Origin of the sequence: Pseudomonas sp. JH-2 (assembly GCF_036231725.1) — a bacterium.
In the GTDB taxonomy this organism is placed as follows: domain Bacteria; phylum Pseudomonadota; class Gammaproteobacteria; order Pseudomonadales; family Pseudomonadaceae; genus Pseudomonas; species Pseudomonas delhiensis.
On record NZ_JAZAQP010000007.1, the window covers coordinates 56499 to 110666 of the forward strand.

Below are 54168 nucleotides of genomic sequence, written 5' to 3' on the forward strand. Positions count from 1 at the left end.
GATGGGGAGAAGCCGTGACGCGCGGCCACGGCCACGTGATCCGCTCCTACGCTGCCCGAGCCATGCCATTCCCCTGTAGGAGCGCGCCCTGCGCGCGAAATCGCGGGCAGGGCCCGCTCCTACAATGGGGCAACATGGGAGACGCGGATTTTGATCCAGTCACTCCCGTGAACGAGGGAGCCCAGAAGACAGTTGCTCCTGCGTACGTGGGGCCAGGAAGACGTTCGGTACAGCCAGGAAATCCCGGGTCATCCCGATTCTTTCGAGCGTAGGGCGGATAACGCCTACGGCGTTATCCGCCATCGTCATCGGCGCTGCGCCCCAACTGCTCCCACATCTTCCGCGTCAGGCGCTGCCGGACATCGCCCCAGCCCGCCCAGGGATCGTCCTTGCCCCGCAGCGCCAGGCGTTCATCGATATTGCCGAGGGTCCAGGCATTGGCCCCCTTCAAGGAGTCCAGCTCGCTCTCGGCCACCGGCACCGACACCGGCAGGCCCTCGCGGGCGCGGACCGACCAGACGCACACGGTACTGGCGCCGCGGCTGTTGCGCAGGTAGTCGACGAAGATCCGGCCCACGCGGTTCTTCGGCCCGGACACAGCGCTGAAGCGGTCCGGCATCTGCTTTGCCAGGTGGCAGGTGATGGCGTGGGCGAAGCCCTTGACCTCGTCCCAGCCGTGCCGGCGCTCCAGCGGCACCAGCACGTGCATGCCCTTGCCGCCGCTGGTCTTGAGGAAGCAGGCCAGGCCCAGCTCGTCCAGCACGGCGAGGGTCAGCCGGGTGGCCTCGATCATCCGCGCCCAGGGCAGGCTGGGGTCGGGGTCCAGGTCGAGGACGAAGCGGTCGGGGTGCTCCAGGTCATCCACCCGGGCGTTCCAGGTGTGCAGCTCGACCACGCCCATCTGCGCGGCGCCGGCCAGGGCCCTGGCGGTGGCGATGCGCAGCAGCGGCGCGTGGCCGGGGTCCAGCCGCGGGTCCAGCTGTTCCACGCCGGGCATGGCGTTGCGCGAAGCGTGGCGCTGGAAGAAGACTTCGCCGCCGACGCCGTCCGGGGCGCGCAGCAGCGACACCGGGCGGTCGTCGAGCCAGGGCAGGATGCATTCGGCGGCCTTCTCGTAGTAACGCGCCAGGTCCAGCTTGCTCAGGCCGCTGGCGGCGTCGATCACCCGCTCGGGGTGGGTGATGGCGACGCCGGCGACCTTCGCGTCGTCCCGCGCCGCCTTCCTCGGGCTTTTGGCCGTGGGTTTCGCCGCCTTGCCGGCCACCCCGGCCGCCGGGCTGGCGCGTTCCTGGACGATGGCCTTGGCGGGCTTGTCGCTGCGCAGGCCGTGGAACACCGCCTGGCGCACCAGGCCCTCGCGGGTGATCTCGGCGAAGGCCACCTCGCAGAGCTGCTCGGGGCGCAGCCAGGTCACGTCGCGGTAGGCCTGGCCGCGGGGCGGCGCGGCCAGCGGGCAGGTCTTGCGCGCCAGCGGGCGCAGGCTGGCGTGCACCCGCTTCAGCGTGGCGGCGTCGAAGCCGGTGCCCACCTTGCCGGCGTAGCGCAGCTTGCCCTCGTCGTCGTGCAGGCCCAGCAGCAGCGCGCCGAAATGCTGGCGGCTGCCCTTGGGCGGAGTCATGCCGACGATGACGAATTCCTGGCGGCGCTTGCACTTGAGCTTGATCCAGTCGGTGGAGCGGCGCTCTACATAGGCGCTGCCGGCGCGCTTGCCGATCAGCCCTTCCAGGCCCAGGCGGCAGGCGCTGTCGAGGATGCTGCGCGGATCGTCGGTGAAGTCCTCCGAGTAGCGCAGGCGGTCGCTGGCGTTGCCCTGCAGCAGCGCGGCCAGCGCCGCTCGGCGTTTTTCCACCGGCTGCCGGCGCAGGTCCTCGCCATCCAGCCAGAGCAGGTCGAACAGGGTGTAGCGCACCTCGTCGCTGGCGCCCACGTCGAAGGCGTTCTGCAGGCGCTGGAAGTCCGGGCGGCCCTCCTCGTCCACCACCAGTATCTCGCCGTCGAGCCAGGCCGACCGCAGCGGCAGGGCCCGCAGCCCGGCGCAGATGTCCGGCAGGCGCTCCGACCAGTCGTGGCCGTTGCGCGTCTGCAGGCGCACCTTGCCGTCCGCCACCCGCGCCAGGATGCGGTAGCCGTCGAGCTTCAGCTCGTAGCGCCAGTCGCCCTCGGGCGGCGCATCCAGCAGGGTGGCCAGTTCCGGGGAGATGTGCTCGGGCATGGCGCCGGCCACCTTGCGCGGGGCCTTGGCCGGCATGGCGCGCTTCGGCGGCGGCGTCTTCGGTGGCGGCGTCTTCGGTGGCGGCGCCGCCTCGCCGGGCAGCGTCCGCCCGCTGAGCACGCTCTGCGGCGCCTCGGCGAGGATGTCGTGGCGGGGGAAGTCGCGGGCCTCGTCGTCGCGGCCCTTGACCAGGAACCACTGCGGCTTGCGCCCGGCCATGCGGGTGCGGATGAGGTTCCAGCTGCCGTGCAGCTTGCTGCCTTCCAGGCGGAACTTCAGGTGGCCGTTTTCCAGGCCCTGGCGCGGGTCGCCCAGGGGGACCCAGCGGCCGCGGTCCCAGACGATGACGTCACCGGCGCCGTAGTGGCCCTCGGGGATGTGGCCCTCGAAGCCGGCGTATTCCAGGGGGTGGTCCTCCACCTCGATGGCCAGGCGCTTCACCGAAGGGTCCAGGCAGGGCCCCTTGGGCACCGCCCAGCTCTTCAGCACCCCGTCCAGTTCCAGGCGGAAGTCGTAGTGCAGGTGGCTGGCGTCATGCTTCTGGATGACGAACGCCAGTTCCCCGGCATGCCGCCCGGGGGCTTCGCCGCGCGGCTCCGGCGTACCGCCGAAGTCGCGGCGGCGGGCGTATTCCTCCAGGCTGGAGGTGTCACTGGCCATCGGTGCTTCCTCCGTGGCTCGGGCGTTCAGCGTTCTTCTTCGTCAGTGTCCGGCGGCGATACCCGGTCGGTCCAGGGCTTGCCGTCCAGTGGCGCGGAGCGGCCCAGTTCGGCCTCGTCCAGGCCGATGCCGCCGCCGATCTCCTCCTCGCCCACCACCCGCAGCTCGCGGTCCACCGGCGTGTCGTCGGCCGGTTCCAGCTCGGATTCGCTGCCTTCGTCGAGCAGCGTCTCCGGGGCCAGGTCGTCGCTGTCCACATGGTCCTCGTAGTCGCCGTCGACCAGGGTCTCGCCGCCGGTCATGCCCATCTCGGCCGCCCGTTCCGGCGGGAACTCCTCGTTCACCTCGCGCCGCGGGCGCTCGTCGCCGATGCGGCCCTGGGCGCGCTCCTCGTCGAAATCCAGTTCGCGCACCGAGCCCATGCGTCCTCGGTGTCGTCGATTTCCTGGGGCTGGCTGTGCTTGCGCTCGTCGTTCATGGCCTTCTCCTCTCGCTGGGCGCCGCCCTGCCCCGGCCTCGGGCTGCCGGGCAGGCAGCGGCGCCGGCCTCAGGGGGAAATGGGGTCGCTGGCGGGAAAGGTTTCTTCCAGGGAGTGGTCCAGCTGCTGCTCCTGGCTCTTCTTCGCCTTGCCGCGGTCGGCGCAGGGGCATTCGGGGTCCTTGCACTGCCGGTCCCCGGGGTGGCCCTGGGCGCAGGCCTGGCAGCAGAAGTAGCGGTCGCCCTCGCGCACGGCGGCATCGTCCAGCTCGCAGATGCAGCCGGGGCAGGCGCAGATATCGGGTTTCATCTCCAGGCTCCTCCGTGCGTCAGCTCTACCTGGGTTGAGCCGGACGCCAGCGGGGAGTTCAGCTTTTCGTGCGGGCGAGGCCGCCGCGGTTCAGGCGGCGTCGTAGGTGCGGATCAGCTCCTGGCCCAGGCTTTCCACCTGCTCGGCGGTGCACAGTTCCTCGCCGCTGATGCCCACCACGGTGGCGGGCGCCCTGCCCTGCGACGGGTGGCGCAGGCTGATCGCGTAGCAGCCATCGAGCTGCCGGCAGCAACTGAAGCGGAACGCCGGGTGGTTGTGCTGCAACAGGTCTTCGATTTCACCGCGTGTGAAGTGGGTCATCTGCATGCCCCTCCCAGGAAAAGAATGTCTTTGAGCAAAGGTAGCGCCGGCAGCCGGCGAAAACAGGGTGGCGGGGAGCCATCGTTCGGCCATGCAGAATGCCTGATCGACGAAAGCGCTCCGCGCTTCATCCACTTAGCGGGACTGCGAGCCCACGCGCCGCTTTCTTGTCGCCAAAAAAAGCGCCAGGCCGGACGAACGGTCGGCGCCGCGGGACGTTGCCGGCACCCAGGTCATCCCACCGGCGAGGTGGCGCGCCTCAGCATCACTTGGCCATCATCCTGGCATGCAGTAAGGCGGCGGACGATCCCGCCGCTTTGCAATGCGCAAGTATCAAGGGGCCATCTCTCCAATAAGAAGTTAAACAAAAACAGTTGGTTGAGGATGACGACAGAGACGGAACGATTGCTGCAAAGCCCTCGACCACCGTCCAACGAACAGGGAGCACGTCATGCCTGCCACCCCCAACGCTGCCATCGAACACCTGCAGAACCAGTTCCGCGCCTATTCCCCGCGATTCACCTTCCGCCCCGACGGCTCGGTGCTGATGGACCTGCACGACGCCAACGGCGAGCGCATCGCCCTGCGCGTGCTGCACAAGGAAGAGCAGGAAAACGAGGTTCTGCTGAACAACCTGGTGGAACGCATCCGCCGCGACCTGATCACCGAGTCGGGCCCGCTGCAGCCGGACAACGTCGACTGGTTCCTCAAGCGCATCGAGCTGCGCACCTTCGTCCCCGGCAACTACCAGCACCGGCCGCGCAAGATCGTGGTGGCCGGCGAGCGCCTGCGCGCCCAGGCCGACCGCAACCCGCGCTGGTAGGGCCCACCCCGCCGCCGGCAGGGTTCGAACAATCTGCCCGGGCGTCAGGCGTGCACCGTCCACTGGCAGGTGGAATCGGCGATGGGCATGGCGTCCACCCGCTCGACCAGGCCGCAGGCGATGGCCTCCTGCGCCCCGAGGATGCGCGGGTAGGCCATCAGGTAGCTGGGAATGTCCAGGCGTTCCGCCGCGCCCCGGGTGCGCTCGGCGACGATGTCGGCGTAGAGCTTCAGGTCGTAGTCCAGGCTCATGGCGTACTCCGCCATGCGCGCATGGTCCACCGCGCCATGCAGCGACCAGTGGAACGGGTGGAACAGGAACTTGCTGTACGGGCAGGCGGTGCGCACCTGGCCGGCGAGGAACAGGATGTTGCCCATGGATTCCACGGTGCCGAGGTTGTGGGTGTCCACCTGCACCGGCAGCGAAAGCAGGTAGTTGTACAGGGTGAAGCCGTAGCTGCAGTCGCCGCCCATGGTGGCGATGTTCAGCTGCAGGTGGCTGGCGCCCTGCTGCAGGGCGCGGGTGCAGGTGCTGATGAGGTTGCCGCAGGTGGACGAGTTGATCGGGCCGGTGAAATGGATGATGTGCGTGGACATGGGCGTGCTCTCCTGGTTGCGGGGGCCTCCGGGCTGGACATTCTGCTGAGTCGCGGCGAAGCCCGGTCGAGCCATCGGCGCGACGAACGGCTGGGGCGTGGTTCCGCCCATGCCCGATGATCGGCGTGGCCGCGGGTCATCGCGGACGGAGTCCGCTCCTACGCAGCCCGAGTCATGCCATTCCCCTGTAGGAGCGCGCCCTGCGCGCGAAATCGCGGGCAGGGCCCGCTCCTACAAAGAGCACCCCGGCGCGGACTGCAAGACAATCGTCATTCCCGCGAACGCGGGACGCGGCTCCATCGCGAACAGCGCTTGCGCTGGCCCGAAGGGGAATAACCCAGAGACTTTTGGGTTTGGGTGTAGCGCGCCGCACCGAGTGCTCGGATGTTTCTTGTTTCGCCCCCTCGGGCGAGTCCCTTTTGTCAAACGCCACAAAAGGAACCAAAAAGGCTTGCCCCGCATACGGGCCCGATGAAGCCGGGCTACCCTCGCGAATTCCCCCGCCACGGAGGCCCGCCCCGAGGGTACGTCCCTGTAGCCCATCGGGGCTCTAGCGACATCCATGTCGCATGACCTCCTGAGCGCCGGTTTCGCTCGGCCTTCTGAAGGGGCGTTCCGGTGCGCTCGGTGGTTTCTCTGGAAACCCGTAGGGCGCATAACGCCTACGGCGTTATCCGCCAAATCGCGGACGGAGTCCGCTCCTACGGTTCCAGGAAGCACGGTCGTAGGAGCGGACTCTGTCCGCGATCGGGCTCACCGGCTATTCAGGGGCAGGCCCTCCGGCACCTGGCGGTTCTCTTCCAGCAATTCGGCCACCAGCTCCTGCAGTGCCTCCGCCACATCGCCGCCGCGCGCCAGATGCCGGCGCAGGCTGCGCACCTGCCGCTGCGCGCTGCCGCCCGAGCGGGCCAGCCGGCAGGCGTGGGCGTAGGCCCATTCGTTGCCGGCGCGGGCCGGTGCCGCGCACTGTGCCCAGGCCTGCGCCAGCCATTGCGCCAGGTCGACGCAGCGCCCGTCGGCCAGCAGGAAGCGCGCCCGGCAGCCGTGGCGCTGGGCCTGCCAGTAGTTCTCCGCCAGCAGCGCGCGCGCCAGGTGCGGGTCACCGGCATCGGCATCGGCCATGGCCTGGGTGAGCAGCGCGCGGAACAGCCCGGCGATGCACAGCGCGTCGGCCAGGCGCGGGCAGGCGTCGCTGATGCGCAACTCCAGGGTCGGGTAGCGCGCCGAGGGCCTCAGGAACCACCAGGCGTGGCCCGGCTCGCGCATCAGGCCCCGGGCGTGGAGCAGCTTCAGGTGCGCCTGGTAGGCCGGCTCGTCGGCGAACCACGGCGGCATGCCCATCCGCGGCCATTGCCCGGACAGCGCCCGGCGGTAGCTGGCGAGCCCGGTGTGGCGGCCCTGCCAGAACGGCGACGAGCAGCTCAGCGCCAGCAGCAGCGGCGCCCAGGGCAGCACCCGGTTCATCAGCGCCACCCGGTCCTGCCCGGGCGGCACCTCCACGTGCACGTGCAGGCCGCACAGCAGGCTGTTGCGGGCCGGCTGCACGTAGTCCTCGAACAAGGCGCGGTAGTGCGGCTGCTCGCTGGGCGCGGCGTCGGCGAGGCAACTGAACGGGTGCGCGCCCACCACCAGGCTGCGCAGGCCGTGGGCGCGGGCCAGGTCGGCCAGCTGCGCGCGGCCGCGGGCGAGGAAGGCGGCGGCCTCGCCCAACTGGCGGAACACCGGGCTGACCAGTTCCGCCTGGCACTGGAACATTTCCTCGGCGAAGCAGTCGCCCAGCGCCCGGCGGCAGGCCGGTCCCCATTCGGGCGGGACGTGCCGGGCCAGGTCGAGGCTGGCGCCGTCGAGAAGAAAGGCCTCTTCCTCGATGCCGAAGCGGGCCGGTGGGTGCGCGGGCGTCGCGGCCATGGTGATCCCTGCCGGAAGGGTTACAGGATCGACGCCGCGGCCCCGCCCCGGGTTCCGTCTTTCCTGCGCGCAGCCGCTCGGGCCGATTGTTGAAACCTTCGCCGCCGGCGCCGATCGCACTCTTCAGGAGCCATCGCCAGAGGAGCCGCCCCATGAACCTGCCCTGCACCCCGCCCCGCGAAGAGGCGGTCGATGCCCGCTCGCTGCACGCGGCCCTGCTCCACGCGCCGGAGGAACACCTGGCGGCGGCCGACGCCTTCCTCCAACGGCAGCTGCAACGGGCGGCCGAGCGGCCCGTGGACCTGCCCGATACCCCGGCGGCCTGGCCGCAGTGGCTGGACGCGCGAGCCGCCCGCACCGCGCGGGACTATGCGCGCTACCTGGCCGAGCGGCATGCCGGCGCCCCGCGGCGCTACTTCCGCAACCGTGCCCACGCGCTCCACTTCCTGCGCGGCGTGGCCCCCACCAAGCTGGTGGACGGCGCCTGGCTGTACGGCGTGCTGGCCCATGCCGGCGACGCCCGGCTGCTGCCGCTGGTGCACACCTACCTGGAGGAGCTGGGCCGCGGCGTGGCCGGCTGCAACCATGTGCTGATCTACCGCCACCTGCTGGAAAGCCTGGGCTGCGCCGGCACGTCCGACCTGTCCGTCGAGCACTACCTGCAGGGCACGGTGCAACTGGCGCTGGGCTGCCTGGCCGGGCAGCGCCTGCCCGAGCTGATCGGCTACAACCTGGGCTACGAACTGCCGCCGCTGCACCTGCTGGTGACCACCTGGGAACTGCAGGAACTGGGCATAGACCCCACCTACTTCCGCCTCCACGTGACCATCGACAACGCCAGCTGCGGCCATGCCCGGCGGGCCCTGCAGACACTGTTCAACCACCTGCCGGACAAGCCGCGGCGCGCGGCCTTCCTCGCCCGAGTGCGGGCCGGCATGGGGCTGAACGACGTCGGCCTGTCCAGCACCCAGGTGATCGACGGCTTCGACCTGGACCACGAACTGCTGGCCATGCTGGAGCGCAAGCAGCCCTTCGCCCGCCACCAGCACAGCGACCGCGCGCGCATCCAGGGCCGCACCCTCAACCAGTGGCTGGCCCAGCCCTGGGGCGTGGCCGCCCTGTTGCGGGCGCTGCAGCAGGAAGGCTGGATCCTGCGCGACGCCGACCCGGCGCGCAGCCGCTTCTGGCGCCTGGTCAGCGGCCCCGACGCCGCCATGTTCGGCGTCTTCGATGGCTACGAGCAGCAGTTGCTGCACGACTGGATAGCCGGCAGTTGGGCGCCCTCGCCCGCCCCGGCCCGGCACGCGCCGCCGCGACCGCTGGCGCTGGAGCCGGCGCCGGCCGACCTCGACGAGGAGGAACGCCGGCTGCGCCGCGAACTGGCCCAGCTGGTGCCGCACCAGCGTCGCCAGCACCTGCTGCCGCTGCTGGCCCCGCAGCGCCACTGGACGCCCCTCGGCCTGCTGGCCACCCGCCTGTTCAGCCAGGACCTGGGGGTGGCCCCATGACTGCGCTGCCACCGCGCCTGGAGGCCCTGCTGGCGCTGGGGCTGCGCCTGCGCCGGGAAGGCTACGCCTTCGTCACCGTGAGCCCGGCCACCCATGCGCGGGTCAATGCCCGCGAGGAAAACGCCCTGGCCCGTGACCTGCGCGACATCTTCGGCTGGAGCCGGCCCTTCGCCGACGGCCAGCTCGAGCGCCCGCTGTTCTCCCTGCTGGCGGCCGCCGACCTGCTGCACTGGGACGGCCGCCACTGGCGCAGCAAGGTGCGCTGGTCGAGCCTGGAGGACCAGCTGTTCGTGCACTCGGCCTACCCCACCCAGGAGGCCGAGGCGGTGTTCTTCGGCCCCGACACCTACCGCTTCGCCCGCGCCATCGGCCAGCACCTGCAGGCACTGGACAGCCGCGACGTCCACCGTGCGGTGGACATCGGCTGCGGCGCCGGGCCCGGCGCCATCCTCCTCGCCGGGGCCTGCCCGCGGGCGGAAGTGCACGCCGTGGACATCAACCCCCACGCCCTGGCCTTCACCCGCGTCAACGCGCTGCTGGCCGAGGCGCCGCAGCTGCAGGTGCGCCGCAGCGACCTGCTGGAGGGCCTGGCCGGCGACTTCGACCTGATGGTGGCCAACCCGCCCTACATGCTCGACCCAGCCCAGCGTACCTACCGCCACGGCGGCGGTTCCCAGGGGGCGGAGCTGTCGCTGCGCATCCTCGAAAGCGCCCTCGGCCGCCTGGCGCCCGGCGGCAGCCTGCTGCTCTACACGGGCGCCGCGGTCATCGACGGCGAGGCGCCGCTGTGGCACCAGGCGAGCCGGCTGCTGGCGGCCCGCCCCGGCTGGGAATGGCACTACGAGGAACTGGACCCGGACGTGTTCGGCGAGGAACTGGAGCAGCCCGCCTACCGGCAGGTGGAGCGCATCGCCGCGGTGCTGCTGACCTTGCGCCGCCTGGCCTGAAGGCTCAGGGCTGGCGGTAGTGCCCGGGAGTGGCGTCGCGCTCCTGGCTGCGTTTGACCCGGCTCACCTGCACGTCGCTGATGCGCGCGGCGGGGCCGTGCAGCCCCTGCAGGAAGTCCAGTGCCGCGCCGGCATCGAGCTCGCCGTCGCGGTGCAGCGCCAGGGTGGTGGGTTGGTCGTCGAGGATGTAGCTGACCAGGTACAGAGGTCTGTTGCCCATAGGTGTCCTCCTCCGCGAAGGCGGTTGCAGGGAATGGCCGGGCTCAGGCCCGTTCGCCGCGGCAGGCGCGCCCCTCACAGCCAGGGTTGCACGGGCGGGCTGCGCAGCGCCACGGCGATCGCCAGGCCCAGCTCTTCCAGGCCCACCGGCTTGAGCAGCACCGGGTAGGCCTGGGCGTGCAACGTGGAACGCTCCGTGTTCTGCGTCAGCACCAGCACCCGCATCAGCGGGCGCAGCGGCAGGCAGGACTCGATCAGCGCGGCGCCGGTGAGCGGCCCGGCGAAGGGCTCGTCCACCAGCATCAGGTCGATCACCACCGACGAGGACAGGTGCTCCAGCGCCTGTATCCTGTCCACGGCGCTCAGCACCGCGTAGCCGTGGTCCAGCAGCAGTTGCTCCAGGCGCCACAACTGGTCGGCCTGCTCGGCGAGCAGCAGTACGACCTTGTCCGTTTCGCTCATGGCTCGTCCCCCGTCGGTGAATGCTTCCTTCCTCTAGTCCAGCAAGAACCACGCCCACCCCCGCGCCGGGCGCGGCCCCCGGCGCAGAGCACCCGCGCCGCGGGTCATGGCAGGGCGACATCAGCAGAATGCGCTGCCCGCCCGCGGCCGCGCTGCAAAATGCCCAGCGCTTCCGCCGGTAAGCTGGCCGGCACCAAGCGGCGCCGTCGCAGTCGCAGCAAAAGAGCGGCCAAACGAAGGTACCCGCCATGACAGAGCCTCCCCGCCTCCCTCCGGCAGAGCCCGCGCAGGCGTTCCGCGAACGCAGCTACCCGGTCGACGAGCACATGGCCAGCCAACGCCGCGCCTGGCGCCTGGAACGCCTGGGGCTGGTCGTCCTGCTGGGCATCGTGCTGGTGGCCCTGAGTGGCCTGTTCGCCAGCGGCCCGCTGAGTTCGCGCCAGCTGGCCAGCCAGGACGGCCGGCTGCAGGTCGAATACGAGCGCTTCGGCCGCATCGGCGCCAGCCACAACCTGCACGTGCGCCTGCGGGGCGCCCCCGGTAGCCCGGCCGAGCTGCGCCTGGGCGGCGACTTCCTCGCCCGTCAGAGCGTGCAGAGCCTGCAGCCGATGCTGCGCGGCGACAGCTGGCGCGGCGGCCTGGCCCTGCGCGGGCGGCACGACGAGCGCGGCGAGTGGCACCTGTTCCTGACCCTGCTGCCCGACGAGCCGGGCCTGCTCGGCTACCGGGTGGAAGGCGCCGGCCAGGCCCTGGAATTCAACCAGCTGATCTACCCCTGAGGAGGTGCCCCATGGAGTCCGTCCTGCGCGCCGCGGCCATCTACCTGCTGTTGCTGATCCTCTTCCGCATCGCCGGCAGGCGGTCGCTGGCTGACATCACCACCTTCGACCTGCTGCTGTTGATGATCATCGGCGAGGCCACCCAGCAGGCCCTGCTGGGCAACGACTTCTCGCTGATCAACGCGGCGCTGGTGATAGTCACGCTGATCGTCATCGACGTCGGCCTGTCGCTGCTCAAGCTGCGCCACCCGGCGGTGGACCGGCTGATCGAGGGCTCGCCGACGCTCATCGTCGAGTACGGCCGGCCATTGCGCGCGCGCCTGGCCGAGGCCCGCCTGCGGGAGGAGGACATCCTGCTCGCCGCGCGCCAGACCCAGGGCCTGGAGCGCATGGAGCAGATCCGCTTCGCCATCCTCGAGAAGAACGGCAAGATCTCCATCATTCCCGAGGGCGGCAACTGAGCTGGGCGCGCTCGTAGCGGTCGAGCAGCGGCTGGGTGGTCAGCCCGTGCAGGCAGATGCTCACCGCCACCACGCTCAGCACCAGGTCGCTGGCGGCGCCCAGCGCCCGGGGCGCGTCGGCCTGGTTGAGCACGTGGCACAGGTAGAACAGGCTGCCGATGCCGCGGATGCCGAACCAGCCCAGCAGCCAGCGCTGCCGGGGCGCCAGGGCGCGGCGGGTGACCAGCAGCCAGACCAGCGCCGGGCGCAGCAGGCAGAACAGCCCCAGCGCCAAGGGCAGCGCCCGCCAGTCCCAGTGGTTGGCCAGCAGCGCGCCAAGCAGGGTCACCAGCAGCAACGCCAGGGAGCGCTCCAGCAGGTCGCCGAAGGAGAGGATGTCGAGCATCACCGCCCCGGCGGCGACCCTGGGGTGTTCGCTGCGATCCTCGCCGAAGGCGATGGCGCCGTGGGCCTGCCCCGCCTCGCGGATGTGCGCGGCCTCGGCCTGGGCTTCGGCCGGGTCCTCGCGCTTGCCGATGGTGGCCACCTCGGCGTGGCGCAAGCCGATGCCAGCCGCGAAGCACGCCAGGAAGCCCCAGCCGCCGAGGCTTTCCGCACCCACGTAGGACAGCGCGATCAGCGCCATGGCGAGGAAATCGTTGGCCGACACGCTGGTGTCGGTGTGCCGGGCGCGCAGGTGGATGGCCAGGCGCCCCACCCCGTAGCCCAGGCAGTAGCCGGTGAGCAGCCCGGCGGGTATGGCCCAGAGCACGTCCAGCAGCAGCCAGTGCGGCAGTTGCCGGAGCAGCGCCGGGGCGCCGCCGGGGGGCTCGGTGACCAGCAGGAAGGCCGCGCCGACGAAGGGAAAGGCCACCCCGTCGTTCAGCCCGGCCTCGCCGGACAGGCCATAGCGCAGGCCGTCGTCGTCGCTGGCGTCGTCGACCTGGACGATGCTCGCCAGCACCGGGTCGGTGGGCGAGAGGATCGCCGCCACCAGCAGCGCCAGGCCCCAGTCCAGGCCCAGCAGGTAGTGCGCCAGCGCCGCGCTGCCGGCGATGCAGCCCAGCAGCACCGGCCCGGCCAGTTGCCAGGTCGCGGTCCACACCGGCGAGCGCAGGCTCTGGCGCATGCGCAGCCCGCCGATGAACAGCGAGATCAGCAGCGTGGCCTCGGCCAGGTGCTCCAGCCAGGGGCTGATGCGGCCGATGTCCGCCTGCCACAGGTCCAGCCCCAGCGGGCCGATGGCCAGGCCGAACAGCAGGTAAAGCAGCGAGGAACTGACCGGCAGCAGGCGCAGGTAGGCGGAAGTCAGCCCGAGGGTGAGCAGGATGCCGCCGAGCACCAGCAGCCACTGGTTGAAGCCCATGGGCCGGCGCTCAGTCGACGGGCGACGGCTGCGCCTCGCAGCCATCGTCCTCCAGGCACGGCAAGGCGCGGCAGAGACGGAGGGTGCGAAGGCTTGGCATGGCGGTGGTCCTCGGCGGGTGTCGGTGGCTGTCAGCGGGGCGGCGGTTCGTCGCCTTCGGCCTGCTCCTCGTCGGCCACGCACTGGGGCGTTTCCCCGGCGCCGGCGTCCTCGCCCATGCGCTGGTAGGTGTCGCGCAGCTTCTGCAACTGCTCGGCGTCCAGCTCGTCCAGCCCCATCAGGGCGTCATGGGCCGCGCGGGTGGTGCGCAGCAACTCGTCGATCTTGATGTGCAGGGCGTCGGTGTCGCGGTTCTGGGTGTTCTGGATGAGGAACACCATGAGGAAGGTGACGATGGTGGTCGAGGTGTTGATCACCAGCTGCCAGGTGTCGTTGAAGTGGAAGAAGGGCCCGCTGACGGCCCAGGCCACCAGCAGGGCGCAGGCCACGGCGAAGGTCGGCGGGCGCCCGGCCCATATCGAGAGCCACTGGGCGAAGCGGGAAAAGGACGGGGCCTTGGGCGTCTCCTGGGCGGCGCCCCGGGGGCGGGCCCCGCCGCGCGCGGCCCGGGAGGCCCGCCCCTGCCCCCTAGCCGGGGCGCTTCTCATCGCCGATCCCCTGGATGTCGACGTCGTCCGGTTCGTATTCCGGGATGCTGGCGCAAGGGTCGCCCGAGTCGTCGGCATCCTCCTCGGGCGTCTCGATGACCGGGCCGGGCCGGCGCGGCTCGCCACGGCGCTCGCGCACCGGCGCCTTCGGCGGGTCGTCATGTTCGGCCACCGGACCGGGACGGGGTTTCTGCACGATGGTGTTCTTGCTGCTCATCACGTTCTCTCCCGGGGCTGAGCCCCCAAAGCCTCTCTGGTGTCGCCCTCGGTGGAAAAGCGCCGCGGCCGAGAGTTCAGAACATCTCCCCGGCGGTGCCGGGCGCCCCGCCCGGGGCGCAGCGGGGCATTTTCCTGAACTTCTCCCGCCACGCCCCGACAAAACTACTCAGACGAGTCGACAAGGGGGAATACCATGGCGCCGCTGAATGCCTGGCCCGACCTGGCCTTTCTCGGCCACCTGCTGCTGGTGACGGTCGCCGTCCTGGTCGCATTCGGGCTGCTTCGCTTGCTCCTCGTGTCCCTGAGAAAGCGCCTGGAGGCGCGGACGAGCCAATGGGCCCGCTATGCCTCGGCCATTGCGAACAGGACCAGCAACCTCCTGCTATTCGTCTTCTCGCTGATGCTGGCCCTCAAGTTCGTCGCCTTCCCCGCCAACTGGGAGGCGGCGCTGGCCCATGGCTGGTTCGTCGTCCTGGCGCTGCAGGTGGCCCTGTGGCTCGACGCCTGCGTGCGCCTGTGGACCGGAGAGCTGGCCCGCTCGCGCTTCGGGGGCATCCGCAACCCGGTGATGACGACTCTCCTCTCGGTGGTGATCCTGATCGTCGTCTGGGCCGTGATGCTGCTTTCCATCCTGGCGAACCTGGGCGTCGACATCACCGCCCTGGTCGCCAGCCTGGGCGTGGGCGGCATCGCGGTGGCGCTCGCCGTGCAGACCCTGTTGAGCGATGTGTTCGCGTCACTCTCGATCGGCTTCGACAAGCCCTTCGAGATCGGCGACTTCATCGTGTTCGGCGACGTGGCGGGCACCATCGAGCACATCGGGCTCAAGACCACGCGCATCCGCAGCCTCAGTGGCGAGCAGATCGTCTGCTCCAACACCGAACTGCTCAAGCAGACGCTGCATAACTACAAGCGGATGAACACCAGGCGAATCGTCTTCCAGTTCGGCATCAGCTACCGGACCTCGGCCGACAAGGCGAAGGCGGTGGCGGAGCTGGTGAAGGAAATCATCGACGCCCAGGCGGAGGCGAAGTTCGACCGTGCCCACTTCCTCGCCTTCGACGAGAGCCGCCTGCTCTACGAGGTCGTCTACATCATGCAGACGGCCGACTACAACCGCTACATGGACGTGCAGCAGCAGATCAACCTCCGGCTGCTGGCCGGGGTGAAGGAGCTGGGCGTCGATTTCGCCTTCCCGGTCCGCGAGCTGCGCAACGTCGAGGCAATGCCCACGCCGCAGCGCAGCGCCGAACGCCAGTCGACGGCTGCCTTCGCCCACCCACAGGCGCAAGGCGGCAGCCGGGACTCCACCAGCCATTGAGCGGGCGCTTCAGTCCTCGGGCGCGGAACGCTCGTAGCGCGCATTGAACGCCTGGATGAAGGCATTGCGCAGGATGCCGAGGAAGGCCTGGAAAGCGCTGACGTCCTGGTCATGGATGTTGCCGCTGAGGTCGACGCGGGTAGCGAACTGGTCCTTGCGCTGGTTCTTCAGCAGCGTCTCGCCGCCGCCGACCAGGGCTTCCCATATGGAGCGGAACAGGCCCTTGTCCTTCTCCTCCACGTCCTGCTGCCAGTTGAACACGTCGACGTCGCGCAGCAACGGCTTGATGTAGCCGCTGAGCCGCCCCTTGTCCGCCGTGGCCTCGATCACCAGCGTGGCGTGGCCCTGGTTGAAGTCGAACTTGCCGTAGGCCGAGGCGAAGTCGTTCACCCGCCGCAGCTCCACGTCGCTGGCCCGCAGGCGCAGTACGAAGTCCTCGAAGTCGGAGAAGGGGTCGAAGGACGCCTGCACTTCCAGCGGCGCCTGGCCGAACAGCCGGGCATGGCCTTCGAAGCGGGCCACCCGCTTGCCCTTCTCGTCCGCCACGTTGGTCAGGTTGTACAGGCTCGCCTGCACCGCGCTGGCGGTGAGATGCACCGGCGGCCTGGAGCGGTAATTGCGGAAGTGGATGCGGCCGTCCTCGATGCGCACCTCGTCCAGGGTGGTGGGCAGCAGCTTGTCCAGCTGCTCGCGCCAGTCGGTACCGGCGCCGCTCTGGGAGTCCTGGCGGTCGCTACCGTCGACGAAGTTCAGCTCCGGCCGCAGGAAGACCACCCGCGCCACGATGCCGTGGCCGTACCACAGCGCGTGCCAGCTCACCGACAGATCGATCACCGGCGCGTCCAGCAGCGGCACCGGCACCTTGCCGTTGACCTTGACGATCTTCAGGCCATTGATCCGGTATGCCCCGCGCCACGGCGCGAGATCGACGTCGGCGAGCTGGCCGTGGTAGTCGCCCATCCGGTCGAGCTTGCCGTTGAGGTAGTCGCGGATCACGTAGGGCAACGCGACATGCGCGACCAGCAGCAACGCCAGGATCGCCAGGACGCTCGACAAGAGCAGGCTGTAGCGTCTTTTCATCCTCGCCTCCGGAGGCTCTCTGCCAGTGGACCGGTGCAGTGGATGGCGCCCCGGCGCGAGGTCATTTCCTCTCCCGCCGCGCCTGGCGGGCGAGGAACCCGTCCTCGCGCGGCGCATCCACCGCCTCGCGGTGTTGGCGGATAACGCTGCGTCAGCCGGCCTGTAGGGCGAATAACCGTTCGCGGTTATCCGCCGCTGGCCCAAACACCGTGCTCCCACCCGGGCTCACCTCACGCCGGCACCGCCCCCACCTGCGCTTCCCTGGCCCAGATACGATGCTGCAGCAAGGCGTTCTTCAACCCGCCGAACACGTCCGCCACCGTCGCCCCCATCACCACGCCGTCGTCCGGCTGCAGGCCCAGTTGCCCCGGCAGGGCCTGTCCGTCGCCGCTGAAGGCCAGCGGCTTGAGGTGCTTGTAGGCCTCCAGCAGGTAGTGCATGCCGGCGCCGTCCACGCCCAGGGTGACCGCCACCCCGCCGGGCACGTAGACCGCGTCGAAAGCCACCGAGGGCAGGCCGTCCCAGGTGCCCTGGGGCGTCAGGGTGGCGCCGCTGTCGGCCTTGACCGGCGCCGCCGTGGGCGCGATCAGCTTGGCGCTGGCACCCTCCGCGCCCAGGGCCTGGAGCATGTCGCCGACCTCGCCTTCGCTGGCGCCGTCGGCGATCAGGATCGCCACCTTGCGCGAGCGGATGTCGCCGGGCAGCAGGTTCACCTGGCTCAGCGCCGGCGAGGGCTGCGGCGGCGTGCGCCGCGGGGCCCGGGCGGTGACCTGCACGCCGATGCGCTGGGCCACCCGGGCGGCCAGCTGGGCGTCGATGTTCGCCAGCACCTCGTTGACCTCGCGTTCGCGGATGGCCTGGCGCTCCACCTTGCCCAGCTCGAAGGCGTAGGCCGCCACCACGTGGTTCTGCTCGGCCTCGCTCAGGCTGTGCCAGAACAGCGCGGCCTGGCTGAAATGGTCGCCGAAGGAGTCCGGGCGCTCGCGCACCTTGGTGCCGGTCATGGGTTCATGGTAGCTGACGAAGCCGCCCTGGCGCGCCGCCGGCGGCGTCTCCCGGGGCCAGCCGGCGTCGATGGAGTCGGGCTCGTAGGAGGCCCGCCCACGATGCAGGGTGTGCTGGTGGAAGGCGTCGCGCTGGTTATTGTGGAACGGGCACAGCGGCTGGTTGATGGGGATCTGGTTGAAGTTCGGCCCGCCCAGGCGCAGCAGCTGGGTGTCGGTGTAGGAGAACAGCCGGCCCTGCAGCAGCGGGTCGTTGGTGAAGTCGATGCCCGGCACTATGTGGCCGACGTGGAAGGCCACCTGCTCGGTCTCGGCGAAGAAGTTGTCCGGGTTTCGGTCCAGCACCATGCGCCCGAGCACCTGCACCGGCACCTGTTCCTCGGGCACCAGCTTGGTGGCGTCGAGCAGGTCGAAGTCGAACTTGTCCTGGTCGTCCTCGGCGATCAGCTGCACGCCCAGCTCCCATTCGGGGTAGTCGCCCTTCTCGATGTCTTCCCAGAGCGTGCGGCGGTTGAAGTCCGGGTCCTTGCCGGCGAGCTTCTGCGCCTCGTCCCAGACCAGCGAGCAGGTGCCGGACTTCGGCCGCCAGTGGAACTTCACCAGGGTGCTCTGGCCATTGGCGTTGACCAGGCGGAAGCTGTGCACGCCGAAGCCCTGCATGTTGCGGTAGGCGATGGGGATGGCGCGGTCGGACATCAGCCACATGACCATGTGCGCCGACTCCGGCTGCAGCGAGACGAAGTCCCAGAAGGTGTCGTGGGCCGAGGCGCCGGTGGGGATCTCATTGTGCGGCTCGGGCTTCACCGCGTGGACGAAGTCGGGGAACTTGATCGCGTCCTGGATGAAGAACACCGGCATGTTGTTGCCCACCAGGTCGAAATTGCCCTCCTCGGTGTAGAACTTCACCGCGAAGCCACGCACGTCGCGCACGGTATCGGCCGAGCCGCGCGGCCCCTGCACGGTGGAGAAGCGCACGAACACCGGGGTGCGCTTGCCGGCCTTGCCGAGGAACGCCGCCCTGGTCAGCGCGCTGCAATCGTCGTAGGCCTCGAAGTAGCCGTGGGCCGCCGAGCCACGGGCGTGGACCACGCGCTCGGGAATGCGCTCGTGGTCGAAGTGGGTGATCTTCTCGCGCATGATGAAGTCTTCGAGCAGCGAGGGGCCGCGCGGGCCGGCGCTCAAGGTGTTCTGGTTGTCGGCGATGCGCGTGCCGGTATTGGTGGTCAGGGGCTGCCCGGTGGCGTCCTCGCGGTAGCGCTCCAGTTGTTCGAGCTTCTCGTTGCCGTTGCCGCGGTCGGTGGTCTGGGTCCCCGCCAGTTGGCTGTGCTTGCCGGACTCTTTCTTCTGTGTCATCTGTCCATCTCCTGATCAGGTGGGCGGCGCCCATGGCGCGCGCTGGCTCTTGCTTGGGGGCGGGCGCGGCGGCGGAGTTCAGGCTTTTTTCCCCGGCGGTGCGCAGGCGGCGCGTTCGGCGTTCGGTTTGAACCTGCGGCGCTGCGTGGCAGTCGGCTGGGAAACGACCTTCGCCGGAGCCGTCATGCCCCACGACCTGCCCATCGGCCTGCTGCAGGCCCTCGCCGACTTCGAACTCCCCCGCGACCTCAACCGCCAGCCGGCCACCCTGGGCAGCCGCCTGCGCGAGCTGTGCGCCGCCGGCCTCGACCAACTGCCCCGCCCCGGCAGCGGCCTGACCCTGCAGCGCTGGCAGGCGCTGGCGGCGGTGTCCGGCAGCGACCTGTCGTTGCTCAAGCTGTACGAGGGCCACACCGACGCCCTGGCGATCCTCGCCGAACTGGCCCCCGAGGTGCCGCGCCGCCCCGGCATCTGGGCGGTGTGGGCCGCCGACCCACCGGCCCGGCTGGTGCGCATCCAGGCGCGCCGGGGCGACGAGGTGCGCATCAGCGGGGTCAAGCCCTGGTGCTCCGGTGCCGCCCAGGTCGACCGCGCCCTGGTCAGCGTCCGTGACGAGGACGAGCGCCCGCAGCTGGTGGCGGTGGACCTGGCGCAGCCCGGCGTGCGGGTCGCCAAGGGCGGCTGGAACGCCGTGGGCATGGCCGCCACCGCCAGCGTCGAGGTTACCTTCGAGGCGGCCGAGGCGCGCTGCGTCGGCGGGCCGCTGGCCTACCTGGAGCGCCCGGGCTTCTGGCACGGCGCGGCGGGCATCGCCGCCTGCTGGTACGGCGCCGCCAGCCGCCTGGCCAGCTACCTGCACCATGGGCATACCGACGATCCCCACGCCATGGCCCACCTGGGCGCGGTGGACGCTGCCCTGGCCGGCGCCGCCGGCGCGCTGCGCGAATGCGCCAGCTGGATCGACGACAACCCCGACGCCTGCGCCGAACTCGGCGCACGGCGGGTGCGGGCCCAGGTCGAGGGCGCCGTGGAGGCGGTGCAGTGGCACGTCGGCCGTGCCCTGGGCGCCACGCCCTTCTGCCGCGACCACCACTTCGCCCAACTGGCCGCCGACCTGCCGGTGTTCCTGCGCCAGAGCCATGGCGAGCGCGACCTGGCCTGCCTGGGGCTGCGCTTGACCGCCCAGGCCACCGAGGCCTGGGCGCTATGAGTGCGGCACAGGACCCGATCGCCGCGGCCGGCGCCGGCACCGCGCCCGGTGCCTGGCGCACCTGGCCGGGCCTGCAGCGCCTGCCGCGGATTACCCCGCCGGCGCTGCTGGGCGGCGGGCGCCTGGTGCTGGTGGCGCCGCACCCCGACGACGAGGTGCTGGGCTGCGGCGGCCTGCTGGCCAGCCTGGGCGCCCTGGCCGGCGAGACGCTGCTGGTGTCGGTCACCGACGGCGAGGCCAGCCACCCCGGCTCGCCCCTGTGGCCCCGCGAGCGCCTGCGCGAAGTGCGCCCGCAGGAGAGCCGCGAGGCCCTCGCCCGCCTCGGCCTGGACCTGCCCCGCCTGCACTGGCGACGCCTGCGCATGGCCGATGGCCAGGTCGCTGCGGCCACCCTCGACGCCGCCCTGCGCGGCCTGCTGCGCCCCGGCGACAGGCTGGTCAGCACCTGGCGCCACGACGGCCACCCGGACCACGAACAGGTCGGCCAGGCCTGCGCGGCGGCGGCCGCCGCCCGCGGCGCACGCCATTGCGAAGTGCCGATCTGGGCCTGGCACTGGGCCGAGCCCGGCGACCCGCGCCTGCCCTGGGCGCGGGCCCGGCGCCTGGACCTGGACGAGCGCGCCCTGTGGCGCAAGCGCCGGGCCATCGCCGCCCATGCCAGCCAACTGCAGGCGGACCCCAGCCGCGGCGCCGGCCCCATCCTCGGCCCGCACCTGCTGGAAACCCTCAGCCAACCCTTCGAGGTGTATTTCCTTTGAGCCTGCCCGCCAGCCATTTCGAGGCGCTGTACGCCGGCGATCCCGACCCCTGGGCCTTCCGCACCCGCTGGTACGAGCGGCGCAAGCGCTCGCTGCTGCTGGCCTGCCTGCCGCGCCCGCGCTTCGCCCGCGGTTTCGAGCCGGCCTGCGCCAACGGCGAGCTGAGCATCGAACTGGCGCAGCGCTGCGACCAGCTGCTGTGCAGCGACCCCAGCGCCACCGCCGTGGGCCTGGCGCGCCAGCGCCTGGCTAGCTGCGACCACGCCCGCGTACGCCAGGGCGGCCTGCCGCAGGACTGGCCCGCCGGCCGTTTCGACCTGGTGGTGCTCGGCGAGCTGGGCTACTACCTCGCCCCGCCGGCCTGGCGCCTGGCCTGTGAACGCGCCGCCGCCAGCCTGGAACGCGGCGGCGCGTTGGTGGCCTGCCACTGGCGCCACCCGATCCCGGGCTGCGAGATGGCCGGCGACGACGTCCATGCCCTGCTCGCCGAGGCCATGGGCGCGCCGGCGCGGGTCCGCCACCTGGAGCCGGACTTCCGCCTGGAACTGTGGTTCGACGACAGCGCCGGGGCCGCCCCGTGATCGGCGTGCTGGTGCCGGTGCACAACGAGGAAGGCCGCCTGCGCGGCTGCCTGCTGTCGTTGCTGGAAGCGGCCCGGCACCCGGCCCTGGGCGGCGAGCCGGTGCGCGTACTGGCGGTGCTCGACAGCTGCACCGACGGCAGCGCGGCCATCGCCACCGAGCTGGGCGTGGCGGTGCTGCCGCTGGCGGCGCGCAACGTCGGCCAGGCCCGCCGCGCCGGAGCCCAGCACCTGCTGGGCCTGGGCGCGCGCTGGCTGGCCTGCACCGACGCCGACAGCTGCGTCGGCCCCGACTGGCTGGTGCGCCAGTTGGCCTTCGGCGCCGAGGCAGTGTGCGGCACGGTGCGCCTGGACGACTGGTCGGCCCATGCCCCCGAAGTGCGGGCGCGCTACCTGCGCCACTACCAGCCCCGCGAGGGCCACCGCCACGTGCACGGTGCCAACCTGGGCGTGTGCGCCCTCGCCTATCGCCGCGCTGGCGGCTTCCGCCCGCTACCCTGCGACGAGGACCTGCACCTGGTGCGCGACCTGGAGCGCTGCGGCGCCCGCATCGTCTGGACGCACCAGACCTGCGTGACCACCAGCGCCCGCCGCGACTACCGCGCCCACGGCGGCTTCGGCGCCTACCTGGAAAGCCTCGCCGAACCGCTCTAGGCTCAGGCCGCGCCATCGGGGGCGCCGGCCTGCCAGCCGTCGCCGGGGCCGGTCTCGCCCTCGCCGGGGGTCAGCGGGACGATGCGCAGCTCGGTGATGTCCGCCGGGTTGGCGTCCGAGTGCAGGCTTTCCAGCTGGAAGCGCGCCTGGTCCGGGGTCAGGTCGCCGCCGGGGGCCTCCACCTCGTGGGAGCAGGGCTGGCCTTCGAGCTCGTAGTGGATGCGGAAACGCGGGGGGTGCGCCATGGTCCTGTGCCTCCTGGGTGGGCTGCCGCCGGCGGCGGCCATTCGTCGAAACGCTTGAGCTGTCCGCGGCTCGGCGCCAGCGGCGCCGCCCGTGGTGCGTGGTCTCCGACTGACCGGTGCGCAGGTCCAGGGTTCAGCCGCGGTCGCCGACCGGCTGCGGCGGATGGGCATGCCGGAATGCGGTTATTGCTATAAGAAAAAGTCATAACAACGGTTCGCTAGCCGGCTATCGTTCATTTCCTGGCGTCGGCTTTTCGGCGTGAGCGGGCCGAGAGGCCCCGGGCCCTGCGCGGACACGCCTGAGCGAATCGATTACCCGGAGTCCTTCCATGCAAACCTACCTGCAGGCCAAACGCATCCTCGAAGACAGCTTCGCGCCCTACGGCTGCCGCTGCACGCTCGAGGCGGACGGTTCGATGACCGTGCAATTGCTCGCGCCCAATTCCACGGACGTGGAACTGACCGTGCCGAAGATCCCGCGGCAGGACTGGAACAGCCTGCGCGCCGTGGCCAGGCTGGCCCTGGAGCTGCGCCAGACGCTGGACCTGGCGATACTGCAGAAGGACCGGCCGGCCTCGGCCATGCACCAGGAGGCCAGCTAGGGATTTCCCGAACCTCGCCGGGGCCGCCGGCTCCCAGCAAACCCCGGCCCGTCCGCGCCCTGGCCGCCTGCCGCCGCACTGAAAACCTGAACGCCCGCCCCGCCACCTTCTCAAAACCAGAATGAGCCACGGGACGAGGTACGCAGCATGTCTTCCTTCCCCAGCGAAGCCGAGCGCGAATGCCTGGTCGAACGCCTGCGCCACGCCGCCGAACCGCTGCCCGATCCGGACGCGGCGACCTTCGGCGGCTTCTTCTCGCGCTACGCCGACGGCCGGGTGGTGCTGATCGGCGAGGCCAGCCACGGCACCTCGGAGTTCTACCGGGCGCAGGCCGCCATCACCCGCCAGCTGGTCGAGCGGCACGGCTTCAACATAGTCGCCATCGAGGGCGACTGGCCGGACACGACGCGCCTGGACCGCCACGTCCGCGACTACCCCGGCCAGCCCGACGAAGACGCCGCCTTCAGCCGTTTCCCCAGCTGGATGTGGCGCAACCGCGAGGTGCTCGACTTCGTGCGCTGGCTGCGCCGCCACAATGCCGGCCTGCCCATCGCCGAACGCGTGGAATTCCGCGGCCTGGACATCTACAGCCTGCGCGCCTCCATGGCCGCGGTGCTGCAGTACCTGGAGCTGCACGACCCGCCCCGCGCACGCGAGGCCCGCGAGCGCTATGCCTGCCTCACGCCCTGGCAGGGCGACCCGGCGGCCTACGGCGCGCGGGTGGAATGGGGCGACGGGGATTCCTGCGAGGCGGTGCTGGGCGAACAGTTCGACGCCTACCTGTGGTTCGCCCGGACCACCGCCGTCACCCCGCTGCAGCCCGGCACCGGCGAGGCGGCGCCGGGCGCGGCGGACACCTTCCCCTTCGGAGTCTGACGATGAACGCATTCGACGACCGGCGGCACGCCGGCAAGGCCCTGGCCGAGGCGCTGCGCGAACGGCCCATGCACGAGCCCCTGCTGCTGGCCCTGCCCCGCGGCGGCGTGCCGGTGGCCTATGAGATCTCCCTGGCCCTGCAGTACCCCCTGGAACTGCTGCTGGTGCGCAAGATAGGCGCGCCCGGCCACGAGGAATACGCCGTGGGCGCCGTGGTGGAAGGCGACCCGCCCAGGTGGGTGAAGGACGAGGACCTGCTGCGCCAGCTGCGCGTGGCGCCCGACTGGTTCGAGCGCCGCCTGGCCGAACAGCTGCGGGAAATCGAGCGCCGCCGCGCCCGCTACTGCGGGCGGCAGCCGCTGGCGTCACGCCGTGGCCGCGACCTGATCCTGGTGGACGACGGCCTGGCCACCGGCAACAGCGTGCGTGCGGCGCTGCAGGCCCTGCGCGAGGACGGCCCGCGGCGCATCATCCTCGCCGTGCCCGTGGGGCCGCCGGCCACCGTGGAGAAACTGCGGCCGCTGGTGGACGAACTGGTATGCCTGCTGACACCGGAGGATTTCCACTCCGTCGGCCACTACTACCGGGACTTCCACCAGCTCGACGACCAGGAAGTCATCGACCTGCTCGGCCCCTCGCGCACGCCTTCGGGCGCCTGATCCAGCCGGGCTGCGCCGGAACTTCAACCACTGGCGAAACTTCTTCGAACCATTCTCCGGCGCTGCCTTCCCAGTAACTGTGTGGGCCGACTGGCGGCCCACCCAATGGATGCGAAGCATCCGAGGAGCACTTTCATGACTTCCAAAAACACCAATCCCGGCAACTTCGCCAACGATCGCGAAAAAGCCTCCGAGGCAGGGAAGAAAGGCGGTCAGCAAAGCGGCGGCAACTTCGCCAACGACCGTGAGAAAGCCTCCGAAGCCGGCCGCAAGGGCGGGCAGCACAGCCATGGAGGCGGGCGCAGCTAACCTGGCAAGTGCCCTCCCGGTGGAGCGCCCGCTCCACCGGGAACCTGATCGCGGACGGAGTCCTACGTAACCCAACTCCCAATGCCCAACGGGATTCCGCCCCACACCGAGGAGAGGCGTTGGCAGAGATGCATGAACAAATCCGTAGGGCGAATAACCGTTCGCGATTATCCGCCGCCAACCTCAAACCTGGCGCCCTACGGGCTAGGCATGCCAGCAACGATACCAACCGTCCTCTTCACTGATGCGCAGCTGCGTCTGGTACAGCGCGGACAGGCGCTCGCTGGTCAGCACCTCGGCCTTGGGCCCGTCGGCGACGATGCGGCCGCGGTCCAGCAGCACCACGCGCTCGATCTCGGGGATGATCTCGTCGATGTGGTGGGTGGTGATGATCATCGCGTGCTCGGCGCCGCAGAAGCGCCGCAACAGGCGCAGCATGCCCAGGCTGGCACCCATGTCCAGGCCGTTGGCCGGCTCGTCGAGGATCAGCGCGCGCGGCGCGTGGACCAGGGCGCGGGCCAGCAGCAGGCGGCGCTTCTGGCCGGTGGACAGGCGCTGGAACATGGTCCGCTCGTGGCCTTCCATCTCCACCACCGCGAGCAGCTCGCGGGCCTGCTGCAACTGCGCCTCGCTGGGCTGCAGGTGGCCGTGGGCGCCGATCGAGCCGAAGAAGCCGGAGACCACCACGTCCAGGGCCTGGGTGTAGGGCGTGTAGTCGTCCTGCAGGTCCTGGGAGATGAAGCCGATGCGGCTGCGCAGGTCCCACAGGTTGACGGTGTCGCTGCCGAACAGCTTCAGGTGGCTGCCTTCGCGCTCCACCGGGTACAGCTCGCGGCTGATCAGCTTGAGCAGGGTGCTCTTGCCGGCGCCGTTGGGCCCGAGGATGGCGACCTTCTCGCCGTCCTCGATGCGCAGGGAAAAGCCGTCGAGCACGCGGGTCTGCTGCTGGAAGGCGGTGACGTTGTGGAATTCGATCATGGTCGGCTCATGGCGCTGGGGGAGCGCGAAGGATACTGCGCCGGGGCCCGCCTGCGCCAAGGGGGCGGGCATGACCTCCGGTCGGCAAAAACAATAACGGCATTTAAATATGCTGAAATTGCTCTTGTAGTGTTATCGACCTGCAAGAGGCTATCGCCATGAACGTCAGGACACTGCTTTTCCTCGGACTCGCCGCACTCTGCACCAGCGCCGCCCTGCCCACCCCGGCCACTGCCGCCGACACGCCCAGCGCGGCCTCGGCGCTGGATACGCGCCTGGCGCTGCGCGACCTGTGGCTGGAACACATCTTCTGGATCCGCGACTACGTCCAGGCCAACCAGGCCGGCGACAGCCGCCAGGCCAAGGTGGCCGGCGAACAGGTGGTGGCCAACGCCACGGCCATCGCCAACAGCATCGCCCCGCTGTACGGCCAGCCGGCCGCCGACCAGTTGCTGCAGTTGCTGGCCGGGCACTGGGGCGCGGTGAAGCACTACAGCGATGCCAGCGTGGCCAAGGATGCCAATGGCCGCAAGGCCGCCGTCGGCGAGCTGCAGGGCAACGCCGGGGCCATCGCCCGCTTCCTCGCCGGGGCCAACCCCAACCTGCCCGAGAACGACCTGCTGGCCATGCTCGGCACCCACGGCGCCCAGCACATCGCCCAGATCGACCAGCTGGCCGCCCACGACTACGCTGCCGAAGCCAGGACCTGGGCAGCCATGCGCGGGCATATCCTGATGCTCTCCGACGCCCTGGCCAGCGCCCTGGTCAAGCAGTTCCCCGACAAGTTCGCCGCGAGGTAGACGCATGCTTCAGGGATTGGGCCGCACCCAGCAGGACCTGCTCAGCGCCCTGCTCTACCGTGCGCAGGGCATGAGCATCGACGAGTTGGCCGAGCAGTTGGCGGTGACGCGCACCGCCGTGCGCCAGCACCTGGCGGCGCTGGAACGCGACGCCCTGGTGCTGCGCGGCCCGCTGCGCCCCACCGGGCGCCGCCCGGAGCAGCTGTACCAGCTGAGCCCCCGCGGCCGCGAGCTGTTCCCCCGGCAATACCAGCTGCTGGCCGACCTGCTGATCGGCGAAGTGGCGCAACTCATCGGCCACGACGCCCTGGTAGCGCTGATGCGCAAGCTGGGCGAGCGCATGGCCACGGAACTGGAACCAGCCCCGGTGGACCAGGCGCGCATCGTCGAACACATGAACGCCGCCGGCTACGAGGCGCAACTGATCGCCCGCAGCGGCGGCGAACCGGAGATAGTCGCGCACAACTGCGTGTTCCACCACCTGGCCAGCCGCCACCCGGAAGTCTGCGAACTGGACCTGGCCCTGCTCGGCCGCCTCGGTGGCGCCACCGTCGACCACCGCGAGTGCATGCTGCGCGGCGGCCAGGTGTGCCGCTTCCAGCTGCGGCGCGGCGGCTAGCCCCGCTGGGCGGCGAGGGTCCGGCTGGAAGGCTCCAGCTCGCCGATCTTCTCCAGCCGCGCCCGCACGATGTTGCGGCTGATGCCCAGCAGGCGGGCGGTCTGCAACTGGTTGCCGTGGCAGTAGTGGTAGGCGGTGCGGAACACGGCTTCCTCGATGTGTTCGTACAGCTCGGGCAGGTTGCGAACGGTTATTCGCCCTACGTGCCCGGCCGGATCCTACGGTGCTCCACGATCTCGCCGGCATGAAATGCTATCATCCAGCGATAGCATTCACCGGATGAAGAATCGCCACGCCAGAACACTGAAAGCCCTCTTTCGCACGCCTACGAGTGCGTCGTTGGCCTTCGCCGACATCGAAGCGCTGGTCCTCCACCTGGGAGGTGAGATTCAGGAGCGCGAAGGATCGAGGGTGAGGTTGACGCTGGGCGCTTGCATCTGGCGATGCCATCGCCCCCATCCGGGCAAGGAAGCGAAGAAGTACCAAGTCGAAGAGGCCCGCGAATTTCTCCGCCGGGCCGGAGTTGAACCATGAACTGCATGACCTACAAGGGCTACGCGGCGCGCGTAGAATTCGACGACCGCGACGACATCTTCGTCGGCCGCCTGCTCGGCGTCCGCGACATCATCAGCTTCCATGCCGACAACGTGGCCGAGCTGCACACGGCTTTTCACACGGCCGTCGAGGATTACCTGGCCGACTGCGCCGAACGGGGCGTGACGCCGGAGAAACCGGCCTCGGGCAAGGTCATGCTGCGCATCCGCCCCGAGGTCCATGCCGCCGCCAGCCTCGCCGCACAAGCCGAAGGCAAGAGCCTCAACCAGTGGGCGGAAAGCGTCTTCGAGCGGGCGGCCGGAAAGCGCGCCGGTTGAGGCGGGGATGCCGCAGCTACGCGACGAGTTGCTCGCCGAACTCACCGGCCACTGACCCCAACGGCGGCTATCCTTCGGACACGCCGCCTCCGCCTTTGTTTGATCCCGGCCAAGGCCCCGCGCCGCGGTTCGTGCCTGAATGGTGCCGACGCCGGAGCCCGGCGTGCATCCATCCCCCCTGCCGGCACGGGAGCGAGCATGGCCATGGAAAAGCACCACCAATGGAACCTCGGGTATTTCCTCGTGGCCTTCGTGGCCATGCTGCTGTTGCAGAACTGGCTGGGTGAATACTCGGCCGAGGCGCCGATTCCCTACAGCGAGTTCCAGCGCCTGCTGGACGCCGGCAAGGTCAGCGACCTGCGCATCGACCAGGAGCGCATCAGCGGCACCCTCAAGGAGCCGATCCAGGGCCGCACGCGCTTCACCACCAACCGCGTCGAGCCGCAGCTGGCGGCGCAGCTGGAGAAGGCCGAGGTGGACTTCTCCGGCGTCACCCAGAGCGGCCTGACCAAGCTGCTGGGCTGGCTGCTGCCGTTCCTGCTGATCTTCGCCCTGTGGGTGTTCTTCTTCCGCGGCCTGGCCGAGAAGCAGGGCTTCGGCGGCATGGTCAACGTCGGCAAGTCGAAGGCGCGGGTGTTCGTCGAGCGCGACACCGGGGTCAGCTTCGACGACGTCGCCGGCATCGACGAGGCCAAGGCCGAGCTGCAGGAGGTGGTGTCCTTCCTCAAGGACCGCCCCACCTACAGCCGCCTGGGCGCGCGCATTCCCAAGGGCATCCTGCTGGTGGGCCCGCCCGGCACCGGCAAGACGCTGGTGGCCAAGGCCGTGGCCGGCGAGGCCGGGGTACCGTTCTTCTCCATTTCCGGCTCGGAGTTCGTCGAGCTGTTCGTCGGCGTGGGCGCCGCGCGGGTGCGCGATCTCTTCGAGCAGGCGCGCAAGGCCGCGCCCTGCATCATCTTCATCGACGAGCTGGACGCCCTGGGCAAGATGCGCGGGCTGGGCGCCTTCGGCGGCAACGACGAGAAGGAGCAGACGCTCAACCAGCTGCTCGCCGAGCTGGACGGCTTCGACCCGCGCGAAGGCGTGGTGCTGCTGGCCGCCACCAACCGCCCGGAAGTGCTGGACCCGGCCCTGCTGCGCGCCGGCCGCTTCGACCGCCAGATTCTCATCGACCGCCCGGACCGCCGCGGCCGCGAGGCCATCCTGCGGGTGCATCTGAAGCGCATCAGCGCCGCCCGCGACCTGGACTGCACGCAGATCGCCGCCATCACCGCCGGCTTCACCGGCGCGGACCTCGCCAACCTGGTCAACGAGGCCGCCATCGGCGCCACCCGGCGTGGCGCCGAGGCGGTGAGCATGGCCGACTTCACCGCCGCGGTGGAGCGCATCGTCGCCGGCGCCGAGCGCCGCAGCCGGCTGCTGCAGCCGCAGGAGCGCAAGGTGGTGGCCTACCACGAGATGGGCCACGCGCTGGCCGCCGCCTCGCTGCCGCGCATGGACCCGGTGCACAAGGTCTCCATCGTCCCCCACGCCATCGGCGCCCTGGGCTTCACCCTGCAGCGGCCCACCGAGGACCGCTTCCTGATCGGCCGCCAGGAACTCAAGGACCGCATGGTGGTGCTGCTGGCCGGGCGCGCCGCCGAGGCCCTGGTGTTCGAGGAGATTTCCACCGGCGCCGCCGACGACCTGGCCAAGGCCACCGACATCGCCCGCCAGCTGGTGACGCGCTTCGGCATGAGCGAGCAGCTCGGCCAGGCCGTGCTGGAGCGGCAGAGCGCGCCCTACCTGGCGGGCGACAACGGCCACCTGGCGGGGCTGCGCGAGAAGGACTACTCGGAGCAGACCGCCCGCGAGGTGGACCTGTGCGTGCGCGAGCTGATCGACGAAGCCTTCCGCCGCGCCCGGGCCCTGCTGGAGCAACGCCGCGCCGACCTGGAGGAAGGCGCGCGCCTGCTGCTGGAGCGGGAAACCCTCACCCCCGAGGACTTCCCGGCGCTGGCCGGCGCGCCGGCGCCCTGAACGGGCCTTCTAACCTCCGGCTATTTGCAGCGCCGCGCATATGCCGGGGAACTCATTGACAGATTGGCGCCAGACAAGTGTCATGGGCGTTGTCGTCCGGCGCGGTCGAGGTGTGGCGCCGGGATTACGTGGTCCGTTTGCGTGTTTCCTTATCCCCCGCACAGGAGCCGCCGGCATGTACGACTCTGCACCCAGGGCCTCGGGGCCCGCGGAGGAGGATTTCCTCTTCACCTTCGAGACCCACGTCCTGCAGAAGGCCCTGCCCGCCTTCGAGGAAGCCAGCCGCTTCGCCCGCGACCGCGGCCTGGACTGCCAGGTCGAGTTGCTCGTGGACGAGGACGACCACCTGCAATTGTGCCTGTTCGCCCGCCTGGGCAGCAGCCAGCAGCCGAGCTTCTACCGCATCGTCGCCGATACCGAACTCCAGGGCCTGGTCCACGAGCAGTACGCCGCCCATGGCCAGCGCACGCGCCGCCTGGGCGCGCACCTGGACTCGCTGGACGGCGAGGTGCTCGACGAACAGCTCGCCGAGTTCTTCCAGCTGGCCTTCGGCATGCACCTGGACGAGCCGGGGCACCGACGAGCCAGCGGCTTCTAGCAGCCGCCCCTTTCCCTGCCGTTCCTCGCATCGCCTCCCGCAGGCGGGTTTTCGCACGACACTGTATGCATGAGACCGTGCGCATGAATGGATCGCACGCGCCCGCGCAGGTGGGGTCTGAACAGAGGTACGGGCCACGATGCCCGCTGGAGGAATGCCCATGAAAAGCCCCGTGGATACCCCGCACCCCGATCCGGTGGTGACCCGCGAAGCCGATGAACTGGAGGAGCTGGTGGAGCTGGACCCGGTCGACAGCGGCCAGGAGCCACACCTGTCCGCCGCCCACCAGGAAGGCGTGATCGACGAGCAGCACTGAGCGCCCGGGACCTTGCATTCTGCCGTGCAGGCTTTGTGCGATCGTGCGCAATGCACGCTCACGTCTTCGCTTCTCTCCATCAACCTGCTGATTTGAAAAGAGAAAATTTTCAAGCGAAGCTGGAACGCATGCTGCAACAGCTCTCCTATCGGCTTCACGGATACCAAGGGAGAGCGTCATGCACAACGACCGTAGCCAGGCCCCGCAACTTCTCGGCGAACAGTTCAGCGACTATCGCATCGACCTCCAGCAACGCCCGGATGGCGGCCTGCTGCTGAGGCTGCGCGACAACGAAAGCCGGCGCCTGCTGACCACCTGGGCCATCCCGGCCAGCGAATGGCGTGACCCGACGCGCCTGAACAACTTCATCGAACGCATCCGCCGCGACCTGCTGACCGCCGAGGGCCAGCCCCTGCAGGAAGACCAGGTGGACTGCTTCCGCAAGCGCATCGAACTGCAGACCTTCAACCCCGGCCAGGGCTGCCACCGCCAGCGCAAGATCGTGGTGGCCGGCGAGCGCCTGCGCGCCCTGGCGGCCAACGCCTGAGTCAGTCCGCGCCCTGGCGGAACTGCCCGGGGGTGGTCCCGCTCCAGCGGCGGAAGGCCTTGGCGAAGGCGCTCTCGTCGGAGAAGCCCAGGCGCTCGGCCACGTCCGCCAGCCGCGCGGGGCCCTGCAGCAGCTGCTCGGCCATGGCGTGCAGCACCCGCTCGCGCAACAGCTTGAAGCTGCTGCCCTCCTCGGCCAGGCGCCGGTTCAGGTGCCGGCCGCTGAGGCCCAGGCGTTCGGCGACACGCTCCTTGCCCCACTGCGGGTGTTCGCGCAGCAGCCCCTGCACCTGGGCCGCCAGGCTCTGCGCGCCCAGGCGCTGCAACTGGGCGTCGGCCAACTGGCGCAGGTGCTCGCGCATGGGCGCGTTGGCCTGGATCAGTGGCACTTGCAGGTCGCTATCGGCGAACACCAAGCCATCTTCGCCTGCGCCGAACCCGGGCAGCAGGCCCAGCAACTCGCGGTAGCTGCCCGCCTCGCCGCGGGCCCCGTGGCCGATGCGCACCGCCTGCGGGCGCACGCGCTCGCCGGTGATCCAGGCGCTCAAGCGCACCAGGCTGGCCAGCACCGCTTCCACCCGCGCCTCGCGGCGCACGCTGTAGCTTGGCTGGTAGGCCAGGGCCACGCCGCCGGCTTGGTGGCGCAGGCTGAACGCGCTGCCCTCGGCGATGATCGGGTAGTACTCCAGCAGCGCCTCCAGGGCCTCGCCGAAGGTCTCGCAGCTCATCAGCAGGGCGCCGACCATGTCCAGGTGGCCGACCTGCAGGGCGCTGCCCAGGCGCAGGCCGAGCAGCGGGTCGGCGCTGGCCGCGCACAGGCCCTCCCACAGCTCGTCCTGGCGCGCCAGCGGGATGCGCGCCTCGCGGCCCAGTTCGCGCAGTTCGGCGGGCAGCTGCAGGCCCAGGCGCGCGGCGGCCTGGAGGATGCCCTGGGCGTAGTGGACGGTGATCGAGGGGCTGTTGGGCATGGTCCCGAAATAACCGGAAAAAGTCCTGATTGAGCCATCAAAGCGCGGCGTGGGGCGGGTATCCTTGCCCATTACAACGAGAAACACAAACGAGCCGCGCATGCCTTGCACCCCCTGCCCCGCGCCCCTTCGGGAGGCGCGCTGATGCCCACCGTCCACCTGGAATTCGCCGGCGCCTCGATGCTGGCCCTGAACGTGATCATCGCGCTGATGATGTTCGGCGTCTCCCTGGAACTGCGCCGCGAGGACTTCGCCCGCATCGTCCGCGCGCCCAAGGCGCCGCTGATCGGCATGCTCATCCAGTTCCTGCTGCTGCCGGCCGGCGCCTGCCTGCTGGCCAACCTGCTGCCGATCGACCCGCAGCTGGCCCTGGGCATGCTGCTGGTGGCCACCTGCCCCAGCGGCAGCTTCTCCAACGTCATGACCTGGCTGGCGCGCGGCAACGTCGCGGTGTCGGCCAGCGTCACCGCGGTGTCCGGGCTGTCCGCCGGGTTCTTCACGCCGTTCAACTTCGCCCTCTACGCCAGCCTTGCGCCGGAGACCCGCGCGCTGCTCACGCAGATCCGCATCGACCCGCTGGAGCTGCTGGCCACGGTGCTGCTGGTGCTGGTGGCGCCGATGCTCGCCGGCATGGCCCTGGGCCGGCGCCGCCCGCAACTGGCGCGGCGCCTGGAGAAGCCCATGCGGGTGTTCTCGCTGCTGGTGCTGGCGGCCTTCGTGGTCATGGCCTTCGTCAAGAACTACGCACAGTTCGTCGCCTACTTCCACCTGTTCTTCTGGCTGGTGGCGCTGCTCAACGGCGTGGCCCTGGGCCTGGGCTACCTGTGCGCACGGGCCTGCCGGCTGGCCGAGGCCGACGTGCGCGCGGTGACGCTGGAGAGCGGCATCCACAATTCGGCGCTGGGCATGGCGCTGATCCTGACCTTCTTCCCCGAGGCCGGCGGCATGCTGCTGATCGCCGCCTTCTGGGGCTGCTGGCAACTGCTCACCGGGCTGGGCCTGGCGCTGTTCTGGTCGCGCCGCGCGCCATTGCCGGGCCTGGCCGCCTCGGCGGGAAGAGCGCCATGAGCTACGTGGCGCCGACCCTGGGCAGCTTCATCCTGCTGGCCTACACCCTGGAGGCCGTCACCGGTTTCGGCAGCGTGGTGCTGGCGCTGTCTCTCGGCGCCCTGCTGCTGCCCATCGAGCAACTGCTGCCGGTGCTGGTGCCACTGAACGTCGGCCTGACCAGCTACCTGGCCTGGCGCCACCGCCGCCTGGTGCAGTGGCGGCTGCTGCTGGCCACCCTGCTGCCGGGCATGCTGCTGGGCATGGTGGCCGGCTACCTGCTGCTGCCCTGGCTGGACCCGCAACTGCTCAAGCGCGGCCTCGGCCTGCTCATCCTCTGGTTCGCCGCCCGCGAGCTGCAGCGCAGCGCCAAGGGCACGCCGCGCGGCCGGGTGCCCGGCTGGGCGATGCGCCTGGCCACCGGCGCCGCCGGCGTCTGCCAGGGCCTGTTCGCCTCCGGCGGGCCGCTGCTGGTCTACGCCCTGGCCGGCCAGCAGCTGGACAAGTCGCGCCTGCGCGCCACCCTGGTGTGCGTCTGGTTCACCCTGAACGGCCTGCTCACCCTGGCCTTCCTGCTCGACGGCCGGCTGCGCCCGGCCCTGCCCCAGGTGCTGGCCTACGCGCCGCTGCTACCGCTGGGCCTGTGGCTGGGCGAGCACCTGCACCGGCGCTGCGCGGAACGCCACTTCCGCCTGGCCATCCACCTCCTGCTGCTGGTCAGCGGGGTCCTGCTGCTGTCTCCCTGGAGCCTCCTGTGAGCTACGACATCATCGTCAAGAACGGCCTCTACTTCGACGGCAGCGGCGCCCCCGGCACCCTGCGCCACCTGGGCATCCGCGCCGGGCGCATCGACACCCTCAGCGCCTCGCCGCTGGACGAGGCCGGCTGCCCGCAGGTGCTGGACGCCGCCGGCAGCTGGGTGACCCCGGGCTTCCTGGAAATCCACTCGCACTACGACGCCGAGGTGATAGCTGCGCCAGCGCTGAAGGAATCGGTGCGCCACGGCGTGACCACGGTGGCCCTGGGCTCCTGCTCCATCAGCATGGTGCTGGGCGAGGCGGAGGACTGCTCCGACCTGTTCACCCGCGTCGAGGCGGTGCCCCGCGAGGTGGTGCTGCCGATCCTGCGGGAGAAACGCATCTGGCGCGACGCCGCCGGCTACCGCGCCTTCTACGAGCAACTGCCGCTGGGCCCGAACCTGTGTTCCTTCCTCGGCCACTCCGAACTGCGCGTGGCGGTGATGGGCCTGGAACGCGCCACCAGCGGCGCCAGGCCCACCGAGGCCGAGCTGCGGCGCATGGAGCAACTGCTCGACGAAGCGCTGGACGCCGGCTGCTTCGGCCTGTCGGTGATGACCACGCGGCTGGACAAGATGGACGGCGAGCGCGCCTGGTCCAGCCCGCTGCCCTCCACCTTCGCCAGCTGGAAGGAGTTCGCCCGCCTGTTCGCCGTGTTGCGCCGGCGCGGCGCGCTGATGCAGGGCGCGCCCAACGCGGTGACCAAGATCAACGTGTTCGCCTTCCTCTGGCAGGCCCACGGCTGGTTCCGCCGGCCGCTCAAGTGCAGCATGCTCACCGCCCTGGACCTCAAGTCGCAGCCCTTCATGCACCGCATCACCCGCGCCTCCGGCTGGCTGGCCAACCGCGTGCTGCGCGGGCGCTTCCGCTGGCAGACGCTACCGGCGCCCTTCGTGGTGCGCATCGAGGGGTTGAACATGAACGGCTTCGAGGAATTCGGCGCCGGCGAAGTGCTGCGCGACATCAAGGACCCGGAAGAACTCTACGCGCGCATCCAGGACCCGGCCTTCCGCGAGCGTTTCCGCAAGGACATCAAGGCCACCCTCAGCCTTGGCCTGTGGCACCGCCGGCTGTCCGACTGCTGGGTGCGCGAATGCCCGGACGCGAGCCTCGTCGGGCGCAACTTCGAGGAGATCGGCCAGCAGCAGGGCAAGGACGCAGTGGACGCCTTCTTCGACCTGGCCAGCCAGTACCGCAACGCGCTGAAGTGGACCACCTGCTACGGCAACCACCGCCCGCAGGTGATGGCCCGGCTGCTGGCCAGCCCCTGGACGCAGCCGGGCTTCGCCGACTCCGGCGCGCACCTGGCCTCCCACGCGCAGTACAACTTCCCGCTGCGCCTGCTCAAGTACGTGCGCGACGCCGAGCTGGCCGGCCAGCCGTTCATGGACGTCGGCCGCGCGGTGCGGCGCCTGACCGGCGAACTGGCCGACTTCGCCGGGCTGGACGCCGGCTACCTCCGCGTGGGCGACCGCGCCGACCTGGTGATCGTCAACCCCGAAGGCCTGACCGACGAGCTGGACGAGGTGAGCGAGGCGCCCATGGAAAACCTCGGGCTGGTGCGCCTGGTCAAGCGCAACGACGCGGCGGTGGAGGCCACGGTGATCAACGGGCGCGTGGCGTACCGGCGGGAAAGCGGCTTTGCCGAGGAGCTGGGCAAGGAACGCGGCTTCGGACGCTTCCTGCCGGGCCGCGAAGTGGTACCGGCGTAGCGCGGATGAATCCACCCACGCCATTCCCCTGTAGGAGCGCGCCCTGCGCGCGATTTCGCGGGCAGGGCCCGCTCCTACAGGTTTCCGGGAGGCACGGCATGTCCCCGTAGGAGCGGACCTTGTCCGCGATAGCCGGAACCACCGGCGCGGTTCGCGGATAAGATCCGCTCCTACGCTGCCCCACCCACGCCATTCCCTGTGGCACGAATCGCGGACGGAGTCCGCTCAGGCACGCTCCGCCTGTTCACGCACCAGGCTCGCGCGGTAGCTGCCGCAGCCCTTCCACAACAGCCCTATGGTCAGCAGCGTGGCCACCGCGGAGACGATGGCGATGGACGCCCCCACCGCCGCCGGGTCGCCGAACACCCGGTCGGTGATCAGCGCCACCAGGGTGGTGCCCAGGCCCACCGCCAGCAGGTTGCTGACCAGCAGGAAGATCGCCGAGACCTGCGCGCGCACCTGGTTCGGCGCCAGGTTCTGCATGGCCGTGGTGGAGGTCGGCAGGGGGAAGGAGGCGAAGAACATCGCCGGCACCAGCAGCGCCAGGGACAGCCACAGCGGTTCCACCAGGGCGAACAGGGCCACCGGCACGAGCATGCCGATGGCGCCGATCACGCCAGTGCGCATGGCCGCGTCGCCGTGGCCGCGGCGGGCCAGCACGTCGGTCAGCCAGCCGCCGCAGTACACGCCGGCGGTGTTCGCCAGCAGCAGTACCACGCCCAGGGTGTAGCCGGTGCTCACCGGGTCCAGGCCGTGCTTGCGCATGTACAGCGCCGGGGTCCAGCTGAGCATGGCGTACAGGGCCATGGCGTAGCAGGAGAAGCCCAGGTACAGGCAGGTGAAGGTCAGCCGGTGGCGGCCGAGGAAGCGCACGCCGTCGCCCGGCGCCACGGCCCTGGCCTGGCCGCTGGCGTCGCGGCTCAGGCCCTTGCGCTGCGGGTCGCGCACGGTCAGCCAGATCAGCAGGCCCACCAGCACCCCGGGCAGGCCGACGATGAAGAAGGTCAGCTGCCAGGCCTTGACCTCGCCCAGCAGCGGCAGCACCACGGCGTGGGTGTCCTTGAGCAGGTCGATGACGTAGCCGCCGACCAGGAAGGCCAGGCCGCCGCCGACGAAGGAGCCGATGGAGTAGATGCCCACCGCGCGCCCCAGTTTTTCCCTGGGGAACAGGTCGCTGAACATCGAATAGGCCGCCGGCGACAGCGCCGCCTCCCCCACGCCGACGCCGATGCGCGCCAGGAACATCTGCAGGAAGTTCTTCGACAGCCCGCAGGCGGCGGTGGCCAGGCTCCAGAAGACCACGCCGATGGCGATGATCCGCGGCCGCGAGAAGCGGTCGGCCAGGTAGGCGATGGGCCAGCCCATCACCGCGTAGAACAGCGAGAACGCCAGCCCGTGCAGCAGGCTGAACTGGGTGTCGCTGAGCTGCAGGTCGGCCTTGATGGGCTCGATCATCAGCGCCAGGATCTGCCGATCCACGAAGGAGAAGATGTACGCCACCATGCACAGGCTGACGACGTACCACTCGTAGGCGTAGCGCCTGGGGCGCAGCTGCGCCGGGGTCTTGGCCTGGGTGTTCATGGGTTCCGCTCCTCTTGCGCCGCTATGGGCGTGTCCGGCAGGAATCCGCCAGGGGCGGGCGAAAGCGTGCGCGGGGCGTGGCACGGGGGGAATTGGCGCATGAGGGGCCTCTTGTTGTTATTGGCGGGCGTGTCGCTACAAGGCGGCCCCGCCTTCGTGGGGCGGGGCCAGGGGCACCTTAGGGGATGGGGCCCGGGCGGGACCATACGGGGAAACGGCCTCGGCATGGGGGTAGGCTCCCGTAGGCATTGGGGTTTTCCTTAGGCGGAAAATCCGCCCGGCAGCGCACCCATGCGCAGGAATATGCAAGACGCCCGCGCCCCGGGCGCCCTACCCTGGCCGCTCGACGATCCAGGAGCTGAAACATGCCGCAAACATCCGCACACCCTCATCAACCGGTCAACCTCGCCGCCAAGCTGGCGGCCATCCACGAGCAGTGGCAGCCGCGCGTGGTGGCCGAGATGAACGACTACCAGTTCAAGCTGGTGAAGCTGGAGGGCGAGTTCGTCTGGCACAGCCATGCCGACACCGACGAGACCTTCATGGTGCTCGACGGCGAGCTGCGCATCGATTTCCGCGACGGCGCCGTGCAACTGCGCGCAGGGGAGCTGTACGTGGTGCCCCGCGGCGTGGAGCACAAGCCCTTCGCCGCGCAGGAGGTGCAGGTGCTGCTGATCGAGCCGCGCGGCGTGGTCAACACCGGCGACCAGGGCGGCGAGCGCACCGCGCCCAACGACGTCTGGATCTGAGCCCCAGCCTCAGGCCAGGCGGTACCAGGCCACGCCCTGCGCGTCCTCGCTGGCCGTCACCCGGCCGCGCTGCACCAGGTAGTTGAGGTTGGCCAGGCACTCGCCGGTGGCCAGCGCCAGCAGGTCCTGGTCGATGCGCCGGGCGAAGAGCGCGCCGAACAGGTCGATGGCGCGCTTCGGGCCTTCCGCCAGCAGCTCCTGCAGGCGCTCCAGGGCCCGCTGGTGGCCGCGCTCCAGGTGCGCCAGGCGCGCATGCAGGGGCTGGAAGGGCTCGTTGTGGGCCGGCAGCACCAGCACGTCATCGGGCACCTCGCGGCGCACCTTGGCCAGGGACTCCAGCCATTGGCCCAGCGGGTCGGCCTCGGGCTCCGTGGGAAACACCGAGACGTTCGGCGAAATGCGCGGCAGCACCTGGTCGCCGGCGACCAGCAGGCGCAGGTCGGGGCAGTGGAAGCTGGCGTGCTCCGGCGAATGCCCGCTGCCCACCACCACCCGCCAGTCATGCCTGCCGATGCGGATACGCTCGCCGTCGCGCAGGCGCCGGTAGCTTTCCGGCAGCGGCCAGATGAACTTGCCGAAGCCGCCGAAGCGCGCGCGGTAGTGGGCGATGGCCGCGTCGTCCCAGCCGGCCCGGCGGTAGAAGCGGATGCCCTCGGGCGGCGCCTCGCGGCCGCTGTCGGCGGCCAGCACGCGGCAGTTCATGTATTCGCCGAAGGTCATCCGCAGTTCGCAGCCGTACTCGCGGGTGAGCCAGCCGGCCAGGCCGACGTGGTCCGGGTGCATGTGGGTGACGAACAGCCGCGTCGGCCGCCGCCCGCCCAGGGCGCCGCCGGGGCCCAGCAGCGCGCGCCAGGCGTCCAGGCTCGCCGGGGTGTGCATGCCGGTGTCGAACAGCGCCCAGCCGTCGCCGTCCTCCACCGCCCACAGGTTGATATGGTCCAGGCTCAGCGGCAGTGGCATGCGCAGCCAGTGCACGCCCGGGGCGATCTCACGGCTGGCGCCGGGTTCCGGCGCCGGGCCGCAGGGGTAGTCCAGGGGAATACGTTCGAATTTCATGGGGCTGCCTGAATCCTGGTGCGGTTCATCTGGGGGGGGGCAACGCCTACGGCGTTATCCGCCATGATCGCGGACGGAGTCCGCTCCTACGCCTCCGGGACACACGGACGTAGGAGCGGACTCCGTCCGCGATTGGGCTCACCGGCCACGCCGGACGCCCCGGTGGCCCGGCCAACGGCGGATAACCGCGAACGGTTATACGCCCTACGGTCCCGGGAACGACGGAGGGAAGGATATGGCAATACTGTGCCAAAGAGTCGCGCCCAGCCCCAGCCACACGGACTATCCGGCCAGGAAATGGCGCATATGCCCTCGGCAAAGGCACAGCTGCCAGCAACCCACCCCACGCGAGGCTCGCCGCCGGCCGGCGCCTGCGCTATCGTCGCCGGCGCCCGCGGGCCCCCCGCTTCGATTCCAGAGAGGACTGACAAGACATGAGCACCCAAGACTCCCCCCTCGACATCCGCAAGATCGGCGTGATCGGCGCCGGCACCATGGGCAACGGCATCGCCCAGGTGTGCGCCGCCGCCGGCCTGCAGGTGGCGATGGTCGACGTCTCCGACGCCGCCGTCGAGCGTGGCCTGAAGAGCATCGACGGCAACCTCGAGCGGCTGATCAAGAAGGACAGGCTGGCCGCCGCCGACAAGCCGGGCATCCTCGCGCGCATCCACGGCGGCACCGACTATGCCGCGCTGAAGGACGCCGACCTGGTGATCGAGGCCGCCACCGAGAACCTCGAGCTGAAGCTGCGCATCCTGCGCCAGGTGGAGGAGCTGGTCGGCCCCGGCTGCGTCATCGCCAGCAACACCTCGTCGATCTCCATCACCCAGCTGGCGGTGGTGGTGAGCAACCCGCAGCGCTTCATCGGCCTGCACTTCTTCAACCCGGTGCCGGTGATGGGCCTGCTGGAAGTGATCCGCGGCCTGCAGACCGCCGACGAGACCCACGCCCGCGCCCTGGCCTTCGCGGCCCTGGTCGGCAAGACCGCGGTGAGCGTGAAGAACGCCCCGGGCTTCGCGGTCAACCGCATCCTGGTGCCGATGATCAACGAGGCCATCTTCGTGCTCCAGGAAGGCCTGGCCAGCGCCGCCGACATCGACGCCGGCATGCAGCTGGGCTGCAACCACCCGATCGGCCCGCTGGCCCTGGCCGACCTGATCGGCCTGGACACCCTGCTGGCGATCATGCAGGTGCTCTACGACGGCTTCGACGACTCCAAGTACCGCCCCGCCCCGCTGCTCAAGGAAATGGTCGCGGCCGGCCGCCTGGGGCGCAAGAGCGGCCAGGGTTTCTTCAGCTACTGACCGCCCCGCGGAAGGGGTCGCGCGCCCCTTCCGCCAGGCAAACGCTATTAGATAGCCATCACATGATCCGCAGCGCCAGGCTCTAGCACGCGGCTTCCAGCCGTAGGAAATTTCCGACGAATGACAACCCGGTCACTGGTACTAGTACGAAAAACTGCTAAAACCTGAACGTTGGAAACCAAAGGAGCTATATCCATGAGGATCATGAAACGTCATGCGCTGGCCTTCGCCGTGATGGCCGCGGGCACCCAGCTGGCACAGGCCAGCGCCCAGGACGAGTCGAAGGGATTCATCGAGGACGCCAGGCTCGACCTGCTGCTGCGCAACGTCTACTGGAACCGCGACTACAAGGACCACACCAACGACGCCAAGGTCTGGGGCCAGGGCTTCATCGGCACCTTCGAGTCCGGCTTCACCCAGGGCACCGTGGGCTTCGGCGTCGACGCCTACGGCCTGCTCGGCGTCAAGCTCGACAGCGGCCGCGGGCGCAACTACACCGGCATCTTCAACGAACACGACGACGGCAAGCCGGTGGACAGCCTGTCCGAGGCCGGCGGCGCGGTGAAGCTGCGCTTCTCCAACACGGTGATCAAGTACGGCAACCAGTTCCCCGACCTGCCGGTGCTCTCCCGCGACGACTCGCGCATGCTGCCGCAGGCCTTCACCGGCGTTCTGCTGACCGGCGAGGAGATCAAGGGCCTGCAGCTGAACGTCGGCAAGTTCACCGCCGACAGCCCCATGGGCAGCCCGGCGCGCGACCCCAACCACCTGGACGAGATCTACCTCTACGGCGGCAGCTACGCGATCACCGACGACCTCAGCGTGGCGCTGTACCACAGCGACGTGCGCGACGTGTTCGAGAAGAACTATGCCAACGTCAACTACACCCTGCCGCTGGCCGAAGAGCAGGCGCTGAACTTCGACTTCAACATCTACCGCACCAAGTACGACGACGGCTCCCAGGCCGCGCTGGACTTCGGCGGCGACGGCGACAACGACCGCAACACCATCTGGAGCCTGGCGGCCAAGTACAGCGTCGGCCCGCACGCCTTCATCCTCGCCCACCAGCGCAGCACCGGCGATGCCGGCTACGCCTACGACTACGGCGACGGCGGCGGCACCATCTACCTGGCCAACTCCTACTACGCCGACTTCAACCTCAAGGACGAACGCTCCTGGCAGGCCAGCTACGAGCTGGACTTCGGCGGCTACGGCGTGCCCGGCCTGACCTACAAGATCGCCTACGTGCGCGGCGACAACATCGACACCGGCGGCGACTCCGACGGCACCGAGCGCGAGCTGTTCAACCAGGTCAAGTACGTGATCCAGAGCGGCCCGGCCAAGGACCTGTCGTTCAAGCTGCGCAACTCCATCTACCGCGCGGACAACGACGTCGGCCCGGACCTCAACGAGGTGCGCGCCTTCATCGAGTACCCGCTGAGCATCCTCTGATGCCGGGGGCCCGCGGCGCCGGCCGCGGGCCCTGCGCCCTACCGTTCGTCGCTGCGGCGCCAGCCACGCGCCTGCGCGGGCCTGCCGGCGGCAGCCACGGCCGCTGCGCTTCCCAGCCCGACTGCCATTTTTTCGCCAGTATCCCGGGCCCGCATTGGCCAGTACGGTGACACCATTGCGCCCTCCGGGCGCTGAACTATGGTGGTCAACAGACCTTCGGCCCGTCTGGGCAATCGGGTTCCCGCAGTCCCGCATCAAGGCCTGACCTCGCAGCAAGGACGCGATCCCCCATCCCCCTTCCTGCCACGCCGGGCATCGATGCCCGTCTTCCCGATCGCGTGCTGTCCTGCAGTCCGCATCGTCCTCTGTGCACCGAGTAGTTCAATACCCGGTCCGCGCGCCGTTCTGCTGAGACCGGACTTCAGAGTGATTGCTGAGGAGTTCCGCTCATGCCGTCCAACCTCACCTACCCCGGCGTCTACATCGAAGAAGTACCCAGCGGCGTGCGCAGCATCACCGGCGTCGCCACCTCCATCACCGCCTTCGTCGGCCGTGCCCTGCGCGGCCCGGTGAACCGCCCGGTGCGCGTGCAGGGCTTCGCCGAGTACAGCCGGCTGTTCGGCGGCCTGTGGCAGCCGAGCACCCTCGGCTACGCGGTCATGCAGTTCTTCCAGCACGGCGGCAGCGACGCGCTGATCGTCCGGGTGTTCAACGGCGACCTCGACGACGACACCGCCACCCTCACCCTGGCCACCGCCGGCGGCAGCCTGGTGCTCGCCGCCGCAAGCCCGGGCGCCTGGGGCAACCGCCTGCGGGCGACGGTGGACCACGCCACCCGCGACAGCGCCGACACCCTGCTGTTCAACCTGCTGGTGGAGGAACTGGACCGCCCCGGCGGCACCACCACCGTGGCCTCGGAAGTGTTCCGCAACGTCTCGGTGGACCCGCTCAGCCCGCGCTTCGTCGACACCCTGCTCAAGGAGCAGTCGGCGCTGGTCCGCGTGCTCACCTCGGCGCCGACCACCGAGAGCCCCGCCGACGCCACCGTCGCCGTGGCCAACGAGGACGGCACGGCCACCGCCGCCGGCACCCTGGGCGACGACGGCGGCGACCTCGACGACGGCGCCATCACCGGCGACCAGGACCTGCGCAGCGGCCTCTACGCCCTGGAGGCGGCCGACCTGTTCAACCTGCTGTGCATCCCGCCGCTGACCCGCGACACCGACCTCGACCCCGCCACCTGGGCCACCGCCGCCGGCTACTGCCAGGAACGCCGCGCCGTGCTGATCATCGACTCGCCGGCGGACTGGACGGCCAACCCGGGCAGCGCCATCGGCGATGCCGAGGATGGAGTGAACGCCCTGCGCGCCAGCGTCGGCAACGACGACGCGATCAACGCCGCGGCCTACTACCCGCGCCTGCGCCTGGCCGACCCGCTGGCGGAGAACCGCCCGGCCGACTTCGCCCCCTGCGGCGCGGTGGCCGGGATCATCGCCCGCACCGACGTGCAGCGCGGCGTGTGGAAGGCGCCGGCGGGCCTGGCGGCGTCCTTCTCCGGCGTGCAGGGCCTGACCTACGCCATGACCGACCGGCAGAACGGCGTGCTCAACCCCCTGGGCCTGAACTGCCTGCGCAGCTTCCCGGTGGCCGGCCACCTGGTGTGGGGCTCGCGCACCCTGGCCGGGGCCGACCTGCTGGCCTCGGAATGGAAGTACCTGCCGGTGCGGCGCCTGGCGCTGTTCCTCGAGGAAAGCCTGTTCCGCGGCACCCAGTGGGTGGTGTTCGAGCCCAACGACGAGCCGCTGTGGGCGCAGATCCGCCTCAACGTCGGCGCCTTCATGCAGGACCTGTTCCGCCAGGGAGCCTTCCAGGGCAGCAGCCCGCGCGAGGCGTACTTCGTCAAGTGCGACCGCGAGACCACCACCCAGAGCGACATCAACCGCGGCGTGGTGAACATCCACGTCGGCTTCGCCCCGCTCAAGCCCGCCGAGTTCGTGGTCATCAAGCTGCAGCAGATGGCCGGCCAGGTCGCCGTCTAGGGAGGAACCTTCCATGGCACAGTTCAGCGTCAACGCCCAGCGCTTCGATCCGTACAAGAACTTCAAATTCCGCGTGAAATGGGACGGCCGCTACGTCGCCGGCATCAGCAAGGTGGGCGCCCTGAAGCGCAGCACCGAACTGGTCGAGCACCGCGAGGGCGGCGACCCCTCCACCTCGCGCAAGTCGCCCGGGCGCACCAAGTTCGAGGCCATCACCCTGGAGCGCGGGGTGACCCACGACACCGAGTTCGAGCGCTGGGCCAACAAGGTCTGGAACTTCGGCGCCGGCCTTGGCGCGGAAGTGTCGCTGAAGGACTTCCGCAAGGACCTGATCATCGAGGTGTACAACGAGGCCGGCCAGCTCGCCCTGGCCTACAAGGTGTTCCGCTGCTGGGTCTCGGAATACCAGGCGCTGCCGGACCTGGACGCCAACGCCAACGCGGTGGCTATCCAGACCCTCAAGCTGGAGAACGAAGGCTGGGAACGCGACTACGACGTGACCGAGCCGACCGAACCCAGCTACAACGAGCCGGCCTGAGGCCATGGCCGCGCTGAGCTGCGCGCAGCTGCTGGCGCTCTGGGAACAGGGCGCGCGCCGCCACCCGCTGGACCGCGCCCTGCTGCTGTTCGCCCAGGCCGCCCCGGAACGCCCGCCGGAAAGCCTCGCCGACGCGCCCCTGGGCGCCTGCAACGCCGCGCTGATGCGCCTGCGCCGCGAGACTTTCGGCAACCGCCTGGCGCTGTGGCTGGACTGCCCCGGCTGCGGCGAACGCCTGGCGTTCGAACTGGAGCCGGCGCAGCTGCCGCCGCTGCAGGCGCCGCCGGAACAGGTCGAGGTGCGGGGCCTGCGCTTCCGCTGCCCGGCCAGCCGCGACCTGGCCGCCATCGCCGGCCTGGCCGACGCCGAGCACGCCGCGCGGCAACTGCTGCTGGCCTGCGCGGAAGACGCCACGGCGCTGCCGCGGGACGAGCAGGCCCTGGGCGAGCTGCGCGAAGCCCTGGAAGCCGCGCTGGAGGCGGCCGATCCCTGGGCCGACCTCGCCCTGGCCTACCGCTGCCCGGCCTGCGGCGCGGAGGGCGAGGCCAGCCTCGACGTCGCCGCCTACCTGTGGGAGGAAATCGACGGCAGCGCGCGGCAACTGCTCGACGAAATCCACCTGCTGGCCCGCGCCTACGGCTGGAGCGAGGCGCAGATCCTCGCCCTGGGCGATGCGCGCCGCGCCGCCTACCTCGCGCGGGTGGCGCCATGAGCGGGCTGCTGCGCCGCCTCGCCGCCCAGGCCGGCGGCCAGCGCGGCGTCACCCTGCACGCGCCGGCGCGCCTGCCGTTCCAGCCGGCGCCCGAACGCCTGGACAGCGGCGAGGCAAGGCTACCGGCAGCCCTGCCCGGCGCGGCGCTGCCAGCCCTCATGGAGTTGCCCGCATCACCGGCCATCACGCCCACGGCAGCCGTGCCGCCAGCCCGGCCACACGCGGCCACGGCGCAGAGGCCAGGTGAAGCGCCGCCGGCTCCAGCCGTGCAAGCCGAGGAGCCTTCGCCCGTCCAGCAACCCAGGCTTCCCGAGCCGCTGCTGGCCGAGCAGCCGTTGAACCTGGTCATCCACGCCCCCGACGCCGCCCCGACGGAAACAGCCGCGCCCACGCCCTTGGCGATGCACGAGACGCCGCCCCATCACCAGGCCCCGCCAGGGGTCGATGCAGCACCGCCCTCGCCCGCCGCCCCGCGCCTGCCACCGCTGCTCGCCCCCATGGCGTCCGCCACCGCGGCGCCGACCCGGGCGGCGCCGCCTCCCGCCGAACCGGTGCCGCGGCAACCCGACGAGGTGCACATCCACATCGGCCGCATCGAGGTCACCGCCATCCAGGAAACCGCGCCCGCCCGCCGCGAGGCGCGCAAGGGCCCGCCGCCGCTGTCGCTGGACGACTACCTGGCGCGGCGCAACGGAGACCGGCGATGAGCAGCGCCCTGGCCATCGCCGGCGTCACCGCCGTGCTGCGCGACCGCCTCAACGACGGCCTGGTCAACCACAACGTCGCCGGCACCCTGGGCACCACCGTGACCGTCAGCGTGCTACCGCCGGACCGCGTGGTGCCAGCCGACGGCACCGAGGCCAGCCAGCTCAACCTGTTCCTCTACCAGGTCACGCCCAACGCCGCCTGGCGCAACCAGGGCCTGCCCGGGCACAGCGCCGACGGCAGCCAGCGCCTGGGCAACCCGCCCCTGGCGCTGGACCTGCACTACCTGCTGTCCGCCTACAGCGGCGGCGACCTGCATGGCGAAATCCTGCTCGGCTACGCCATGCAACTGATGCATGAGTTCCCGGTGCTCACCCGCGAGATGATCCGCACCGCGCTCAGCCCCTCGCCGGACCTCGGCCTGGTCCTCCCCGCCGCGCTGCAGCGCCTCGCCGAATGCGGCCTGGCCGACCAGGTGGAGCAACTGCGCATCACCCCGCAAACGCTGAACACCGAGGAAAGCGCCAAGCTCTGGGCCGCCACCCAGTCCAGTTTCCGCCCCAGCGCCGCCTACCTGGTGTCGGTGGTGCTGATCGAGGCCGAGCGCCCCACCCGCGTGCCGCTGCCGGTGCTCAGCCGCGGCGAGGTCGACACGGACAGCGGCCGCGAGCGCGGCGTGCTGGTCGCCCCCGGCCTTGCGCCGGCGCTGCCGACCCTGGAAGCCATACTGCCGGCCGACGCCCAGCCGGTGGCGCGCCTGGGCCACGCCATCGAGTTGCGCGGCCACCACCTGGACGGCGCGGCCCGCGAGGTGCGCCTGGGCAACCCGCGCTTCGAGCTGGACGAGGTCCTGCCGGCCAGCGGCGCCAACCTCGGCGACAGCCTCGGGCTGCTGATCCCCACGGCCCGCGCCGCCGACTTCCCGGTTGGCGTCTACGCCGCCTGCGCCCGCCTGGTGCGCCCCGGCGAAAGCCTGCCGCGGGAGAGCAACCGGCTGGCCTTCACCCTGGCCCCGGAAATCACCAACCTGCCGCAGAACCTGGCCCGCGACGGCGACGGCAACGTCCTGGTGAACATCGCCTTCACCCCCGTGCTGCGCCCCGGCCAGCGCGCCAGCCTGCTGCTCGGCCAGCGCGAAGTGGCGCCGCAGGCCTTCGCCGCGCCCACCGCCAGCCTCGACTTCCTGGTCGAGGCCGCCGAGGCCGGCGAACACCTGGTGCGCCTGCGCATCGACGGCATCGACAGCGCCATCGTCGACTACGCCCAGGCGCCGCCGCGCTTCCTCGACCAGCGGCTGACCCTCACATGAACGCCCCCGCCGCCCCGGACTGGACCGCCGCCAACCAGCACCTGCTGGCGGCCGAGTTCGCCCGCCTGCGCGCCCTGCTCGGCGACGACGAGGCGGACGAGGCCCAAGCCCGGCTGGACGCCCTGCGCGCGGCGATGGACGAGCCGGCGGCCATCGACAGCCTGGCGCGGCTGTTCGCGCTGAGCGCCTTCGAGCGCGACCTGCTGCTGCTCGCCGCGGGCGTGGAGATGGACGCCCGCCTGGCCCAACTGTGCGCCCAGGCCAGCGGCCAGCCGGCGCGGCCCTGGGCCACCTTCGGCCTGGCCCTGGCAGTGCTGCCGGCGGCGCACTGGAGCGCCCTGGCGCCGCCGGAACCGCTGCGCCGCTGGCGCCTGCTGGAAGTCGACGAGCACGCCGGGCTGACCGCCGGCCGCCTGCGCATCGACGAGCGCGTGCTGCACTTCCTCGGCGGCCTCAACTACCTCGACCCGCGCCTGCAACCGCTGCTGCAGGCAGTGCCGGACGCCGGACTGATGAGCCATGCCCACGCTGCAGTGGTCGCCGCGGCCATCGAGCGCTTGCAGCACGGCCACGGCCGCCTGCCACCGATCCTCCTGCACGGCGACGACGCCCTCGGCCAGCAGGACGTCGCCGCAGAAATCGCCCGGCGCCTGGGCGTGACGCTGTTCCAGCTGCGCGCCGCCGACATCCCCGCCGCGGCCCACGAACAGGCGGCCCTGGCCATCCTCTGGCAGCGCGAGGCGGCCCTGCTCGGCAGCGCCCTGCTGGTCCGCGCCGGCGACGACGACAAGCCGCTGGCGCCCTTCGCCGCGCGCCTGGACGGCCTGCTGCTGGTGGCCAGCCGCGCGCCCTGCGGCCTGGACGGCGAGGCCTTCGCCGTCGACCGCCCGGACGTGCCGGAACAACGCCGCCTGTGGCGCGAAGCCCTGGGCGAGCGGGCCGGCGCCCTGGCCCCGAGCCTCGATGCCCTGGCCGGCCAGTACCGTCTCGGCGCCCGGCGCATCGCCGACATAGCCGCGCAGCTGGACGCCAGCGACCAGGCCCCGGCCCGCCTGCACGCCGCCTGCCGCGGCGACGCACGGGCCATGAGCGAACTGGCCCAGCCCATCGAGGCCCGCGCCCAGTGGCATGACCTGGTGCTGCCCGAGGCCCAGTTGCAGACCCTCCGGCAGATCGCCGTGCACACCCGCCACCGCCTCACCGTGCACCACGACTGGGGCTTCGCCGACGGCGGCAGCCGCGGCCTGGGCATCGCCACGCTGTTCTGGGGCGACTCCGGCACCGGCAAGACCCTCGCCGCCGAAGTGCTGGCCAACGCCCTGGACCTGGCGCTGTACCGCATCGACCTGTCGGCGGTGGTCAGCAAGTACATCGGCGAGACCGAGAAGAACCTGCGCCGCGTCTTCGACAGCGCCGAGGAACTGGGCGCCATCCTGCTGTTCGACGAGGCCGACGCGCTGTTCGGCAAGCGCAGCGAGGTCAAGGACAGCCACGACCGCTACGCCAACATCGAGGTCAGCTACCTGCTGCAGCGCATGGAGGCCTACCGCGGCCTGGCGATCCTCACCACCAACCACAAGGCCGCGCTGGACGGCGCCTTCGCCCGCCGGCTGCGCTTCGTGGTGCACTTCCCCTTCCCCGACGCGGCCCAGCGCGAGGCCCTGTGGCGCGGCGTGTTCCCCGCCGCCACGCCGCTGGCCGGGCTGGACTACGCCCGGCTGGCGCGCCTGGCGGTGCCCGGCGGCAGCATCCGCAACATCGCCCTGGCCGCGGCCTTCCTCGCCGCCGAGGCCGGCACCGCGGTAGGCATGGGGCACCTGCTGCGGGCGGCGCACCTGGAAGCGGCGAAGCGCGACAAGGCGATCTCCGACGCGGAGACGAGGGGCTGGGTATGACGCGCATCGTGCTGCACATCGACCGCCTGCTGCTGCGCGGCATCGACCCGGCGGACGCCGACGCGCTGGCGGCGGCCTTGCGCCAGGAGGTCCAGCGCCTGCTCGGCGCCAGCGGCCTGCCGCCCTTGCAGGAGCAACCGCGGCACGCACGCCGCCCGGACAAGCTGCGGCTCGCCGCCGATGCCGGCGTGCAGGGGCTCGGCCAGGCCGTGGCCGCGAGCCTGGTGCACGGGCCCCAGGGGCTCTGGCCACAGGCGCCGCGCGGTGCGAAGGAGGGAGGGCCGCAGCCATGATCGCCACCCACGGCACCCGCGAGCCCTCGCCCGCCAGCGGGGCCGACTGGCTGCTGCAGCGCAAGTGCGCCTGCGGCGGCGATTCCGGCCCCCAGGGCCAGTGCGAGGAATGCGAACGCGAGGAACAGGCGGCCCTGCAGCCCAAGCTGTGGGTCGGCGCCCAGGACGAACCACTGGAGCGCGAGGCCGACCGCGTCGCCGAGCAGGTCATGGCCGCCGAGCCGCCGGCGAAGATCACGTCCGCCAGCGGCACGCTGGCGCGCAAGCCGGCAACCGCCGGCCCCGGCGCCGGCCAGGCGCCCGGCATCGTCCACGACGTATTGCGCGAACCGGGCCAGCCCCTGGCCGCCGAGGCGCGGGGCTTCTTCGAACCGCGCTTCGGCCACGACTTCGCCCGGGTGCGGGTGCACGCCGATACCAAGGCAGATGCCTCGGCCCAGGCAGTCCAGGCCCGCGCCTATGCCGTCGGCCACGACCTGGTGTTCGCCGCCGGCCAGTACCGCCCGCAAAGCCCCGAAGGCCGGCAACTGCTGGCCCACGAACTGACCCACGTGCTGCAGCAGGGCCCCGGCCTGCACCGCAAGCCGGCCGACAAGCCCAAGGCCGCCGCCCCCGACCCGCTGTGCGCCAAGTTCGACTTCGACAAGGCGCGCAAGGCGGTCGAGGCCCAGGCCAAGCTGGCTGCCAAGGGCGACCTGCTGCAGCTGATCCGCGCGCTCAAGCCGATCCGCCGCTGCGCCAGCGCCGCCCAGCAGACCGAGGTCAAGAGCGCCCTGGCCAGCGCGCTGGCCGCCGACAAGGCGGACGAAGCCTGGAAGGCCGCCGGCACCGCCTTCGGCGGCTACGTCGGCTTCTACCCGGGCTTCGCCCCGGACATCAAGACGCACCTGGGCAAGCTCGGCGCCAGCGAATCGCTGGCCTCCGACACCTTCGAACTGTCCGCCGAGGGCGCCACCCACAAGTCGCGGGCCAAGAAGACCGCCACCGCCGACCTGGGCGACCTGGGGCGCACCGACATCGTCTACTTCCGCGGCCACCAGTACGCCCAGTACAAGGCCCCCGGCCTGTTCGCCAACGGCGACGAGACGCAGGGCTTCGACCTGCGCTACGTCCAGAAGGCCGGCGGCTTCGCCAACGTCAAGCTGATGATCAGCACCAGCTGCGCGACGCTCTGCAAGGAGGCGGTGGCGGTCTTCACCAGCCTGTTCCCCAACGCGGTGATCCTCGGCTACCGCAAGTCGGCGCCACTGCAGGGCGCGGCGGTGCGCAGCGACCTGACCAAGCGCATCAACGAGCTGAACCGGCCGCTGCTGATCGACGACCCCGTCGACGTGGCGGCCATCGTCTCGACCTGGAAGTCGGTGGTCGAGTCGCGCCACAAGGGCGAGACCGGCCCGCAGCCGGGCATCCTCCAGGGCGGCACCGTGACCTACTGGGACGGCTCGGCCTGGCAGACCATCGCCGCCACCGACGCGAAGAACGCCTGCAAGGTCAAGGGAGACTTCCGTGACCAGTATCCGGCGCCCTGAGGGCATGAAAACCATCGGAGGTCGGCGGTGAACAGCCACGCCAGCCTGGCCCCGGCCGCCACCGGCGAACAGCCGGCGACGCTGCTGCAGCGCAAGTGCGCCTGCGGTGGCGAAGCCGCCGGGCTCAGCGGCGAGTGCGAGGAATGCCGGCGCGCCCACGCCCTGGGCCTGCAGCCGCGCCTGGCGGTGGGCGCCAGCGACGACCCGCTGGAGCGCGAGGCCGACCGCGCCGCTGCCCAGGTGCTGGATGCCGGCGCTGCCAGCGAAGCCTCGCCAGGCATCGCCACGCCACGTATCAGCCGCCAACCGGAACGCCCCGCGACGGCGGCCGGGCAGGCGCCGGGCAGCGTCGGCCAGGCCCTGCGCGCCGCCGGGGAGCCGCTGCCACTGCCGGCGAGGGCATTCTTCGAGCCGCGCTTCGGCCACGATTTCGCCCGGGTGCGCGTGCACCACGACGCCACGGCGGCCGACTCCGCCCGTGACGTCGAGGCCCACGCCTACACCGTCGGCCAGCACATCGTCTTCGCCCGCGGCCGCTACCAGCCGCACACGCCCAGCGGCCGCGCGCTGCTCGCCCACGAACTGGCCCACGTCGTCCAGCAGCGCGGGGCCGCCGAGCGGACTGCAGAACAGGCATTGCAACTCGGCGCGCCGGGCGACGCCCTGGAACAGGATGCCCACCGCGCGGTGCAACGGCTGGGCGCGGGCGGGCCGGCCGGGGTCGACGGCGTCCTGCGCCGCCAGCGCGTCCAGCGCTTCTCGGTCACCGAGGAAGCCGCCGGCGGTTGCGGCATCTGCTACGGCGCGGTGTTCGGCCCGCTCGGCACGGCGGAAGCCGGCAACGCCGCCCACGCCATCGTCCAGCTGGCCTTCGTCGCCCGCTTCCCCCGTGGCCGCGTGGAGCTGCCGTTCAGCAGCCCGACCGACGAGAACGGCCGCCTGGACCTGGCCATCGTCACCCGCGAGAACGGCATCCCGGTGCGGGTGCAGATCGGCGAGATCAAGGCGGCGACGCCCCACGGCGAGCGCGAGGGCGTGGATGACCTGAACTTCTACGAAGCCGCCGTGCAGGAAGCCTTCGCGGTCGAGAACCCGGACGTGGAGGTCGAACGCCTGCGCACCAGCATCCCCGTCGGCCGCGGCCTGCCCATGCCGGACCCGCTGGCCGCCTCCGCCGGCTGCCTGCAGCAGCGCCTGTCAGTGGTGATGATGCAGCCCGGGCTGTTCGGCTACTTCTGCGCCCCGCCCTTCTCCGAGGCCCGCCGGCTGTGCTCCTGCCGGCCGCCGCGGCGCGAACGCGAGGACGTGGAGGTGCCGGTCCCGGTGCCCGTGCCGCGCACGGTGCCGCAGCCCCACTCGGTTCCCGGCACGCCACCGGTGGTGGACAGCGTGCCCGAACCCAGGCCCGAACCGCAGCCGCACCCGACGCCCGAGCCGGAAACCGAACCCGTGCCCGACACCCCGCCGGACAACGTGGTGCCCTTCCCCGGCCGGCCCAGCCCGGGAACGGAGGAAGAAGGCGCGCCCCAGGAAGACGGCGAGTGGGTGCCCCAGGCGGCGCGGGTCGGCTGGCTGGGCGCGGCGCTGACGGCCACCTCGCTGCTGATGCGCTCGGCCCTGCGCAATGCGCCCCAGGCGGCCGGGCGGCGCGTCACCGCCTACGCCCAGGCCTTCGCCGTAGTCGCGCTGCTGGTGTTCTATGCCGGACGCGCCGAGGCCCGCGTGGGCCCGGGCGAATCGCCGCTGGAAACCCTGTTCGAAGCGATGCACAACGACGGCATCGAGGTGCCGCCGGAGCTGCGCGAGCGCCTGGAGCACGACGAAGCCCTGCGCAACGCGCTGGAGCAGGCGGCGCAGACCGGCGACCTCAGCGCCGCGCAGCAGCAGATCGCCAACCAGATGATGCGGGTGATCGCCGAGAACCCCGACGCCTTCAGCGACGAGGACCTGCAAGTGCTGGCCAGCGCCACTGAAATGGCCAGCGGCGGCGAGGTGGCCACGCAACCCACCCTGGAGGCCATGCGCGCCGCGCTCGAAGCCCGGCGCCGCGGCGAGCCGGCCGACGCGGGTGGTGGCGGCGACGCGGATGCCGATGCGGACGCCGCGGCCGAGCCGGCGCCCGCCCCGACGCCGGCGGAACCGTTGCCGGGCATCTCCGACGAACTCAACCGGCGCCTGGCGGCCAACCCCGAGGTGCGCCGGCTGTTCGACGCCATGACCCGCCGCGGCGGCAGCGGGCCAAGCGTCACCGACGAAGTGGTCGAGCGCTTCCTCGCCATCGTCCCCGCCGACCTCGCCGGCGCCGAGGCCGACCGGCTGATCGCCGGGCTCGGCGGCGTGCAGGGGCAGACGGTCGACGAGATTCTCGCCAGCCTGCAGGCCGCGGTGACCACGGTGCGCACGCCGGCCGGCAGCGAACCCGACGCCGAACCCAGCGAGGACGATGCGGCCACGCCCACACCCGCGCTGCCCGAGCCGGCGCCGGCCACGGCCGAGGCCGCAACGCCCTCGGAAGTCGGCCGGCGCATCGCCGCGCTGCTGGCGCGCTCGCCCACCATCGGCCGCATCCTGGTGCCCAAGACCAGCCTGGCGGTCGGGCAGACGGTGGTGACCTTCGTCGCCCGCCAGCGCGGGGAGTACGTGGTGGGCGCCTTCGTGCGCCTGACGCCGACGCAGCGGCTGAGCGACGACAGCTGGCGCGTCACCCTGCACCGCTCCAGCTGGTTCAACGCCTCCGGGTTGTTCGTCGAGCAGTGGCCCGCGACCGACCAGACCACGGAGCTGACCTATGCGAACCCTTGAGGACAGGAGGCCGGCATGACGCTGAGCAGCTCACCGCGACTGATCAAGGCCGGCCTGGTGCTGGTCGACCCCGGCTCGGCGCAGGTGCGCCGGGTGATCGCCCTGCAGTACAACCCCGAGAAGCTGCGCCGCAGCCTGCAGGTGCAGGGCATGGGCGATGGCGCCGAGCGCTCGGATGCGCTGCGCCTGAAGGGCCCGGCGGTGGAGACCTTCCAGCTGGAGGCGGAGATCGACGCCAGCGACCAGTTGGAATTCCCCGAGCGCGACCGGACCGCCAGCGAAGTCGGCATCGCCCCGCAGCTGGCGGTGCTGGAGGCGCTGGTCAACCCGCGCGCGGCCGACCTGCTGGCCAGCCAGGCGCAGGCGGCCTCGGGCATCCTCGAGATC

The 54168-nt window shown here is 71.0% G+C and carries 55 protein-coding genes and 3 pseudogenes (2 of these 58 running past the window's edge); 39 read left to right on the forward strand and 19 right to left on the reverse strand.

Annotated features, from left to right (window positions below; translation table 11 throughout):
- A protein-coding gene (locus VV867_RS06985) for a DUF4142 domain-containing protein (RefSeq protein ID WP_109933735.1) crosses the window boundary here: on the forward strand, positions 1-18 show its end. 489 nt of this gene lie to the left of the window's left edge; 18 of the gene's 507 nt are visible here — the last part of the coding sequence; its start codon lies off the left edge, out of view; the stop codon is at positions 16-18.
- A 274-nt stretch (positions 19-292) separates the two neighbouring features.
- Here VV867_RS06985 and ligD read toward each other — a convergent pair whose 3' ends face one another.
- From ligD to VV867_RS07005, 4 genes and pseudogenes are all read right to left on the reverse strand, one after another.
- On the reverse strand, positions 293-2872 hold the full coding sequence (ligD, locus tag VV867_RS06990; protein WP_328565960.1) for a DNA ligase D: 2580 nt from the start codon (positions 2870-2872) through the stop codon (positions 293-295).
- Between the two features lie 26 nt (positions 2873-2898).
- Positions 2899-3350, reverse strand: a pseudogene (locus VV867_RS06995) (phosphotransferase system, HPr-related protein).
- Positions 3351-3419: 69 nt separating this feature from the next.
- A complete protein-coding gene (locus VV867_RS07000) occupies positions 3420-3659 on the reverse strand; it encodes a metallothionein (protein WP_089393198.1) in 240 nt (79 codons plus the stop codon).
- 90 nt (positions 3660-3749) lie between these two features.
- The gene (locus VV867_RS07005; protein ID WP_089393199.1) at positions 3750-3980 is read right to left on the reverse strand and encodes a hypothetical protein; all 231 of its coding nucleotides are present in this window, start codon (positions 3978-3980) and stop codon (positions 3750-3752) included.
- Between the two features lie 451 nt (positions 3981-4431).
- Here VV867_RS07005 and VV867_RS07010 point away from each other — a divergent pair, with 451 nt between their 5' ends.
- On the forward strand, positions 4432-4803 hold the full coding sequence (locus VV867_RS07010) for a DUF3509 domain-containing protein (RefSeq protein WP_109933731.1): 372 nt from the start codon (positions 4432-4434) through the stop codon (positions 4801-4803).
- A 44-nt stretch (positions 4804-4847) separates the two neighbouring features.
- On the opposite strand, the gene VV867_RS07015 is transcribed toward VV867_RS07010, so the two are convergent.
- Together VV867_RS07015 and VV867_RS07020 are read right to left on the reverse strand one after the other, a co-directional pair.
- Entirely contained in the window at positions 4848-5399 is a 552-nt protein-coding gene (locus VV867_RS07015; RefSeq protein ID WP_109933730.1) for an ATP-dependent Clp protease proteolytic subunit, read from the reverse strand.
- 753 nt (positions 5400-6152) lie between these two features.
- Positions 6153-7307, reverse strand: coding sequence for a carboxylate-amine ligase (locus tag VV867_RS07020; protein ID WP_328565961.1), 1155 nt, complete (start codon positions 7305-7307; stop codon positions 6153-6155).
- A 152-nt stretch (positions 7308-7459) separates the two neighbouring features.
- Between VV867_RS07020 and VV867_RS07025 the strand changes: the two genes are divergently transcribed.
- Together VV867_RS07025 and VV867_RS07030 are read left to right on the forward strand one after the other, a co-directional pair.
- Positions 7460-8815: an iron-containing redox enzyme family protein gene (locus VV867_RS07025; RefSeq protein ID WP_328565962.1), complete on the forward strand. Its 1356-nt coding sequence runs from the start codon at positions 7460-7462 to the stop codon at positions 8813-8815.
- Entirely contained in the window at positions 8812-9762 is a 951-nt protein-coding gene (locus VV867_RS07030) for a class I SAM-dependent methyltransferase (RefSeq protein WP_328565963.1), read from the forward strand. The genes VV867_RS07025 and VV867_RS07030 overlap by 4 nt, the downstream gene beginning before the upstream one ends.
- Positions 9763-9766: 4 nt before the next feature.
- Here the strand turns inward: VV867_RS07030 and VV867_RS07035 are convergent, their stop codons facing one another.
- Both VV867_RS07035 and VV867_RS07040 read right to left on the reverse strand, forming a co-directional pair.
- Positions 9767-9982, reverse strand: coding sequence for a hypothetical protein (locus VV867_RS07035; RefSeq protein WP_275630194.1), 216 nt, complete (start codon positions 9980-9982; stop codon positions 9767-9769).
- 74 nt (positions 9983-10056) lie between these two features.
- Positions 10057-10443, reverse strand: a complete 387-nt coding sequence (locus tag VV867_RS07040) for a response regulator (protein ID WP_109932322.1) — start codon at positions 10441-10443, stop codon at positions 10057-10059.
- A 248-nt stretch (positions 10444-10691) separates the two neighbouring features.
- Between VV867_RS07040 and VV867_RS07045 the strand changes: the two genes are divergently transcribed.
- Positions 10692-11222, forward strand: a complete 531-nt coding sequence (locus VV867_RS07045) for a hypothetical protein (protein WP_109932324.1) — start codon at positions 10692-10694, stop codon at positions 11220-11222.
- A gap of 11 nt (positions 11223-11233) precedes the next feature.
- Complete coding sequence (locus VV867_RS07050) at positions 11234-11683, forward strand: DUF421 domain-containing protein (protein WP_089393208.1); 450 nt, start codon at positions 11234-11236, stop codon at positions 11681-11683.
- On the opposite strand, the gene VV867_RS07055 is transcribed toward VV867_RS07050, so the two are convergent.
- The 3 genes from VV867_RS07055 to VV867_RS07065 all read right to left on the reverse strand — a co-directional run bounded on the left by VV867_RS07055 (position 11661) and on the right by VV867_RS07065 (position 13892).
- A complete protein-coding gene (locus VV867_RS07055) occupies positions 11661-13028 on the reverse strand; it encodes a cation:proton antiporter (RefSeq protein WP_328565964.1) in 1368 nt (455 codons plus the stop codon). The two genes, VV867_RS07050 and VV867_RS07055, sit on opposite strands and share 23 nt — an antisense overlap.
- 131 nt (positions 13029-13159) lie before the next feature.
- Positions 13160-13675, reverse strand: coding sequence for a low affinity iron permease family protein (locus tag VV867_RS07060; RefSeq protein ID WP_328565965.1), 516 nt, complete (start codon positions 13673-13675; stop codon positions 13160-13162).
- Positions 13656-13892, reverse strand: coding sequence for a hypothetical protein (locus VV867_RS07065; RefSeq protein ID WP_328565966.1), 237 nt, complete (start codon positions 13890-13892; stop codon positions 13656-13658). Before VV867_RS07065 ends, VV867_RS07060 begins: the two co-directional genes overlap by 20 nt.
- 195 nt (positions 13893-14087) lie before the next feature.
- On the opposite strand from VV867_RS07065, the gene VV867_RS07070 reads away from it, so the two are divergent.
- Positions 14088-15215: a mechanosensitive ion channel family protein gene (locus VV867_RS07070; RefSeq protein ID WP_275630193.1), complete on the forward strand. Its 1128-nt coding sequence runs from the start codon at positions 14088-14090 to the stop codon at positions 15213-15215.
- Positions 15216-15224: 9 nt separating this feature from the next.
- Here VV867_RS07070 and VV867_RS07075 read toward each other — a convergent pair whose 3' ends face one another.
- Entirely contained in the window at positions 15225-16295 is a 1071-nt protein-coding gene (locus VV867_RS07075; RefSeq protein ID WP_328565967.1) for a DUF748 domain-containing protein, read from the reverse strand.
- A 230-nt stretch (positions 16296-16525) separates the two neighbouring features.
- Positions 16526-18652, reverse strand: a complete 2127-nt coding sequence (katE, locus tag VV867_RS07080; protein ID WP_328565968.1) for a catalase HPII — start codon at positions 18650-18652, stop codon at positions 16526-16528.
- Positions 18653-18836: 184 nt separating this feature from the next.
- On the opposite strand from katE, the gene VV867_RS07085 reads away from it, so the two are divergent.
- From VV867_RS07085 to VV867_RS07100, 4 genes are read left to right on the forward strand one after another with little or no spacing between them, the layout of a single operon-like run.
- Positions 18837-19862, forward strand: a complete 1026-nt coding sequence (locus VV867_RS07085; RefSeq protein WP_328565969.1) for an acyl-CoA dehydrogenase family protein — start codon at positions 18837-18839, stop codon at positions 19860-19862.
- Positions 19859-20620: a PIG-L deacetylase family protein gene (locus VV867_RS07090; RefSeq protein WP_328565970.1), complete on the forward strand. Its 762-nt coding sequence runs from the start codon at positions 19859-19861 to the stop codon at positions 20618-20620. The genes VV867_RS07085 and VV867_RS07090 overlap by 4 nt, the downstream gene beginning before the upstream one ends.
- On the forward strand, positions 20617-21201 hold the full coding sequence (locus tag VV867_RS07095; protein WP_109932342.1) for a class I SAM-dependent methyltransferase: 585 nt from the start codon (positions 20617-20619) through the stop codon (positions 21199-21201). The genes VV867_RS07090 and VV867_RS07095 overlap by 4 nt, the downstream gene beginning before the upstream one ends.
- On the forward strand, positions 21198-21854 hold the full coding sequence (locus VV867_RS07100; protein WP_109932344.1) for a glycosyltransferase: 657 nt from the start codon (positions 21198-21200) through the stop codon (positions 21852-21854). The genes VV867_RS07095 and VV867_RS07100 overlap by 4 nt, the downstream gene beginning before the upstream one ends.
- A gap of 2 nt (positions 21855-21856) precedes the next feature.
- Here the strand turns inward: VV867_RS07100 and VV867_RS07105 are convergent, their stop codons facing one another.
- Entirely contained in the window at positions 21857-22099 is a 243-nt protein-coding gene (locus VV867_RS07105) for a hypothetical protein (protein ID WP_109932346.1), read from the reverse strand.
- Between the two features lie 329 nt (positions 22100-22428).
- Between VV867_RS07105 and VV867_RS07110 the strand changes: the two genes are divergently transcribed.
- From VV867_RS07110 to VV867_RS07125, 4 genes and pseudogenes are all read left to right on the forward strand, one after another.
- Positions 22429-22701 (forward strand): DUF1652 domain-containing protein, encoded by a 273-nt coding sequence (locus tag VV867_RS07110; protein WP_109932348.1) that lies wholly within the window; start codon positions 22429-22431, stop codon positions 22699-22701.
- A 147-nt stretch (positions 22702-22848) separates the two neighbouring features.
- A complete protein-coding gene (locus VV867_RS07115; protein WP_442965006.1) occupies positions 22849-23577 on the forward strand; it encodes an erythromycin esterase family protein in 729 nt (242 codons plus the stop codon).
- A gap of 2 nt (positions 23578-23579) precedes the next feature.
- A complete protein-coding gene (locus tag VV867_RS07120) occupies positions 23580-24236 on the forward strand; it encodes a phosphoribosyltransferase (protein WP_109932352.1) in 657 nt (218 codons plus the stop codon).
- A 159-nt stretch (positions 24237-24395) separates the two neighbouring features.
- A pseudogene (locus VV867_RS07125) lies at positions 24396-24545 on the forward strand (general stress protein); the annotation flags it as partial.
- A 204-nt stretch (positions 24546-24749) separates the two neighbouring features.
- Here the strand turns inward: VV867_RS07125 and VV867_RS07130 are convergent.
- A complete protein-coding gene (locus VV867_RS07130) occupies positions 24750-25523 on the reverse strand; it encodes an ABC transporter ATP-binding protein (protein ID WP_089393220.1) in 774 nt (257 codons plus the stop codon).
- A gap of 158 nt (positions 25524-25681) precedes the next feature.
- On the opposite strand from VV867_RS07130, the gene VV867_RS07135 reads away from it, so the two are divergent.
- Both VV867_RS07135 and VV867_RS07140 read left to right on the forward strand, forming a co-directional pair.
- Positions 25682-26323: a hypothetical protein gene (locus VV867_RS07135; RefSeq protein ID WP_109932354.1), complete on the forward strand. Its 642-nt coding sequence runs from the start codon at positions 25682-25684 to the stop codon at positions 26321-26323.
- Between the two features lie 4 nt (positions 26324-26327).
- On the forward strand, positions 26328-26942 hold the full coding sequence (locus VV867_RS07140) for a helix-turn-helix transcriptional regulator (protein WP_328565971.1): 615 nt from the start codon (positions 26328-26330) through the stop codon (positions 26940-26942).
- Here the strand turns inward: VV867_RS07140 and VV867_RS07145 are convergent.
- Positions 26939-27124, reverse strand: a pseudogene (locus VV867_RS07145) (helix-turn-helix domain-containing protein); the annotation flags it as partial. The gene VV867_RS07140 and the pseudogene VV867_RS07145 sit on opposite strands and share 4 nt — an antisense overlap.
- Before the next feature lie 97 nt (positions 27125-27221).
- Here VV867_RS07145 and VV867_RS07150 point away from each other — a divergent pair.
- The 6 genes from VV867_RS07150 (at position 27222) to VV867_RS07175 (ending at position 31294) form a co-directional block, all read left to right on the forward strand.
- The gene (locus tag VV867_RS07150) at positions 27222-27476 is read left to right on the forward strand and encodes a type II toxin-antitoxin system HicA family toxin (RefSeq protein ID WP_328565972.1); all 255 of its coding nucleotides are present in this window, start codon (positions 27222-27224) and stop codon (positions 27474-27476) included.
- Positions 27473-27814 (forward strand): type II toxin-antitoxin system HicB family antitoxin, encoded by a 342-nt coding sequence (locus VV867_RS07155; protein WP_328565973.1) that lies wholly within the window; start codon positions 27473-27475, stop codon positions 27812-27814. The genes VV867_RS07150 and VV867_RS07155 overlap by 4 nt, the downstream gene beginning before the upstream one ends.
- Before the next feature lie 204 nt (positions 27815-28018).
- Positions 28019-29833 (forward strand): ATP-dependent zinc metalloprotease FtsH, encoded by a 1815-nt coding sequence (ftsH, locus tag VV867_RS07160; RefSeq protein ID WP_328566028.1) that lies wholly within the window; start codon positions 28019-28021, stop codon positions 29831-29833.
- A 175-nt stretch (positions 29834-30008) separates the two neighbouring features.
- A complete protein-coding gene (locus VV867_RS07165) occupies positions 30009-30431 on the forward strand; it encodes a hypothetical protein (RefSeq protein WP_109932362.1) in 423 nt (140 codons plus the stop codon).
- A 160-nt stretch (positions 30432-30591) separates the two neighbouring features.
- Positions 30592-30747 carry a hypothetical protein gene (locus tag VV867_RS07170; RefSeq protein WP_009621884.1) on the forward strand — a complete coding sequence of 52 codons (156 nt, stop codon included), beginning with the start codon at positions 30592-30594 and terminating at the stop codon, positions 30745-30747.
- A 178-nt stretch (positions 30748-30925) separates the two neighbouring features.
- Positions 30926-31294, forward strand: a complete 369-nt coding sequence (locus VV867_RS07175) for a DUF3509 domain-containing protein (protein WP_089393223.1) — start codon at positions 30926-30928, stop codon at positions 31292-31294.
- Position 31295: 1 nt separating this feature from the next.
- On the opposite strand, the gene VV867_RS07180 is transcribed toward VV867_RS07175, so the two are convergent.
- Positions 31296-32261, reverse strand: coding sequence for an AraC family transcriptional regulator (locus tag VV867_RS07180; protein ID WP_109932366.1), 966 nt, complete (start codon positions 32259-32261; stop codon positions 31296-31298).
- 144 nt (positions 32262-32405) lie between these two features.
- Between VV867_RS07180 and VV867_RS07185 the strand changes: the two genes are divergently transcribed.
- The 3 genes from VV867_RS07185 to VV867_RS07195 are packed head-to-tail and all read left to right on the forward strand — an operon-like array spanning position 32406 to position 35817.
- Entirely contained in the window at positions 32406-33329 is a 924-nt protein-coding gene (locus VV867_RS07185; RefSeq protein WP_328565974.1) for a bile acid:sodium symporter family protein, read from the forward strand.
- Positions 33326-34066 carry a sulfite exporter TauE/SafE family protein gene (locus VV867_RS07190; protein ID WP_328565975.1) on the forward strand — a complete coding sequence of 247 codons (741 nt, stop codon included), beginning with the start codon at positions 33326-33328 and terminating at the stop codon, positions 34064-34066. The genes VV867_RS07185 and VV867_RS07190 overlap by 4 nt, the downstream gene beginning before the upstream one ends.
- Positions 34063-35817 (forward strand): N-acyl-D-amino-acid deacylase family protein, encoded by a 1755-nt coding sequence (locus VV867_RS07195; RefSeq protein WP_328565976.1) that lies wholly within the window; start codon positions 34063-34065, stop codon positions 35815-35817. Before VV867_RS07190 ends, VV867_RS07195 begins: the two co-directional genes overlap by 4 nt.
- Positions 35818-36042: 225 nt before the next feature.
- On the opposite strand, the gene VV867_RS07200 is transcribed toward VV867_RS07195, so the two are convergent.
- Positions 36043-37398 carry a spinster family MFS transporter gene (locus VV867_RS07200; RefSeq protein ID WP_109932374.1) on the reverse strand — a complete coding sequence of 452 codons (1356 nt, stop codon included), beginning with the start codon at positions 37396-37398 and terminating at the stop codon, positions 36043-36045.
- A gap of 365 nt (positions 37399-37763) precedes the next feature.
- Between VV867_RS07200 and VV867_RS07205 the strand changes: the two genes are divergently transcribed.
- On the forward strand, positions 37764-38147 hold the full coding sequence (locus tag VV867_RS07205) for a cupin domain-containing protein (protein WP_109932186.1): 384 nt from the start codon (positions 37764-37766) through the stop codon (positions 38145-38147).
- A 9-nt stretch (positions 38148-38156) separates the two neighbouring features.
- On the opposite strand, the gene VV867_RS07210 is transcribed toward VV867_RS07205, so the two are convergent.
- A complete protein-coding gene (locus tag VV867_RS07210; RefSeq protein ID WP_328565977.1) occupies positions 38157-39203 on the reverse strand; it encodes an MBL fold metallo-hydrolase in 1047 nt (348 codons plus the stop codon).
- Between the two features lie 434 nt (positions 39204-39637).
- On the opposite strand from VV867_RS07210, the gene VV867_RS07215 reads away from it, so the two are divergent.
- The 12 genes from VV867_RS07215 to VV867_RS07270 all read left to right on the forward strand — a co-directional run.
- Positions 39638-40507, forward strand: a complete 870-nt coding sequence (locus VV867_RS07215; protein ID WP_328565978.1) for a 3-hydroxybutyryl-CoA dehydrogenase — start codon at positions 39638-39640, stop codon at positions 40505-40507.
- A 195-nt stretch (positions 40508-40702) separates the two neighbouring features.
- Entirely contained in the window at positions 40703-41959 is a 1257-nt protein-coding gene (locus tag VV867_RS07220; RefSeq protein WP_328565979.1) for an OprD family porin, read from the forward strand.
- Between the two features lie 449 nt (positions 41960-42408).
- On the forward strand, positions 42409-43998 hold the full coding sequence (locus tag VV867_RS07225) for a phage tail sheath family protein (protein ID WP_109932194.1): 1590 nt from the start codon (positions 42409-42411) through the stop codon (positions 43996-43998).
- A 13-nt stretch (positions 43999-44011) separates the two neighbouring features.
- The gene (locus VV867_RS07230) at positions 44012-44536 is read left to right on the forward strand and encodes a phage tail protein (protein WP_074980862.1); all 525 of its coding nucleotides are present in this window, start codon (positions 44012-44014) and stop codon (positions 44534-44536) included.
- A gap of 4 nt (positions 44537-44540) precedes the next feature.
- On the forward strand, positions 44541-45248 hold the full coding sequence (locus tag VV867_RS07235) for a hypothetical protein (RefSeq protein WP_328565980.1): 708 nt from the start codon (positions 44541-44543) through the stop codon (positions 45246-45248).
- Complete coding sequence (locus tag VV867_RS07240; protein ID WP_328565981.1) at positions 45245-45955, forward strand: hypothetical protein; 711 nt, start codon at positions 45245-45247, stop codon at positions 45953-45955. The genes VV867_RS07235 and VV867_RS07240 overlap by 4 nt, the downstream gene beginning before the upstream one ends.
- Positions 45952-47262, forward strand: a complete 1311-nt coding sequence (locus tag VV867_RS07245; RefSeq protein WP_328565982.1) for a DUF4255 domain-containing protein — start codon at positions 45952-45954, stop codon at positions 47260-47262. Before VV867_RS07240 ends, VV867_RS07245 begins: the two co-directional genes overlap by 4 nt.
- Complete coding sequence (locus VV867_RS07250) at positions 47259-49157, forward strand: ATP-binding protein (RefSeq protein ID WP_328565983.1); 1899 nt, start codon at positions 47259-47261, stop codon at positions 49155-49157. The genes VV867_RS07245 and VV867_RS07250 overlap by 4 nt, the downstream gene beginning before the upstream one ends.
- Positions 49154-49450 (forward strand): hypothetical protein, encoded by a 297-nt coding sequence (locus VV867_RS07255; protein WP_328565984.1) that lies wholly within the window; start codon positions 49154-49156, stop codon positions 49448-49450. The genes VV867_RS07250 and VV867_RS07255 overlap by 4 nt, the downstream gene beginning before the upstream one ends.
- Positions 49447-50979, forward strand: coding sequence for an eCIS core domain-containing protein (locus VV867_RS07260; RefSeq protein WP_328565985.1), 1533 nt, complete (start codon positions 49447-49449; stop codon positions 50977-50979). Before VV867_RS07255 ends, VV867_RS07260 begins: the two co-directional genes overlap by 4 nt.
- 27 nt (positions 50980-51006) lie before the next feature.
- Positions 51007-53781 carry an eCIS core domain-containing protein gene (locus tag VV867_RS07265; protein WP_328565986.1) on the forward strand — a complete coding sequence of 925 codons (2775 nt, stop codon included), beginning with the start codon at positions 51007-51009 and terminating at the stop codon, positions 53779-53781.
- A gap of 15 nt (positions 53782-53796) precedes the next feature.
- Positions 53797-54168 carry the 5' portion of a hypothetical protein gene (locus VV867_RS07270; protein ID WP_109936473.1) on the forward strand. It continues 282 nt past the right edge of the window, so 372 of the gene's 654 nt are visible here — the first part of the coding sequence; its start codon is at positions 53797-53799; the stop codon falls past the right edge of the window.

Coding starts and splice junctions, on each gene's coding strand:
- ligD (WP_328565960.1), bottom strand. CDS start 2,872: ATGGCCAGTGACACCTCCAGCCTGGAGGAATACGCCCGCCGCCGCGAC.
- VV867_RS07000 (WP_089393198.1), bottom strand. CDS start 3,659: ATGAAACCCGATATCTGCGCCTGCCCCGGCTGCATCTGCGAGCTGGAC.
- VV867_RS07005 (WP_089393199.1), bottom strand. CDS start 3,980: ATGACCCACTTCACACGCGGTGAAATCGAAGACCTGTTGCAGCACAAC.
- VV867_RS07010 (WP_109933731.1), top strand. CDS start 4,432: ATGCCTGCCACCCCCAACGCTGCCATCGAACACCTGCAGAACCAGTTC.
- VV867_RS07015 (WP_109933730.1), bottom strand. CDS start 5,399: ATGTCCACGCACATCATCCATTTCACCGGCCCGATCAACTCGTCCACC.
- VV867_RS07020 (WP_328565961.1), bottom strand. CDS start 7,307: ATGGCCGCGACGCCCGCGCACCCACCGGCCCGCTTCGGCATCGAGGAA.
- VV867_RS07025 (WP_328565962.1), top strand. CDS start 7,460: ATGAACCTGCCCTGCACCCCGCCCCGCGAAGAGGCGGTCGATGCCCGC.
- VV867_RS07030 (WP_328565963.1), top strand. CDS start 8,812: ATGACTGCGCTGCCACCGCGCCTGGAGGCCCTGCTGGCGCTGGGGCTG.
- VV867_RS07035 (WP_275630194.1), bottom strand. CDS start 9,982: ATGGGCAACAGACCTCTGTACCTGGTCAGCTACATCCTCGACGACCAA.
- VV867_RS07040 (WP_109932322.1), bottom strand. CDS start 10,443: ATGAGCGAAACGGACAAGGTCGTACTGCTGCTCGCCGAGCAGGCCGAC.
- VV867_RS07045 (WP_109932324.1), top strand. CDS start 10,692: ATGACAGAGCCTCCCCGCCTCCCTCCGGCAGAGCCCGCGCAGGCGTTC.
- VV867_RS07050 (WP_089393208.1), top strand. CDS start 11,234: ATGGAGTCCGTCCTGCGCGCCGCGGCCATCTACCTGCTGTTGCTGATC.
- VV867_RS07055 (WP_328565964.1), bottom strand. CDS start 13,028: ATGGGCTTCAACCAGTGGCTGCTGGTGCTCGGCGGCATCCTGCTCACC.
- VV867_RS07060 (WP_328565965.1), bottom strand. CDS start 13,675: ATGAGAAGCGCCCCGGCTAGGGGGCAGGGGCGGGCCTCCCGGGCCGCG.
- VV867_RS07065 (WP_328565966.1), bottom strand. CDS start 13,892: ATGAGCAGCAAGAACACCATCGTGCAGAAACCCCGTCCCGGTCCGGTG.
- VV867_RS07070 (WP_275630193.1), top strand. CDS start 14,088: ATGGCGCCGCTGAATGCCTGGCCCGACCTGGCCTTTCTCGGCCACCTG.
- VV867_RS07075 (WP_328565967.1), bottom strand. CDS start 16,295: ATGAAAAGACGCTACAGCCTGCTCTTGTCGAGCGTCCTGGCGATCCTG.
- katE (WP_328565968.1), bottom strand. CDS start 18,652: ATGACACAGAAGAAAGAGTCCGGCAAGCACAGCCAACTGGCGGGGACC.
- VV867_RS07085 (WP_328565969.1), top strand. CDS start 18,837: ATGCCCCACGACCTGCCCATCGGCCTGCTGCAGGCCCTCGCCGACTTC.
- VV867_RS07090 (WP_328565970.1), top strand. CDS start 19,859: ATGAGTGCGGCACAGGACCCGATCGCCGCGGCCGGCGCCGGCACCGCG.
- VV867_RS07105 (WP_109932346.1), bottom strand. CDS start 22,099: ATGGCGCACCCCCCGCGTTTCCGCATCCACTACGAGCTCGAAGGCCAG.
- VV867_RS07110 (WP_109932348.1), top strand. CDS start 22,429: ATGCAAACCTACCTGCAGGCCAAACGCATCCTCGAAGACAGCTTCGCG.
- VV867_RS07115 (WP_442965006.1), top strand. CDS start 22,849: ATGTCTTCCTTCCCCAGCGAAGCCGAGCGCGAATGCCTGGTCGAACGC.
- VV867_RS07120 (WP_109932352.1), top strand. CDS start 23,580: ATGAACGCATTCGACGACCGGCGGCACGCCGGCAAGGCCCTGGCCGAG.
- VV867_RS07130 (WP_089393220.1), bottom strand. CDS start 25,523: ATGATCGAATTCCACAACGTCACCGCCTTCCAGCAGCAGACCCGCGTG.
- VV867_RS07135 (WP_109932354.1), top strand. CDS start 25,682: ATGAACGTCAGGACACTGCTTTTCCTCGGACTCGCCGCACTCTGCACC.
- VV867_RS07140 (WP_328565971.1), top strand. CDS start 26,328: ATGCTTCAGGGATTGGGCCGCACCCAGCAGGACCTGCTCAGCGCCCTG.
- VV867_RS07150 (WP_328565972.1), top strand. CDS start 27,222: ATGAAGAATCGCCACGCCAGAACACTGAAAGCCCTCTTTCGCACGCCT.
- VV867_RS07155 (WP_328565973.1), top strand. CDS start 27,473: ATGAACTGCATGACCTACAAGGGCTACGCGGCGCGCGTAGAATTCGAC.
- ftsH (WP_328566028.1), top strand. CDS start 28,019: ATGGAAAAGCACCACCAATGGAACCTCGGGTATTTCCTCGTGGCCTTC.
- VV867_RS07165 (WP_109932362.1), top strand. CDS start 30,009: ATGTACGACTCTGCACCCAGGGCCTCGGGGCCCGCGGAGGAGGATTTC.
- VV867_RS07170 (WP_009621884.1), top strand. CDS start 30,592: ATGAAAAGCCCCGTGGATACCCCGCACCCCGATCCGGTGGTGACCCGC.
- VV867_RS07175 (WP_089393223.1), top strand. CDS start 30,926: ATGCACAACGACCGTAGCCAGGCCCCGCAACTTCTCGGCGAACAGTTC.
- VV867_RS07180 (WP_109932366.1), bottom strand. CDS start 32,261: ATGCCCAACAGCCCCTCGATCACCGTCCACTACGCCCAGGGCATCCTC.
- VV867_RS07185 (WP_328565974.1), top strand. CDS start 32,406: ATGCCCACCGTCCACCTGGAATTCGCCGGCGCCTCGATGCTGGCCCTG.
- VV867_RS07190 (WP_328565975.1), top strand. CDS start 33,326: ATGAGCTACGTGGCGCCGACCCTGGGCAGCTTCATCCTGCTGGCCTAC.
- VV867_RS07200 (WP_109932374.1), bottom strand. CDS start 37,398: ATGAACACCCAGGCCAAGACCCCGGCGCAGCTGCGCCCCAGGCGCTAC.
- VV867_RS07205 (WP_109932186.1), top strand. CDS start 37,764: ATGCCGCAAACATCCGCACACCCTCATCAACCGGTCAACCTCGCCGCC.
- VV867_RS07210 (WP_328565977.1), bottom strand. CDS start 39,203: ATGAAATTCGAACGTATTCCCCTGGACTACCCCTGCGGCCCGGCGCCG.
- VV867_RS07215 (WP_328565978.1), top strand. CDS start 39,638: ATGAGCACCCAAGACTCCCCCCTCGACATCCGCAAGATCGGCGTGATC.
- VV867_RS07220 (WP_328565979.1), top strand. CDS start 40,703: ATGAGGATCATGAAACGTCATGCGCTGGCCTTCGCCGTGATGGCCGCG.
- VV867_RS07225 (WP_109932194.1), top strand. CDS start 42,409: ATGCCGTCCAACCTCACCTACCCCGGCGTCTACATCGAAGAAGTACCC.
- VV867_RS07230 (WP_074980862.1), top strand. CDS start 44,012: ATGGCACAGTTCAGCGTCAACGCCCAGCGCTTCGATCCGTACAAGAAC.
- VV867_RS07235 (WP_328565980.1), top strand. CDS start 44,541: ATGGCCGCGCTGAGCTGCGCGCAGCTGCTGGCGCTCTGGGAACAGGGC.
- VV867_RS07240 (WP_328565981.1), top strand. CDS start 45,245: ATGAGCGGGCTGCTGCGCCGCCTCGCCGCCCAGGCCGGCGGCCAGCGC.
- VV867_RS07245 (WP_328565982.1), top strand. CDS start 45,952: ATGAGCAGCGCCCTGGCCATCGCCGGCGTCACCGCCGTGCTGCGCGAC.
- VV867_RS07250 (WP_328565983.1), top strand. CDS start 47,259: ATGAACGCCCCCGCCGCCCCGGACTGGACCGCCGCCAACCAGCACCTG.
- VV867_RS07255 (WP_328565984.1), top strand. CDS start 49,154: ATGACGCGCATCGTGCTGCACATCGACCGCCTGCTGCTGCGCGGCATC.
- VV867_RS07260 (WP_328565985.1), top strand. CDS start 49,447: ATGATCGCCACCCACGGCACCCGCGAGCCCTCGCCCGCCAGCGGGGCC.